The organism is Bradyrhizobium tropiciagri, from assembly GCF_001189845.1.
Taxonomy (GTDB): Bacteria; Pseudomonadota; Alphaproteobacteria; order Rhizobiales; family Xanthobacteraceae; genus Bradyrhizobium; species Bradyrhizobium tropiciagri.
In genome coordinates, this window is the sequence record NZ_LFLZ01000001.1 from 228,316 (window position 1) to 285,986 (window position 57,671).

49 protein-coding genes and 2 pseudogenes (2 of these 51 only partly in view) are annotated in these 57,671 nt (G+C 58.9%); 36 read left to right on the forward strand and 15 right to left on the reverse strand.

Annotated features, from left to right (window positions below; genetic code table 11):
• On the reverse strand, positions 1-54 hold the 5' portion of the coding sequence (locus tag AKN84_RS01090) for a GlxA family transcriptional regulator (protein ID WP_050419069.1). It extends 939 nt beyond the left edge of the window; 54 of the gene's 993 nt are visible here — the first part of the coding sequence; it begins with the start codon at positions 52-54; its stop codon lies off the left edge, out of view.
• A 254-nt stretch (positions 55-308) separates the two neighbouring features.
• On the opposite strand from AKN84_RS01090, the gene AKN84_RS01095 reads away from it, so the two are divergent.
• The 4 genes from AKN84_RS01095 (at position 309) to AKN84_RS01115 (ending at position 5,450) form a co-directional block, all read left to right on the forward strand.
• Positions 309-1,991 carry a thiamine pyrophosphate-dependent enzyme gene (locus AKN84_RS01095; RefSeq protein WP_244484869.1) on the forward strand — a complete coding sequence of 561 codons (1,683 nt, stop codon included), beginning with the start codon at positions 309-311 and terminating at the stop codon, positions 1,989-1,991.
• Between the two features lie 99 nt (positions 1,992-2,090).
• Positions 2,091-3,062: a helix-turn-helix domain-containing protein gene (locus tag AKN84_RS01105; protein WP_128970302.1), complete on the forward strand. Its 972-nt coding sequence runs from the start codon at positions 2,091-2,093 to the stop codon at positions 3,060-3,062.
• 49 nt (positions 3,063-3,111) lie between these two features.
• Positions 3,112-4,113 (forward strand): 3,4-dihydroxyphenylacetate 2,3-dioxygenase, encoded by a 1,002-nt coding sequence (hpaD, locus tag AKN84_RS01110; protein WP_050418934.1) that lies wholly within the window; start codon positions 3,112-3,114, stop codon positions 4,111-4,113.
• A gap of 161 nt (positions 4,114-4,274) precedes the next feature.
• Positions 4,275-5,450 (forward strand): amino acid aminotransferase, encoded by a 1,176-nt coding sequence (locus AKN84_RS01115; RefSeq protein ID WP_050418935.1) that lies wholly within the window; start codon positions 4,275-4,277, stop codon positions 5,448-5,450.
• A 44-nt stretch (positions 5,451-5,494) separates the two neighbouring features.
• On the opposite strand, the gene AKN84_RS01120 is transcribed toward AKN84_RS01115, so the two are convergent.
• A complete protein-coding gene (locus AKN84_RS01120; protein WP_050418936.1) occupies positions 5,495-5,884 on the reverse strand; it encodes a YybH family protein in 390 nt (129 codons plus the stop codon).
• Positions 5,885-6,043: 159 nt separating this feature from the next.
• Between AKN84_RS01120 and AKN84_RS01125 the strand changes: the two genes are divergently transcribed.
• The 14 genes and pseudogenes from AKN84_RS01125 to pdxR all read left to right on the forward strand — a co-directional run bounded on the left by AKN84_RS01125 (position 6,044) and on the right by pdxR (position 21,442).
• Positions 6,044-7,450 carry an aldehyde dehydrogenase family protein gene (locus AKN84_RS01125; RefSeq protein WP_050418937.1) on the forward strand — a complete coding sequence of 469 codons (1,407 nt, stop codon included), beginning with the start codon at positions 6,044-6,046 and terminating at the stop codon, positions 7,448-7,450.
• Between the two features lie 28 nt (positions 7,451-7,478).
• A complete protein-coding gene (locus AKN84_RS01130) occupies positions 7,479-8,651 on the forward strand; it encodes a M20 aminoacylase family protein (protein WP_050418938.1) in 1,173 nt (390 codons plus the stop codon).
• A 194-nt stretch (positions 8,652-8,845) separates the two neighbouring features.
• A complete protein-coding gene (locus AKN84_RS01135; RefSeq protein WP_050418939.1) occupies positions 8,846-9,250 on the forward strand; it encodes a DUF4345 domain-containing protein in 405 nt (134 codons plus the stop codon).
• A gap of 432 nt (positions 9,251-9,682) precedes the next feature.
• On the forward strand, positions 9,683-10,645 hold the full coding sequence (locus AKN84_RS01140) for an ABC transporter substrate-binding protein (protein ID WP_157863227.1): 963 nt from the start codon (positions 9,683-9,685) through the stop codon (positions 10,643-10,645).
• A 12-nt stretch (positions 10,646-10,657) separates the two neighbouring features.
• Positions 10,658-11,586, forward strand: a pseudogene (locus AKN84_RS01145) (ABC transporter permease).
• Complete coding sequence (locus tag AKN84_RS01150; protein WP_050418941.1) at positions 11,583-12,377, forward strand: ABC transporter ATP-binding protein; 795 nt, start codon at positions 11,583-11,585, stop codon at positions 12,375-12,377. The pseudogene AKN84_RS01145 and the gene AKN84_RS01150 overlap by 4 nt, the downstream one beginning before the upstream one ends.
• Positions 12,378-12,406: 29 nt before the next feature.
• Entirely contained in the window at positions 12,407-13,096 is a 690-nt protein-coding gene (locus AKN84_RS01155; RefSeq protein WP_244484870.1) for a DJ-1/PfpI family protein, read from the forward strand.
• 192 nt (positions 13,097-13,288) lie between these two features.
• The gene (locus tag AKN84_RS01160) at positions 13,289-14,107 is read left to right on the forward strand and encodes a DJ-1/PfpI family protein (RefSeq protein WP_202814652.1); all 819 of its coding nucleotides are present in this window, start codon (positions 13,289-13,291) and stop codon (positions 14,105-14,107) included.
• A 548-nt stretch (positions 14,108-14,655) separates the two neighbouring features.
• The gene (locus tag AKN84_RS01165; RefSeq protein ID WP_050418943.1) at positions 14,656-15,081 is read left to right on the forward strand and encodes a cupin domain-containing protein; all 426 of its coding nucleotides are present in this window, start codon (positions 14,656-14,658) and stop codon (positions 15,079-15,081) included.
• 9 nt (positions 15,082-15,090) lie between these two features.
• Complete coding sequence (locus AKN84_RS01170) at positions 15,091-15,552, forward strand: carboxymuconolactone decarboxylase family protein (protein WP_050418944.1); 462 nt, start codon at positions 15,091-15,093, stop codon at positions 15,550-15,552.
• A gap of 1,146 nt (positions 15,553-16,698) precedes the next feature.
• Positions 16,699-16,992, forward strand: a complete 294-nt coding sequence (locus AKN84_RS48455) for a hypothetical protein (RefSeq protein ID WP_202814653.1) — start codon at positions 16,699-16,701, stop codon at positions 16,990-16,992.
• Positions 16,993-17,459: 467 nt separating this feature from the next.
• Entirely contained in the window at positions 17,460-17,924 is a 465-nt protein-coding gene (locus AKN84_RS01180; protein ID WP_050418945.1) for a GNAT family N-acetyltransferase, read from the forward strand.
• Between the two features lie 189 nt (positions 17,925-18,113).
• The gene (locus tag AKN84_RS01185) at positions 18,114-19,394 is read left to right on the forward strand and encodes a phytoene desaturase family protein (protein WP_050418946.1); all 1,281 of its coding nucleotides are present in this window, start codon (positions 18,114-18,116) and stop codon (positions 19,392-19,394) included.
• A 497-nt stretch (positions 19,395-19,891) separates the two neighbouring features.
• Positions 19,892-21,442 (forward strand): MocR-like pyridoxine biosynthesis transcription factor PdxR, encoded by a 1,551-nt coding sequence (gene pdxR / locus AKN84_RS01190; RefSeq protein WP_244484871.1) that lies wholly within the window; start codon positions 19,892-19,894, stop codon positions 21,440-21,442.
• 120 nt (positions 21,443-21,562) lie between these two features.
• On the opposite strand, the gene AKN84_RS01195 is transcribed toward pdxR, so the two are convergent.
• Positions 21,563-22,222 (reverse strand): RrF2 family transcriptional regulator, encoded by a 660-nt coding sequence (locus tag AKN84_RS01195; protein ID WP_244484872.1) that lies wholly within the window; start codon positions 22,220-22,222, stop codon positions 21,563-21,565.
• A gap of 36 nt (positions 22,223-22,258) precedes the next feature.
• Positions 22,259-22,420 carry a hypothetical protein gene (locus AKN84_RS47130; protein WP_157863228.1) on the reverse strand — a complete coding sequence of 54 codons (162 nt, stop codon included), beginning with the start codon at positions 22,418-22,420 and terminating at the stop codon, positions 22,259-22,261.
• Between the two features lie 146 nt (positions 22,421-22,566).
• On the opposite strand from AKN84_RS47130, the gene AKN84_RS01200 reads away from it, so the two are divergent.
• The 9 genes from AKN84_RS01200 to AKN84_RS01240 all read left to right on the forward strand — a co-directional run bounded on the left by AKN84_RS01200 (position 22,567) and on the right by AKN84_RS01240 (position 32,638).
• Positions 22,567-23,826 (forward strand): NAD(P)/FAD-dependent oxidoreductase, encoded by a 1,260-nt coding sequence (locus AKN84_RS01200; protein ID WP_050418949.1) that lies wholly within the window; start codon positions 22,567-22,569, stop codon positions 23,824-23,826.
• A 380-nt stretch (positions 23,827-24,206) separates the two neighbouring features.
• Complete coding sequence (locus AKN84_RS01205) at positions 24,207-25,361, forward strand: ABC transporter substrate-binding protein (protein ID WP_050418950.1); 1,155 nt, start codon at positions 24,207-24,209, stop codon at positions 25,359-25,361.
• A 36-nt stretch (positions 25,362-25,397) separates the two neighbouring features.
• Positions 25,398-27,092, forward strand: coding sequence for an FAD-dependent oxidoreductase (locus AKN84_RS01210; protein WP_050418951.1), 1,695 nt, complete (start codon positions 25,398-25,400; stop codon positions 27,090-27,092).
• Positions 27,092-27,298 (forward strand): hypothetical protein, encoded by a 207-nt coding sequence (locus AKN84_RS01215; protein ID WP_050418952.1) that lies wholly within the window; start codon positions 27,092-27,094, stop codon positions 27,296-27,298. The genes AKN84_RS01210 and AKN84_RS01215 overlap by 1 nt, the downstream gene beginning before the upstream one ends.
• Entirely contained in the window at positions 27,295-28,338 is a 1,044-nt protein-coding gene (locus tag AKN84_RS01220) for a branched-chain amino acid ABC transporter permease (protein WP_050418953.1), read from the forward strand. The genes AKN84_RS01215 and AKN84_RS01220 overlap by 4 nt, the downstream gene beginning before the upstream one ends.
• On the forward strand, positions 28,335-30,131 hold the full coding sequence (locus AKN84_RS01225) for a branched-chain amino acid ABC transporter ATP-binding protein/permease (protein WP_430649873.1): 1,797 nt from the start codon (positions 28,335-28,337) through the stop codon (positions 30,129-30,131). Before AKN84_RS01220 ends, AKN84_RS01225 begins: the two co-directional genes overlap by 4 nt.
• The gene (locus tag AKN84_RS01230) at positions 30,128-30,859 is read left to right on the forward strand and encodes an ABC transporter ATP-binding protein (protein WP_050418955.1); all 732 of its coding nucleotides are present in this window, start codon (positions 30,128-30,130) and stop codon (positions 30,857-30,859) included. Before AKN84_RS01225 ends, AKN84_RS01230 begins: the two co-directional genes overlap by 4 nt.
• Positions 30,860-31,060: 201 nt before the next feature.
• Positions 31,061-31,558 carry an Ohr family peroxiredoxin gene (locus AKN84_RS01235; RefSeq protein WP_050419072.1) on the forward strand — a complete coding sequence of 166 codons (498 nt, stop codon included), beginning with the start codon at positions 31,061-31,063 and terminating at the stop codon, positions 31,556-31,558.
• Positions 31,559-31,726: 168 nt separating this feature from the next.
• On the forward strand, positions 31,727-32,638 hold the full coding sequence (locus AKN84_RS01240; protein ID WP_050418956.1) for a catalase: 912 nt from the start codon (positions 31,727-31,729) through the stop codon (positions 32,636-32,638).
• Here the strand turns inward: AKN84_RS01240 and AKN84_RS01245 are convergent.
• Complete coding sequence (locus AKN84_RS01245) at positions 32,621-34,789, reverse strand: cytochrome P450 (protein WP_050418957.1); 2,169 nt, start codon at positions 34,787-34,789, stop codon at positions 32,621-32,623. The two genes, AKN84_RS01240 and AKN84_RS01245, sit on opposite strands and share 18 nt — an antisense overlap.
• A 105-nt stretch (positions 34,790-34,894) precedes the next feature.
• Between AKN84_RS01245 and AKN84_RS01250 the strand changes: the two genes are divergently transcribed.
• The gene (locus tag AKN84_RS01250; RefSeq protein ID WP_050418958.1) at positions 34,895-35,713 is read left to right on the forward strand and encodes a helix-turn-helix transcriptional regulator; all 819 of its coding nucleotides are present in this window, start codon (positions 34,895-34,897) and stop codon (positions 35,711-35,713) included.
• 96 nt (positions 35,714-35,809) lie between these two features.
• Here the strand turns inward: AKN84_RS01250 and AKN84_RS01255 are convergent, their stop codons facing one another.
• The 4 genes from AKN84_RS01255 to AKN84_RS01275 all read right to left on the reverse strand — a co-directional run bounded on the left by AKN84_RS01255 (position 35,810) and on the right by AKN84_RS01275 (position 40,446).
• Entirely contained in the window at positions 35,810-37,021 is a 1,212-nt protein-coding gene (locus AKN84_RS01255) for an FAD-dependent monooxygenase (RefSeq protein ID WP_050418959.1), read from the reverse strand.
• Positions 37,018-38,421 carry an MFS transporter gene (locus AKN84_RS01260; RefSeq protein ID WP_050418960.1) on the reverse strand — a complete coding sequence of 468 codons (1,404 nt, stop codon included), beginning with the start codon at positions 38,419-38,421 and terminating at the stop codon, positions 37,018-37,020. Before AKN84_RS01260 ends, AKN84_RS01255 begins: the two co-directional genes overlap by 4 nt.
• 89 nt (positions 38,422-38,510) lie before the next feature.
• Positions 38,511-39,764, reverse strand: a complete 1,254-nt coding sequence (locus tag AKN84_RS01265; protein WP_050418961.1) for an amidohydrolase family protein — start codon at positions 39,762-39,764, stop codon at positions 38,511-38,513.
• 283 nt (positions 39,765-40,047) lie between these two features.
• On the reverse strand, positions 40,048-40,446 hold the full coding sequence (locus AKN84_RS01275; protein WP_050418963.1) for a Rieske (2Fe-2S) protein: 399 nt from the start codon (positions 40,444-40,446) through the stop codon (positions 40,048-40,050).
• Positions 40,447-40,577: 131 nt separating this feature from the next.
• On the opposite strand from AKN84_RS01275, the gene AKN84_RS01280 reads away from it, so the two are divergent.
• From AKN84_RS01280 to AKN84_RS44395, 3 genes and pseudogenes are all read left to right on the forward strand, one after another.
• Positions 40,578-41,498 (forward strand): LysR family transcriptional regulator, encoded by a 921-nt coding sequence (locus tag AKN84_RS01280; RefSeq protein ID WP_050418964.1) that lies wholly within the window; start codon positions 40,578-40,580, stop codon positions 41,496-41,498.
• Positions 41,499-41,786: 288 nt separating this feature from the next.
• Complete coding sequence (locus AKN84_RS01285; RefSeq protein WP_244484873.1) at positions 41,787-42,197, forward strand: cupin domain-containing protein; 411 nt, start codon at positions 41,787-41,789, stop codon at positions 42,195-42,197.
• 238 nt (positions 42,198-42,435) lie between these two features.
• A pseudogene (locus AKN84_RS44395) lies at positions 42,436-42,753 on the forward strand (cupin domain-containing protein); the annotation flags it as partial.
• 82 nt (positions 42,754-42,835) lie between these two features.
• On the opposite strand, the gene AKN84_RS01290 reads toward AKN84_RS44395, so the two are convergent.
• Positions 42,836-43,522 (reverse strand): GntR family transcriptional regulator, encoded by a 687-nt coding sequence (locus AKN84_RS01290; RefSeq protein WP_050418965.1) that lies wholly within the window; start codon positions 43,520-43,522, stop codon positions 42,836-42,838.
• A 199-nt stretch (positions 43,523-43,721) separates the two neighbouring features.
• Here AKN84_RS01290 and AKN84_RS01295 point away from each other — a divergent pair, with 199 nt between their 5' ends.
• From AKN84_RS01295 to AKN84_RS01305, 3 genes are all read left to right on the forward strand, one after another.
• Positions 43,722-44,621: a glyoxalase/bleomycin resistance/extradiol dioxygenase family protein gene (locus tag AKN84_RS01295; RefSeq protein WP_050418966.1), complete on the forward strand. Its 900-nt coding sequence runs from the start codon at positions 43,722-43,724 to the stop codon at positions 44,619-44,621.
• A 64-nt stretch (positions 44,622-44,685) separates the two neighbouring features.
• The gene (locus AKN84_RS01300; RefSeq protein WP_050418967.1) at positions 44,686-45,552 is read left to right on the forward strand and encodes a fumarylacetoacetate hydrolase family protein; all 867 of its coding nucleotides are present in this window, start codon (positions 44,686-44,688) and stop codon (positions 45,550-45,552) included.
• 156 nt (positions 45,553-45,708) lie between these two features.
• Complete coding sequence (locus AKN84_RS01305; protein ID WP_050418968.1) at positions 45,709-47,481, forward strand: FAD-dependent monooxygenase; 1,773 nt, start codon at positions 45,709-45,711, stop codon at positions 47,479-47,481.
• Between the two features lie 289 nt (positions 47,482-47,770).
• Here AKN84_RS01305 and AKN84_RS50560 read toward each other — a convergent pair whose 3' ends face one another.
• The 4 genes from AKN84_RS50560 to AKN84_RS01320 form a co-directional block, all read right to left on the reverse strand.
• A complete protein-coding gene (locus AKN84_RS50560; RefSeq protein ID WP_157863229.1) occupies positions 47,771-47,932 on the reverse strand; it encodes a helix-turn-helix transcriptional regulator in 162 nt (53 codons plus the stop codon).
• Between the two features lie 568 nt (positions 47,933-48,500).
• Positions 48,501-51,335 (reverse strand): Z1 domain-containing protein, encoded by a 2,835-nt coding sequence (locus AKN84_RS01310; protein ID WP_050418969.1) that lies wholly within the window; start codon positions 51,333-51,335, stop codon positions 48,501-48,503.
• A gap of 6 nt (positions 51,336-51,341) precedes the next feature.
• The gene (locus AKN84_RS01315; RefSeq protein WP_157863230.1) at positions 51,342-52,355 is read right to left on the reverse strand and encodes a PD-(D/E)XK motif protein; all 1,014 of its coding nucleotides are present in this window, start codon (positions 52,353-52,355) and stop codon (positions 51,342-51,344) included.
• Positions 52,340-53,914, reverse strand: a complete 1,575-nt coding sequence (locus AKN84_RS01320; protein ID WP_128970308.1) for an ATP-binding protein — start codon at positions 53,912-53,914, stop codon at positions 52,340-52,342. The genes AKN84_RS01315 and AKN84_RS01320 overlap by 16 nt, the downstream gene beginning before the upstream one ends.
• A 609-nt stretch (positions 53,915-54,523) precedes the next feature.
• Between AKN84_RS01320 and AKN84_RS01325 the strand changes: the two genes are divergently transcribed.
• Positions 54,524-55,246, forward strand: a complete 723-nt coding sequence (locus tag AKN84_RS01325) for a DNA-3-methyladenine glycosylase (protein ID WP_202814654.1) — start codon at positions 54,524-54,526, stop codon at positions 55,244-55,246.
• A gap of 58 nt (positions 55,247-55,304) precedes the next feature.
• Entirely contained in the window at positions 55,305-56,294 is a 990-nt protein-coding gene (locus AKN84_RS01330) for a hypothetical protein (protein WP_050418973.1), read from the forward strand.
• 33 nt (positions 56,295-56,327) lie between these two features.
• On the opposite strand, the gene AKN84_RS01335 is transcribed toward AKN84_RS01330, so the two are convergent.
• Positions 56,328-57,671, reverse strand: partial view of a 3'-5' exonuclease gene (locus tag AKN84_RS01335; RefSeq protein ID WP_050418974.1) — the 3' portion only. It continues 813 nt past the right edge of the window; the window shows 1,344 of its 2,157 coding nt (coding positions 814-2,157); the start codon falls outside the window, past its right edge — the gene reads right to left on this strand; it ends in the stop codon at positions 56,328-56,330.

The window sequence follows — 57,671 nt, forward strand, 5'->3', positions numbered from 1 at the left end:
CAGGAAGACGACGCGCTTCAACCCTGTTGGCGCAAAAGGTGGTTTCTTTGTCATTCTCGCCATGTCGCTGAATAGTAGACTTCGTATGCCTTCGCAAGATGGGTGCGATGTGGTGGCCGAGCTACGTAGCTGCTTTTGAAATGAGCGTCGGACCTGTCGTGCGGGGACCCCCGAAAGTAGCCGGCTATCCTGCCTGGTCGGACTTGCCGAGGCACCATGATGATCTGCGGGAGAGGATCTCGACCTAGGATCTTGAGCGAAATCGCTGGAATGCTCAGTTCGATCAGACGACGAAATACGGGGGACGAATGGAAATGCTCGATCAAACCGCGACGGCTGAAATCACAGGTGGAATGGCCATCGTCGAAGGTCTGCTCGCCAACGGCGTCGATACCCTGTTCGGGCTACCCGGCGCCCAAATGTATCCATTCTTCGACGCACTGCAGCAGCGAGCGAGCCGCATCCGTACGATCGGCGCTCGACACGAGCAGGCGTGTGGCTACATGGCGTTCGGCTATGCCCGGTCGACGGGACGGCCGGGGGTGTTCTCAGTTGTGCCTGGCCCGGGCGTTCTCAATACGACTGCCGCCCTTTGTACCGCGCTTGGCTGCAACGCACCGGTCCTTTGCATTACGGGCCAAATACCTTCGACTTTCCTGGGTAAGGGCCGCGGTCATCTTCATGAACTACCCGACCAGCTGGCGACCCTTCGTTCGCTGACCAAATGGTCAAGCCGCATCGAGAGGGTCGAAGATGCTCCGGCAGTAGTCAACGAAGCATTTGAGCGAATGCTGTCGGGGCGCCCGGGGCCTGTTGCCATTGAGATGGCATGGGACGTGATGGCGAGCCGGGCTCCCGTGCAACGTTCGGCCGGGGCAGTCCTCCCTGAGCCATCGGCCGTCGATCTTGCGCAAGTGGAGGCGGCGGCTGAACTGCTCGAGAATGCTCGGCGGCCGATGATCATGACGGGGAGTGGAGCGCAGCACGCAAGCGACGTGGTGCGCCGGCTGGCTGAACTGCTGGGAGCGCCGGTTGCGGCATTTCGCGGTGGGCGCGGGATTGTTGCCGAAGATCATCCTCTCGGTATCTCGTCCGCCACCGCTCATCGTCTTTGGCCTGAGATTGACGTGGTAGTCGGCATCGGATCGCGCCTGGAAATGCCCTACATGCGCTGGACCGGCATGATGAAACTGATCGATCAGCCCGAGCCGGCACCGCACTTGATCAGGATCGATATCGATCCCGAGGAGATGCAGCGGCTGCGGCCACACGTCGGTGTTTTAGGTGATGCCAAGGTCGCAACCCTCGCGTTGTTTGAAACATTGTCCAGGCGACAGGGCGGAAAGCCCAGCGCAAGCGAGTTGTCCAGTCGACAAGCCACGATAGCAATGGCAAAGGTCGAGACACGTACAGCCATCGAGGCCATCCAGCCCCAAATGGCGTACCTCGACGTTATTCGCGAGGTCCTCCCGAGAGATGGCATTTTTGTCGGCGAAGTATCGCAAATCGGCTTTACATCCTATTTCGGATATCCCGTTTATGCGCCGCGCACCTACATCTCGGAAGGATATCAGGGAACGCTGGGCTTCGGCTTTCCGACGGCCCTCGGCGTGAAGGTTGCCCATCCGAAGCGGCCGGTTGTTTCGATCACCGGCGATGGCGGCTTCATGTTCGCTGTCCAGGAGCTTGCGACGGCGGCTCAGGAGAGCATCGGCCTGGTGACGATCCTGTTCAATAATGCTGCCTACGGGAACGTCCTCCGCGATCAACGCACCGGATTCGGAAACCGGGTCATCGGCGCAACACTCGAGAATCCAGACTTCATGCAGCTCGCGAAGGCATTTGGCATCGAGGGGCACCGCGTGAACAGCCCGAAGGCGCTGCGTCCGGTCCTCGCCGGCGCGCTCGGCACGAAGAAGCCGGTGCTCATCGAAGTCAGCGTGCCGCAGGGTAGCGAAGCCTCGCCCTGGAGTTTCATTCACCCCAAGTAAATCGAATGACCGGTCGTCAAGTATGGGGTCAAGCGCCCGGACGAGTTGCCCACGTTGTCCTTTCAGGTCGGCTGAGGCGCGGCATCCGCAGGAGGAAAGATGGATTTGGCGACGTTATCCGCCCTTTTTCCTGGCGCCCGTCAGAAGCTGACGCTTCATGAATGGACCGAATGCGTGCGTGCGGTCTGCGGCCGCTTCCATCCGCAAGCCATGTCCGGGAAGACTCATGTAGTTGGAAAGGTTGAACTGCGGCGAGGTGCCGGCATCGAAGTAGCCCACATCGCCAATGACCTGGACTGGGTGGAGCGGGGCCATCAGGAGATCAGAACGGACTATGGCGAGTATCTATTTCTCTTGCTGCAGCTCGAGGGGGTGTGCAGGATCGAACAGTGCGACCAACGAACCACCATCGGCCCAGGGGATTGCGTACTTGTCGACTCGTTGATGCCCTCACGGTTCTGCTTCAACGGCCGATTTTCCAATCATCTCTCAGTGCATCTGCCTCGCCAAATGATGTACGCGACGGCATCGTCCGGGATCGCCATCACGCAACGGCTTGGTGCGGCCGATCCGATGGCGGTCGTGTTGCGGGCATTGCTTGTGAAGCTGATGACGAGTGATGAGCGACCTGTCGGCGCAGAGGGAATCCGCGAGTTGTTCTTCAGCTCGATACACCAGGCCTTTTCAATCGGAGCGGCTGAATCATCGTTCCGTCCCACGCAACGGCAGCTCGCGCGCATCGAAATCGCCCAAATGCTGATCGATCGCCACCTCACAGAGGAACGTCTAACTCCACGATGGCTCGCGGGAAAGGTCGGCGCCTCGCTGCGCACCCTTCAGCAAGACTTTGAACAGCTCGGTGTCTCTATCAATTCGATGATCCGCACCCGGCGTTTGCATTATGCGCGCGAGCGGCTCGCCGAACCGCGGCATAGATCCAGGGGCACGGTAGCCGAAGTCGCCTACGAGAGCGGCTTCAACGACATTTCATATTTCAACCGCTGCTTCAGGAAGGTCTTCGACTGTGCTCCGTCGGATGTAGCGAGCCACCGCGCCGCCGGGAGCCGTTGAGGTCATGCCAAGTGGACATGGGTAGCGTCACACGCGAAAGGCAGAACGAATGTTGCCAGCCTGGAACAAGACACCACCGTTCAACATCACGCGCGCCAGTCATGTCGTGCTTGGCTCGCGCGACCTCGGCGCCGCCCGCGACTTTTACACCCGGGTGATCGGACTGGTCCTCACCGAAGAGACGCCGGACTGCCTCTATTTGCGCGGCCTGGAGGAGGCAACGCACCATAGCCTCGTTATCCGTCTTGCCGGCACTGAAACGCCGGCATGCGAATGCATCGGGTTTCGCGTGAGTGACGACGAAGAGATCGAAAAGGCTCGACATTTTCTCGATCGACAAGACCTGGCGATCGAGCAATGTGAAGTTCCGTATCAGGGCCGGACCATAAGGTTCATCGATCCTGCTGGCGCCAGGATCGAACTCTGCGCTTCAATGGATGTCGTGCCGAGACGCGTGCAGGAGTTCCACCGTTTTAGAGGTGGAAGTCCGCAGCGCCTCGATCATTTTCAGGTCGCAACGCACGACGTGCGGTGCGCGAGCGAGTTCTACTGTGATCTCGGATTTCGGGTAGCCGAGTATACGGCAGCCGAAGCCTCGAATGATCTCTGGGGAACATGGCTGGAGCGAAAGGGCAATACGCATGATCTGGTATTCACCAATGGTCGGGGGCCTCGGCTTCATCACTTCGCCTACACGACCCCCGACGCCCAGACGCTGATCCATGCTTGTGATGTCAGCGGGAGCTTGCAGGCGGGAGACATAATCGACAGAGGGCCCGGCCGGCACGGCATCAGCAACGCGCTGTTCGTCTATTTTCGTGACCCGGATCAGCACCGGATCGAGCTGTTCACGACGCATTATCAATTTATCGATGTCGAGGCGCCGCCGATCCGCTGGGAGATTACCGATCCGCGGCGATCGCAGCTTTGGGGGCTACCGGCCTCACGGCGTTGGTTTTTCGAAGCGAGCCCGTTCGAGGGCTGCCCCGTTCGGGAGCCGCTTCTGGCCGCAGATCCGCCGACCCTTGAGGCGTACCTTGCCAGAGCCTAGCGCCGTATCCGGCAATCGCATTCATACGCTACAGGGGCTCTCGGGTGTTCTGAGCTCGCTGTCCGGGCGATGTCGCGAAAAGAGGGCGGTTTGGCACTTCATCTCGGACAGGGTGGAGTATGACTGCTGCTAACGCACGTCGCCATCAAAACGGAGAGCCAATGTTCGAGAACCTCAAGAATCCGCCTCCCGACAGCCTGCTTGCCCTGATCAAGGCGTTTCAGGAGGACAGGCGTGCTGGCAAGATTGACCTGGGTGTTGGAGTCTACCGCGACGATAGCGGCAGGACGCCAGTGATGCGCGCGGTCAAGGAGGCGGAACGTATTCTGCTCGAGACGCAGGACACCAAAGCCTATCTTGGACCGGAGGGCGACGTAGAGTTCGTGGAAGCGCTCCAGGCGATCATCGTCGGACACTATGCGCCCAACATCAGGGGCCTGCAGACGCCTGGCGGCAGCGGGGCGCTCAGGCTTGGCGCCGAACTGATCGCCGCGGCCCGGCCCAGTTCGCGTGTGTGGATCGGCGCGCCGACCTGGCCCAATCACGGGCCGGTCTTTCAGGCTGGCAGCGCGACAGTGGCCTGGTATCGCTATTTTGACGTCGCGACGCAGACCATCATGTTTAATGAAATGATGGAGGCCCTTTCCACAGCCGGTCGGGGAGATGTCGTGCTGCTGCACGGCAGTTGCCATAACCCGACAGGCGCGGATCTCGATCTTCGGCAATGGACGGAAATCGCCGGGCTAGTTGCCGAGCGCGGCCTTGTCCCCTTTATCGACCAGGCTTATCACGGACTGGGGCGAGGTCTTGACGACGATGTCGCCGGCTTGCGCGTGATACTCGATGCGGCTGACGAGGCGTTGATCGCTTACTCGTGCGACAAGAATTTCGGCCTTTATCGCGATCGGACCGGCGCGCTTTTCGTGAAGGCACCCAATGCGGAGCGTGCCGATATCATTGCCAACACAATGGCCAATCTCGCTCGCCCGAACTGGTCGATGCCCCCCGATCATGGCGCGGCACTGGTTCGCATCATCTTCCAATCCGACGATCTCCTTCATTCCTGGAGCAGCGAACTGGTCGACATGTGCGCGCGTATCCGCGACGTCCGGCAGGCTGTGGCGGGCATCGAGCCGCGGCTTGCGTTTTTGGTGGATCAACGCGGATTGTTTTCGAACCTGGCGTTAAGCGCGTCCCAGGTGGAAAGTTTGCGCAGCCGCCATGGGGTCTACATGGCGCCATCCGGCCGGATCAATCTCGCGGGTATGCGCATTTCGGACGCTGGTAGGCTTGTCGCCGCGTTGAACGATGTGGGCGCGCTCAACCCGACCCTGTGAGGGCAGGTGTTGGCCGATCTCAATGAGGTGCAGGACTGAGGCCGTCACGGTCCATCGAGTGGAATGTAGAGTTCAGCCACGATCTGCCAGCCATCGACATGGCGTCTCCATCGCGCGAGATAGGCTCCGCCGACGGTGCGTTCCTTCCAGCGGCCATGCCATTGCCCGGATTCCGCAGCCGTTGATCCGGCAACCGTCACCGATTGCGGCGTCCTGTGGTATGTCAGGAAGTCGGGATCGGCAAAGCTCTTCTCGAAGGCCCGCTGCATCGCGGACATACCGTCGATAAGCGCTCCGTCGCTTCCGACGATCTTCGCATCCTGCGAAAGGAACGCGGCGGCGCGGTCCGCCTTGCGCGCGGCGATCGCCGTGTTGGACGCATGTCGTAACGCCCGGATGGCGGCTTCATCGTTCGACAAATCCTGCCGGTCCATTTTCACCATCACTCCCTTTTGGTGATCGGCCGTCTTCGGGGCACTGAGCGCCCAGCGGCCAAACTGCGTGTTTGTCCAATCAGAGTTGCGTTTGCATCCAGGACAAGCCCGGTGCCGTGCTTTCCATTGCCATGAGCATTTGCCACGGGGAGCCTTATCATGAAACCGGCCGCGCTAGTCATCAATGGCGAGAACGTTCACACCACCGACTATCAGGCGGTTTTGAATCCCTCCACCGGCCATATCGTTGGCCAGATGCCGGTCGGGTCGACAGCGCAGCTTGATGATGCGGTGGCGGCCGCGGCGAAGGCCTTCAGGACGTGGAAATGCACGTCCAGCGCAGCTCGCGCTGATGCATGCCGGCGGATCGCTGCCATCATCGAAGCTAATGCGGAGGAACTTGCGCATCTGTTGACCCTCGAGCAGGGAAAGCCGCTCAATGGGATGGGTTCGCGCTTCGAGATCGTTGGCGCGATCGCCTGGACCCGCTACACTGCCGAGCTCGAATTGCCGGTCGAAGTGCTGGAAGACAACGCGGACGGAAAGATCGAGTTGCACCGCAGGCCGATCGGAGTGGTCGGATCGATCACTCCCTGGAACTGGCCTGTCATGATCGCTTGCTGGCACATTATCCCTGCCATACGCGCCGGCAACACAGTGATCGTGAAGCCGTCTCCTTATACGCCGTTGTCCACGATCCGGCTCGTTGAGTTGATGAATGAGGTGCTGCCACCGGGCGTCGTCAACGTGATGACGGGAGCCGACGCGCTCGGCGCTGCGATGTCGTGTCATTCAGGGATCGCAAAGGTGACCTTTACGGGATCGACCGCAACGGGCCGAAAGGTGATGGCGGCGGCGGCGCCCACCCTCAAGCGTTTGACATTGGAGCTTGGCGGGAACGATGCGGGTATTGTCTTGCCGGATGCCAATCCCGATGCGATCGCGGAGGGGCTGTTCTGGGGCGCTTTCATCAATTCCGGCCAGACCTGCGCGGCCCTCAAGCGTCTATACGTGCATGAAAGTTTGTTCAATGGTGTCTGCCAGTCGCTCAGCGCCTATGCACGCACGGTAATTGTCGGCGACGGCTTGTCCGAGCAATCGATGCTTGGCCCGGTGCAGAACAAGCCGCAATTAGAAATCGTTGCGTCTTATGTCGACGAGGCGCGTGCGCTCGGCGGCAGGATCTTGTTCGGCGGCCATCCTGCCGATGGTCCGGGATTCTTCTATCCGACGACGCTGGTCGCGGATGTCGGCCACGGCTGCAAGCTGGTCGACAACGAGCAGTTTGGTCCCGCGCTGCCGATCGTTCCGTACCGTCACGTAGCCGACGCTATCGCCAACGCCAACGATAGCAGCATGGGCCTCGGCGGCTCCGTCTGGGGCACGGATCGCAGCCTGGCTCTGGATGTGGCGACAAGCCTGGAATGTGGGTCCGTATGGATCAACAAGCACGGCGCGATCCAACCCAGCGCACCGTTTGGTGGGGTCAAACAGTCCGGTGTCGGCGTCGAATTCGGCATGGAGGGATTGAAGGAGTTCACGACGGTGCAGACCGTCTTCCGGTGAACGTGAGCGGGACGGATGAGGGAATGGCATGCCTATTTCGCGAGTGATTCTCGATATTGCGAACGAAGCGGTCGCCTGGAGGAGAGATTTCCACGCGCACCCCGAGCTGCTTTTTGAGGTGCACCGAACCGCAGCCATCGTGGCCGACAAGCTGCGCTGCTTTGGATGTGACCGGGTCGAGACTGGAGTAGGCCGGACAGGCGTCGTAGCGGAGATCCGGGGAAAGCGCGGAGAAGGACGGGCAATCGGGCTGCGTGCGGATATGGATGCTCTTCCGATCGAAGAGCTCGGTAACCCGCCATACCGATCGACGCGTCCGGGGCTGATGCATGCGTGCGGCCACGACGGGCACACGGCGATCTTGCTGGGTGCCGCCAAATATCTGGCGGCTACCCGGAACTTTGCGGGATCGGTTGTGCTGATCTTTCAGCCTGCCGAAGAGGGAGGAAGCGGAGGCAAGGTCATGTTGGACGATGGCCTGCTGGCGCGCTTTCCGTTCGACGAGGTTTTTGGGCTCCATAACATGCCCGGTATCGCTGTCGGTGCATTCGCCATCAGACGCGGTCCCATCATGGCTGCCGCCGACAATTTCACGATAGAGGTGGAGGGTAGAGGCGGGCACGCGGCAAGGCCCCAGGCATGCATTGATCCCGTGATTGTCGCGAGCCACATCGTTACCGCATTGCAGACGGTGGTATCGCGCAACGTCGATCCGCTTTACCCCGCCGTGTTGTCGGTGAGCTCAATCGTCGGAGGCGACGCGTATAATATCATCGCGGATCGCGCGCGCCTGCTTGGTATTGTGCGGACCCTGGATGCGGACGTCCGCAATGTGATGGAAAGCCGTCTCACCCTATTGGCCGAGCGCGTCGCCAGCGCTTTCGATGCAAAAGCATCTGTCTTCTATCAACGTCACTATCCCGCGACTGTTAATCATCTCGAGCAAACGGAGCTTGCTCGGCGGGCGGCTGAAAGGGCGACGATTGAAGGGCGTGCCGTGGATGGCGACGTCGCTCCCACCATGATTGCCGAGGACTTCGCCTTCATGCTGGAAGCGCGACCCGGAGCGTATATTTTTCTTGGAAACGGCGAGAGCGCGGGTCTCCATGCGGCGACATACGATTTCAACGATGACGCGCTGCCTGCCGGCATCGCTTATTGGGTCGCGCTGGTCGAGACGGCGCTTGCGAGCCGGGACTGACCCGACGCCGGGCCAGTCAGTGTTGCAGGAAAATCCAGGGGCAGTCGGAAGTTTTGGTACAGCGCATCTGATCGATCTTGGTTCTTTAATGTCATCCAGATCTTCGAGAGTCTCTTCAAAAGTGTAAGCTCGGCACAATGGAGCCTCTCCAGGTCCGACGCGCGCGTTCTTCGGGAAATCGAGATGCTGCTCCAATGAAGGCGTTCATTCTGACCCTGCGGATATTGGCGGCTGCATTTATCGCCGTGTCTGCCTTGCATTTTTTCATGGGGCCGGGAGCCGATGCCATTCTCGGTGCTCCCATTACGCAAGCAATGCTTGCTGACCCGTCCATCGATAACCAGAACCGCTTCTACGGGGTTACCTTCTCGCTGCTCGGGGTCGCATTACTGGTCTCCGCGACCGATCTTCGCCGCTACAGGCCGATCATCAACGCGACGCTCGGGGTCCTGCTTATGGCTGGTGTTGCCAGGATCGTATCATGGGGAATCCACGGTGCGCCATCGCCGGCGATCATCGGCATTCTATGTGCCGATATCATCCTGCCGCCGGTGCTCTACGTGTGGCTGAAGCAAACTCTCCGGGATACGAGCCAATAGCCCCTTTGCGGGCAAGCGTTGCCATCCGCCGCCGGCAACGCAGCAGGGCTCTCAGGCCGATTGTTCGGTCGAAGCTGCAGGCGCTGACGGTGGGAAAAAGATGCCCCGCCGTCTGTCACCGGCGGGGCCACGACAAGATCGCCGTCGAAGTAACGAGAGGGGCCCAATGAGAGGCCGGCGACGGGACGTCGCTCGTCACCGCTGTTACTAAAGACCGAAGGCGATGCGGCTGTCTTGGACTCTGGCGCAACCGAAGACGGACGAACGCGCAGGCCGGATGATTGCCGAGAGTCGGATGGAGCAGCGTGGCAGGCCGAATGACAGTGGTGGCGCAAAAAGGGGGTCTTTTGACGCCCGCGCCGTCGCGCTCTGATGTTACCGTGGTTAGGTTGCAGTCAAGCAAGAACGCAAAATAGGACCAGGAGAGACGCGGTGAAGACGATCTATCGGTGGATATGTGTTTTGTCGTTGCTGTTCGTGCCATCGGCTTCCATGGCACAGAATGCCGGCAAGACGATCGCCATCACCCAGATCGTCGAGCACCCGGATCTCGATAACGTCCGGCGCGGCGTCCTCGATGTGCTGAAGGACGCAGGCTATAGCGAACCCGCGGCCCGGATCGTCTACGAAAGCGCGCAAGGCGACGTTGCAACCGCGGTGCAGATCGCAAAGCGCTTTGTTTCGATGTCGCCCGACGTCATCATCGGTATCGCAACGCCGAGTGCACAGGCAATTGTACGTTCAACGACGAAAACGCCGATCGTGTTTGGCGCCATTGGAGATCCGATAGGCGCCGGCATTGTTCCAAAGTTTGATCATCCAGGAGGCAACGTAACAGGGGTAAGTTCTTTCACGCCTGTGGAGCCTCAACTTGACCTCATTCGGGCGATTATCCCGACCGCAAAAAGGATTGGCATCCTGAGCAATCCGGCCGAGGCCAATTCGCGGGCCGCCGTCGATGCGATGACAAAGGCGGGCGCGGCACGAGGCTACCAGATCGTCGACCAGAACGTTATCGCCACATCGGAAATCGGTACCGCCACTGCCGATCTGGTTGGCAAGGTGGATGTTATCTTCATACCGACGGATAACACCATGTCGGCTGGCGCCGAAACCGCGATGAAGATCGCGATTGCCAACAAGGTGCCCGTCTTCAGCGCCGAATCGGCGGCGGCCGGGCGGGGGGCGCTCGCCGCGACTGGCTTTGATTGGTACAAGGTGGGCCGTGCCACGGGAGACATTGCGGTCCGCGTCCTCAAGGGCGAGCGGCCAGGAGAGATCGACGTTCAGCAGGCCAAAACGGTTGCAATCCGGCTGAATGAACGAACGGCCAAGGCGATCGGGGTCACGTTCCCGCCCGACATTGTCGCGCGCGCTGCCGATGTCGTGAACTGAGGCGGCGGCACCATGAGTTCGTTGGCAATCCTCAACGCGCTAGAACTCGGATCCATCTTCGGCATAGTCGCGCTGGCCGTGTATATCAGCTTCCGTGTTCTCGATTTTCCTGCCTGACGGTGGATGGCAGTTTTGCAACCGGCGCCGCCGTTGCCGCCGCACTGATCAGTGGCGGTCATAATCCCTGGCTTGCCTCCCTCACGGCGCTCGCCGTTGGAGCGCTATGCGGTCTGGCGACAGCTGTATTGAACCGCCGCTTCGGCATGTTGCACCTCCTTGCGGGGATTTTGACTACAATTGCGTTGTTCTCGATCGACCTCCGTATCATGGGGAGGCCGAATGTTCCCCTGATCGCGGAGTCGACGGTGCTGACGCCGTTTGAGGCGCTGGGTTTCAGCGATGCGGTCACGCGCGCAGCTGTGGCGGGCATCGCGGCGATCGTCGTCGCCACGTTGCTGGCCATCTTCCTGCTTTCCGAACGCGGATTGGCCATGCGTGCGACGGGGGCAAATCCTCGCATGGCACGCGCGAATGGCGTGGATGTTGATCGCAATATTTATATTGGGCTCGCCATGTCGAACGGGCTTGTGGGCCTTGCCGGTGCCTTGTTTGCCCAGTTTGCCGGATTCGCGGACGTCGGTGTCGGAACAGGAACGATCATTTTCGGCCTGGCTGCGGTGATCCTTGGCGAGACGCTGTTTCCGACCCGGCGAATTCCGGTCGTATTGATCGCGTGTGTCTTTGGCTCGATCCTTTATCGCTTGGTCGTCGGGTTGGCGCTCAATCTGCAGATACTCGGGTTACGATCATCTGATCTTCGTCTGGTGACTGCACTGCTGGTCGCCGTCGCGTTCGTCGTGTCGCAAAAGCGCGGAGCGCTGCGTCGAAAAGCGGGCCCGGCTGTTCTTCGGGTATCCAGCAAGGAGGGGGCACCATCATGATTTCGGTTCGCGACGTCGCCGTCACGTTCATGCGCGGTACGCCCAATGAGATGCAGGCGCTACGCGGGGTGACACTTAGCTTGGCCCAGGAAGAGTTCGTGACGGTCATCGGCTCGAACGGCGCAGGAAAGTCGACCTTGCTTAACGCGATTGCCGGTGATGTCTCCGTCACCGCGGGGACGATATCCATCGATGACAAGGATACGACGCTGCAGGGGGCGCATGGCCGGGCGCCCCATGTCGCCCGCGTATTCCAGGATCCGATGGCAGGCACGTGCGGGTCTCTGTCAATCGAGGAAAATCTTGCCCTCGCGGCGCGCAGGGGGCAGCGACGAACCATGCGCAGTGCGCTTCGAACTTCGGAAAAAGCGACCTTTCGCGAGCGTCTCGCCAAACTGGGGTTGGGACTGGAACGCCGGCTGGAGGATCGCGTCGGATTGTTGTCGGGCGGGCAACGCCAGGCTGTCAGTCTCTTGATGGCGACGCTAGCCCCTTCGCGAATACTTCTGCTTGATGAGCATTCCGCAGCGCTCGATCCGCAGGCGAGCGCCACGGTGTTGTCCTTGACCGATCAATTCGTCCGCGAACTGAAGCTGACGACCTTGATGATAACGCACAGCATGCGTGATGCGCTGGCCTACGGCAATCGGATCGTCATGCTTCATCAAGGACGCATTATCTTTGAAGCATCAGGGGCCGAGAAAGCAAAACTGCAGGTTCCTGATTTGCTCGAGCGCTTTGCCAAGCTTGGGAGCACTGCTGCCGATAACGATCGGCTGCTTCTGAATTGATGATGGTAGGACGAAAGGGGTAATTTGCTGTGAGCAGTTTTGTCGTTGCGATGCTCGTCTTTGATGGCTTGACGCATCTCGATCTCGCCGGCCCCATGGATGCGTTGGCAAGGATGCCTGACGCGAAGGTCGAACTGGTCTCTCAGAATGGCGAGACCGTCAAAAGCGATCTTGGCTTCGCAGTTCCGGCGACCCACAGCTTTGCCAGTGCGACGGCGCCTGACCTGATATTTGTCGGCGGCGGTAGCGGGGTGAACGCCTTGATGGAGCACGCCGAGACATTGGCGTATCTCGCTGGCACTGCCGATCGGGCAGCCTGGGTGACATCCGTCTGTACGGGAGCGTTGGTTCTCGGCGCTGCTGGCCTGCTCCGCGGATATAGGGCGACGACGCACTGGACCGCGATGGAGGCGCTGGTGCCGTTTGGGGCCAGGCCGGTCGATCAACGTGTGGTCATCGACAGGAACCGGATTACCGGCGGCGGCGTAACGGCGGGCATCGAGTTCGGTCTTGAGATCGTGCGGTTGCTTCATGGGTCGGACGCCGCCCAGGCAGCGCAGCTAGGAATGGAGTACAATCCCGCGCCGCCCTTCAAATCGGGCTCGCCGAGGGATGCGCAGCCCGAAATCGTGTCGCGAATCCGCAAACGAACCGCGGCGATCACAGCCGAGCGCATCGAGATCGCGAAGCGGGTCGCCTCGTCACATGGGTGGAGCTAGGCGTCCGGGCAAGAACAGGGCGGCGCGAACCGTTACCGCAAGGTCTGTCGGTTCGTGGCAGATCCGGGAGACGCACCCACTCGCAGCGATCGGAGGCATCCTTTTTGGTGCAGTCAAAAAGGAGAGTTGTGGTTCTTTGGCAGCGGCACGTCATGTGATTGCTATGGACCAGGAAAAACGGGAGCTATCCTCATGAGACTATTCACCCTTGTTACAATTGTTGCATTGGCGACGGCGCCGGCGATGCTTGCAACCGCGTCCTACGCACAGGGCCAACTCCCGGAGGCACCGAGCAAAGCTGGTGTAGACGGCAAGGCGGCCCAGTCTCCTGTCGATGAGCCGGCCTCTTCAATGCGGATGCGAGCCGAACCGGCAAAGCCGAAAACCAAGAAGCTAGGCATCATCATCTTTCCGGGGTTTGAGACACTCGATGTCTTCGGTCCCGTTCAGATGTGGGGACGGCTTCCCGACTATGAAGTCGTGATGGTGTCGGAACATGGTGGTTCCGTAAGGTCAGCTCAAGGTATCGAGACGGTAGCTGCCTATTCGTTCGCTAATGCTCCGCAGTTTGAGATCATCATGATCCCAGGCGGGATCGGCACACGCAGGGAGGTCGATAACCCCGCGATGTTGCAGTTTCTGCAACAGCAGGATCGAGGCACCGAATGGACGACGTCGGTCTGCACCGGCTCCGCGGTGCTTGCCAAGGCCGGAATTCTCAACGGCCGCAACGCCACCTCCAACAAGATGGGGTGGAAATTTGCGACCAGTCAGTCCTCGGACGTCCATTGGCAAGGGCATGCTCGCTGGGTTGTCGACGGAAAATATGTCACCTCATCCGGAGTTTCGGCTGGTACGGACATGGCGCTGGGCTTGGTTGAGAAGCTTTATGGCCGATCTGCCGCGGAGCGCGCCGCCCGGGGAGCGGAGTATTCCTGGAACGACGATTCGACGAAGGACCCATTTGCGATCGAACTGCGTCACGTTGCACGGGAACCTGCCGAGCGATAGTGACTCTTAGTGGCAGCGGCGGGCGAAGCGTTAACCGGCGGCGGGCGTTTCCGTTCGCGGCCGGTTAGCGTTGGCCTTGCAAACTGACTGCATCGATCCACGGTCTTCTTAGAAGACGACTAGCCTCCCAAGGGCTCGCTGCGGATATAGCAGCTACGGCATGGGCTCCATCTGCGGAGCGCGCTGCCGTTCTGCGCGCCCTCCTGACCTCACCCACCGTCGAGACGCATTGTGGCGCTCACAATTCCGGCCGGTCGACAGATCGGCCACACAATTGTTGTCGGGATTGGTGTCATGTTCGGCCGCGCGGCATCGTTGCGTACGATCGTCGCGACTATCCTGGTTACGAGATCTATCACTCGAGGGCGCGCTCCGGCGTAGCGGAGCGTTCCCGGTCGGTGCGCTTTGGTCGACGACGGGTGATGGCCATTGCCGGGCCTTCGTCGTCCACATCGCGCACAACGATTTATGGTCCAGGGCAGATAATCGTTTCTGGTTCTGTTCAGGCGCCCCGTTCGCCTTCAGAGTTCGAGAAAGAGGAAAACATCATGAAACAGCTCATTCTGATCACCGCAGTATTGGTGGCGCTAGCCGGATGGGCTACGGCGCATGAACCGAGTGCCATGAATCAAGGCTCGAGCGAAATTGTGACGCCGCGCTTTTCGCATGCGATACCTAACATTCCCGGTAAATCGCTCATCGCCGTCGAAGTGTCCTATCCCCCGGGGGGGAAGTCGCCGGCGCATCGACACGCCAACTCCGCGTTCATCTACGGCTATGTTGTATCGGGCAGCATTCGCAGTCAGGTCGAAGGCGAGGCGCCGCATGTCTACAAAGCGGGGGAAAGCTTCTTTGAGGCGCCGGGCTCGCATCACCTGGTCGGCGGGAATGCCAGCGATACGGAGGCTGCGAAATTGCTGGCCGTCTTCGTTGTCGATACCAACGATAAAGATCTCACAACGCCGGACAAATAAGGAGAGTTCATGCACGCACGTATCGATTATCAAAAGGTCGCACCCGATGGCGTCAAGGTGTTGGGTGGAGTCCATAGCTACATCGTGCAATCAGGTCTCGACGGGGCATTGATTGAGCTGGTCTACCTTCGTGTCTCGCAGATCAACGGCTGCGCGTACTGTCTCGATCTTCACACGCGCGATCTAGTGAAGAAGGGTGTCAGGCTGGAGAAGCTCGCGCTGGTGCAGGTCTGGCGCGAAGCCGGAGGGGTCTTCGATGCACGAGAGTGTGCAGCGCTGGGTTGGGCAGAGACAGTCACCCGTGTTGCGGACACGGCAATTCCCGACGAGGAATTCAAGGCCGTCGCGAGGGTGTTGAATGAGAAAGAGATCGTGGACCTCACCATCGCCATCGGTCTCATGAACACCTTCAACCGTATTGCGATTGCATTCCGGCGGCCGCCGGTTGCGTCGCTTTCGGGCGCGTCATGACGTCTCGGTTCTGAGCCGTCTCCGTTTCGCTCAAGGTCAAGACGGTCGTGTTGAGGATAAACACGGGAAGCAGCGCGCGGAACGTAACCCAAATGCCGCGTGCGTATTCGTTCGACAATGTGAGGCGTTCGGCTTCGGGGATTGGCCCCGGAGTTGGGCATGAGGCGGATCTCCATGCTGGTCGTTTGGGAAGGGCAGCGGGAAAGGCCGGATCCCTAAGGCGCCCAGGGACCCTGCTGAAGCGCAAGCGCGCGAGCGTCACTGCCGCAGTCGGGATGTCATCTGTTACGACGGCATACCATCCTGGCATGACGTGGACTGGTACAGGACGATTGCGGCTTTTTGGTCCTGCATTCGTTTGGTCGGACCGCCTTTACTTGTGTCCGACCCGCAAGGAGGGTGAGGAAGCATGACGAATACCCTTGTTCACCCACACCGCCTGAGTGGTGTGGATACCCGGCGAATCGATCCAATCGCGTTCTGCCCCGTTCTCGCTGCACTCACGCATCCCTTCCTTCTGATGCTTTTTCATGTCTTCGTCGGACCGCCGGGCACGGAGCCGTCGACGCTCGCGTGCGCAGGAGCGTCAATCAGCCTTCTGCTGTGTCTTGCGTTACCGTTCCTTGGAATTGCCATCGCATGTCGGGTGGATCTTCCAGCAAGCTTACGCCGCCTCGCATACGCAAGCGTGGTTGCGCCAACGCTTTTCGTGTTCCTGGGCGTTGTCCAGGGGTTACTTCAGAGTCCAATTCCAGATCCCTGGATTTGGTGCGCTCTTTGGTTGGCGGCGGCCGCTATCGCTTTCCTCTCGGTCCGGGGACGGGATCACCATCGCAGCAGAACCGGCATAGGCAGGTGGCGCGTTGTTCACGGCGTCAGCGCAGCGGTGATTTGCCTTTTCGTTCTCTTTCACATCGTCAATCACCTGACGGGCCTACTTGGCCCGCAGACGCATGCTACCATAATGAACATCGGCCGCTCCGTATATCGGCTGCCGGTCGTCGAGCCAGTGCTCGTTGGGCTCTTTCTATTCCAGGTCGCCAGTGGCTCCGCCTTGCCTGGCGTTGGTCCGCCGCGCCGCAGCCCTTCTATCGTACCTTTCAGGTTGCATCCGGCATTTACCTGGCCGTTTTTTGCCTCGGCCACATGAATTCGGTCTTCATCTATGCCCGGACGGTCTTGCAAATCCCGACCGACTGGACTTTCGCGGTCGGCGGCCCTGCGGGTCTTATCCACGACCCGTGGAACATCCGTCTGGCTCCTCATTATGCACTTGGCGTCTTCTTTGTCCTCAGCCATCTCCTCTCGGGTCTTCGCGTTGTCCTCCTGGCGCACGGAGTTGAACAACGGAGCCTGGATCGCCTTTGGGGCGCTGGGATCGCGGCCAGTGCAGTGGTCGCGGCCGCTATCATTGCCGGAATGGGCGGCGTCCGGCTTTGAGCCTTCACGGACGCGTTCGCTATTATCCACACGGTTGATCCTGATCGGCTGTTGGGCGTGATTAGCCGTGTACGCGTGATGAACCGAACGTGGCGCGTTGAGATCGGTGGGGAGCGATTACGTTCGATAGCATCACTTGAGTGCCTGCGAGGCTACTACGCCAGCGCCCCACTGACGACCTCGATACGACGGTGGGGAAGCGTCGTGGTCATTCTCGCATCTGAACTGTCTTGAGCGGTCTCTCCGTGAGGCGGATCGTCCGCCGCGCCACAGATGCGAACTCGCTTCCGAGGCCCGCAATGCCTCAAGCATGCAGCTGGAAAGACGGCGCGCGTGAAAGTGATCGAAGTAAGGTGTCAGCGGGGACTGACGCCGTTTTGGTCCAGCAACATTGACAAATCCTGCCTCTCATATGGAACAGGGGCGGGCGCTAAGAATGAGCAACCGGAAACACCGCGAGGCAATTCATGGCGCCGTTGGCCCCGATCGACTCTGGAGTAATCCTGAAGGGAGCAATCAGCAGGGATGAATTGACCGCCTGCTTTCCCGTGATTTGCGAATTGCGCCCTTATCTCAAGGGATCTGCCGAGTGGGTGGACCGGGCGTCGAGTATGGCAGCCGCCGGCTACCGGGTCTTGGCCGCCTGGCGAGGGCAGCGAGTATTGGCCATCGCCGGCTATCGCGTGACGGAAAACCTGATCCATGGTCGCTTCCTCTATGTCGACGATCTGGTCACGACCAGCGCTGAGAGGAGCCACGGGCTGGGCGCGGCTCTGCTCGGGGAATTGACGAAGATTGGAAAGGCTGAAGGCTGTCGTCGCCTGGTTCTTGATACTGCGGCGACTAATATTCAGGCGCAGCGGTTTTATAAGCGCGAGGGCTTGATGGACACAATCGTCGGATTCGTGAAGGCATTGGGCGATTTTCCTTAGACGTTGTCCTCACAGGTACGAGACTGTTAGCGCGCGCGGCGGCGATGGGATCATGCGCCGCTGAACGGGCCGACTGTGAGAGCGTGTGCGAGTACCTCGCTGGCCCTGGAGGAGCGTCTGGTACGATTTGGCGGTGGCAACTGAACGAAGTGTGTCTCTAAGCAATCTGGCAACGTGCGTGGTGTTGGAATGAAGGATCAACGTGTCGATATCGTGGGCGGAGGGCTCGCTGGACTGATCGCGGCCGTAGAGCTGGCCAGGAAGGGCACCAGGGTCGCGGTGTTTGAGACGGCAAATGAGTTCGGCGGCCGGGCTCGAACACGAGACCTCGACGGGTTTCTGTTCAATCGAGGTCCTCATGCGCTCTACTGCAATGGCGCGCTGAAGAGGACGCTCGATCGGTTAGGCATTGCCTATACGGGCGGACGAAACCTGTCGCGGGCTCGCCAAGCGATCATCAAAGGGAGGCTCCATAGTCTTCCGACGACGCTCGGATCAATCGTCACGACGTCGCTGCTTGGATTGGGCGACAAAGTCAGCTTTACGCGCGCTTTCAAAGCGATCATGGACGGAGCGACTCGTGCCGGTTCCTTCGCCGACTGGTTGGACGGCGAGGAGTTGTCACCGATGGTGCGCTCCCTGGTCGAGGCATTGGCTCGCTTGTCGAGCTACGCCAATGGTTCGGGTCACATATCCGCTCGGGTTCTCCTGGACCAAATCCGCATCACGGCGGGCGGAACGATATATGTCGACGGCGGGTGGGCGAGTCTGGTTAAGGGCCTGGTCGAAGCGGCGCGAGCCGCAGGAGTGGAGCTGAACCTCAACGCGGCGGTCGACCGGGTGACGCGCACGACCGACGGGTTGCAGCTAGTTCTCGGAAATGGCGAGAGCCGCTCGTCGGAAGCTGTGATTCTGGCTGTCGCACCGCACGAAGCAGCTACGCTTGCTGGAGACATCACGTCGCTGATCGACGAGGTAAGGGAATCGCGCGCCGTCCGTGCGAATACCCTCGACCTGGCGCTGCGAGGCCTGCCCCCCGGCGCCCATGATTTCGCGCTGGGCATCGATGAGCCATTTTATCTGTCCGTCCACACCGGGTCTGCGAAGTTGGCGCCCGTTGATGGCGCGATAGTGCATATCGCGAAGTACCTGCCCATTGGGGAGGCGCCCGCAAAAAATGCGACCGAGGAGCTGGAGGCGATCGCGGACCTTGTGATGCCTGGTTGGCGCGAACGTGAAGTGACGCGACAGACGCTGCGCGGAATGGTCGTTTCACACAGTTTGCCGCGGTGGGATCGGCCTCGCGCCAGCGTATGCGTGCCGGGTGCTTTCGGCTTGTTTGTTGCCGGAGACTGGGTCGGTGAGGAGGGGATGATTGCCGACGCGGCAGCAGCCAGCGGGGTCCAGGCGGCGCAGTCCGCGTTTGAATGGCTGTCGCGCGGACGAACGCCGGGCAGGGCGCACTCATAAATCCGGGACGTTCGGGCAAAGCCGACACACGACGCCTGCCGCGGGGATGTCTCACTTTTGACGCGCAGCAGACACTGGCGCGCCCCACCTGCCAGGCACCGCGTACCCGGTGTCTCCGGCAAGACGATTGGCGAGCCCTTCGGGTTTCCGCTCGCGCCGCAGCCGTCTCATCAAGGCATTTCCCTTTCTCTGGCCGCGTCGACAGAAAGGTCGAACAAATCGTCAATTGGATCGTGAAGGTCGTTGGCCGCACGCTTGCGGCAAGTGTTGCTCGATTTCTCGTACTTCCCGGCAGCCAGTTGCACGCTGTCCAGGCTCCAACCGGTCGGGTTGCAGAATATAACAGGGACTTATATAGTCTGTGTTAGTTGTAGTCGAGTAAGCTCAAATCTGGGGTCTGCCCCCGGCTGCTTGTCAAACTGGAAAGGCGAAGCCAGGAGCTCTGCCTTGGTCCGGGCTGCTCAGTTGTTTCGCGTCCGATCACAGGATCGGATAGCGTGATCGAAAATCGAGATGTAACTGATGCAGCATGGTTCCTGGTCTGGCCCGGCTTGGTTCTAAACGGCACGAATACGATCATGGCGCGAGCCGTAGCTTGGAGAATGGCGGGACTGAGCCTCGATCGAGAAGATCCGTCGCCTCTCGTCGACCAAATTTCACGACACGTTGAAGCGGCGATTGCCAACGGATCGCTTGCACCGGGCGGAAGGCTCCCATCGTGGCGTGATTTGGCCGCGCAGCTTGGGGTCGCACGGGGCACGGTTCAGGCAGCGTACGAGCGACTGAGCGATCGAGGGCTACTCGTCACCGCCGGATCGGCGGGAACGCGGGTTGTCGACCCGTTGCCCGTCAAAGAAGCTTTGGCAACCACCACACCGTCCAGGCAGGACCCGCGTCGTGGCCCGGATCATGCCTCCGCCTTTCAGATGGGGGTGCCCGCCCACGATGCCTTTCCCGCTACACTATGGTCTCGCCTGCATCGGCAAGGGGTTCAGGCCACCTCGTTATGGACCGGCCATTCGGATGGGCGCGGGCTGAGTGAGCTAAGGTCGGCACTTGCGTCCCATGTGGCGATCGCGCGCGGGATCACGTGCTCGCCGGAGCAGATCATCGTTACTAGCGGGTTTCGCGCCGGCCTGGCACTGGCAATTCGGGCAATGGATGTGACCGGGCGGCAGGCGTGGCTGGAAGATCCCGGGTACCCCGTCGCGCGGCTTGCTGTTGAAGTGTCCGGCGTTGTTCCGATCCCGGTTCAGATTGACGAGGAGGGTCTAAGCGTTCGCAAAGGATACGAGTTGGCGCCGCGGGCCGCTCTGGCAATCGTGACGCCCGGACAACAGGCGCCCAGCGGGCTTACGATGACGCAGAATCGTCGCTCGGAACTCGTTCAATGGGCCTCCCGGTCGGATGCCTGGATAGTTGAGGACGACTACCTTGCAGAGCTTCACCTCTCCGGACGGTCGGCGAACGCGCTCGCTTCCGGGGGCGGAGCCGATCGGGTTGTTCACATAGGATCGTTCAGCAAGACAATCAGTCCGTTGCTCGGCGTCGGGTTCCTCGTAGCGCCAGAGCGGCTCGTTGATCGCATGATCGACGTCGCTTCGTGGCTGGGGGCACCTCCAAACGTCGCGGTCCAATTGGCCCTGGCGAGGTTTTTGCAGGAGGGCCACTATCTGCGGCACTTGAGGCGTATGCGACGCCTGTACGCGCAGCGGCAAAACTGTCTGCTGGATGCGCTAGCCCGGCGCGAGGTGCACACCGCGATTCCGAGTGGCCTGTCCGTCCTGCTGCCATTGCCCGCGAAGTTCGACGATCAACGCTTGAGTTCAGAAGCGCGAGATGCGGGTCTCGGTACGGCACCGCTATCGCCCTGGTTCGCGACGGCATCGCGCCGTTCGGGGCTCATGCTTGGCATCGCCAATGTCATCGAGCGAACAATCGATCGTGACTGCACCCGACTCCTTGGCTTGATTGCAGATCAAACGAAGAAGCCTGCGCGCTGGAGTCACGACGATTGCTTCTCGCGGCCGTCCACGTTTTTGCGATAGTCAAATTGACTGGCGGTGATCGACCCAAAGGTCGATCCCGAACTCATGCTCTGTCCATCAGGTGGGAGCTTCTACAGATCGACGCGCGAAATCGGCGCGGATGAAACCAGGGAAGCTAATCTACCGGCTCGCGGCTTTTCGCGCTTTCGAACTTCGCCTCAGTCCGGCGCGACGAGCCGTGTCCCGGGTCGAGGCTCGCTCTCTGAACCAGGCCTTCGCCTGATCTGCGAATGAGGCAGGGGCATTGCGATTTGCCCCCGACGCGAGGCTTGCCAGAGAGGTCCTGGATAACTCGTCTCGCATCGTTTTCTCGGCGCGAAGCATGGCGGCATGAATGCCACAAAGGCCTCGTCCCGACCAGGAGGGTTGCTTCCCTCCAAAAAGGGCGCAATGACCTCTGATCTCCCGGCAGTCAAACAGAGGCTTCTTTCCCTCAATCGCATCGACGACGTCAAGAATTGAGATCGCCTCGGGCGCTTGCGCGAGGCGATATCCGCCCTGGATTCCCTTGGAAGACTGCACGATACCGGCTTTTTCCAGACGCGGAAATATCTTTGAGACAAAGGCCGCCGGCACGCCCTGGATATCGGCCAAATCGCGGCTGCTGACCTCGAAATCCGGGTAGTTCGCAAGCCAGATCAAACAATGCAGACCGTATTCTACCGCTGCCCCAATATGTGCCATGGCCCTTACAATCAGTAATCGCACCGATATGCCGATATGTAATACATCCGTTTCTAAGAGCAAATAGCGATGTTTATCTCGAATCGCTTGCGTCATCTCTGACGTCCGTGCCGTGCACCGAAACTGTGCCGACTACGTCAGGTTGCCGTCTTGAGATTGCGTCGCCGTCACTTTCTGTGAGTTGCCAGAAACTTCAACGCTGCAATCAAACAGCGCGCCAACAGCCGCGATCCAGCTCAGCCGATTAACCTCTTCGAACACGAAGCGCTCACTGCATTCCAAACGTGTGAGCATGCTGGTTTCCAAACCTCGTAGCAACGTTCAGCACCAATCCAATACTCGCCGGGCAAAACATCGCATGCGACGCCGTGGAGGCTTGCGTCATTTAAAGCGGACTGATATAGTCTGTGTTAGATATTGGTGCAGTATTCGATCCGCGAATGGTGCAGAAGCAGCAGGAGTTCTTACTCGTGAAAAGAATCGTGATCATAGGAGCTGGCTTCGCTGGCGTCTGGAGCGCGCTCTCAGCAACGCGACTTCTCGACAAGCACACCATCGGACCCGACCAGATCGAAGTGACCGTCGTCGCACCGCGGGCTTCGCTGGATCTTCGTCCGCGCTTCTACGAGGCGAATGTTGCGGAAATGACCGCGCCAGTTGGTGCGCTGTTTGAGGCTGCGGGGGTACGGTTCGTGGCCGGGACCGTCGAGGTCATTGATGCGAAGGGGAAGGCGATTGAATATGTGGATCCGAGCGGGACGCATGTTCGCCTTGCGTATGATCGCCTGGTGCTGGCTTCGGGAAGTCGCGTGGTTCGCCCCGCAATACCTGGCCTGAGCGACTATGCATTCAGTATCGATCAACTCGACGAGGCTAGCCAGTTTGAGGCGCATCTGCGCAGCCTGGCTGGGCGGCAAGACAGCCTGGCCCGCAACACCGCGATTGTTGTCGGTGGAGGCTTCACCGGAATTGAGATCGCTACGGAGCTCCCCGCAAGGATGCAGTCCATTCTTGGGGAGGGGGCGCAAGTCAGAGTGATCGTAATCGAGCGAGCCGACGCGATCGGTCCGGAGCTCGGCGCTGGACCCCGTCCAGTGATCGTCGAAGCGCTTGCCTCGCAAGGCGTGGAGTGCAGGCTGTCGACGTCTGTCGAGGAAATTGATGCAGGTGGTGTTCGGACCACAACAGGCGAGCGAATTGATAGCCTTAGCGTTGTCTGGACCGGCGGTATGCGAGCAAGCGCTCTCACCGAGCAGATCAACTGCCAGCGCGACGCGATTGGTCGCCTGCTGGTTGATGCGGATCTTCGCGTGGCGAGTGCGCCGGAAATCTTCGCAACTGGGGATACTGCCCGCGCCAGGACGGACGCGTCCGGAAACTACACCCTTATGTCGTGTCAACACGCCTTGGGGTTGGGACGATTTTCCGGCAATAATGCCGCGGCTGATCTGCTCGGGATTCCCACCCTGCCATATACCCAGGAACGATACGCTACCTGCCTCGATCTTGGGCCGTGGGGATCGGTGGTAACGTCGGGCTGGGATCGTGTCGTGCAGCTATCCGGAGCAGAAGCCAAGCAGCGGAAGCGTTACATCAATTCGACCGTGATCATGCCGCCATCGCCGGTGCGGGAGGAGGCGCTTGCAGCGGCAGATCCGTCGCTGGCGAGAAATCCAACCTCGGTCCAGGCTCGCGCCTAGTCAGAACACCGTGAAGCGCCATGTATCTGTGGCGCCTCTTCGTCAGCTGTTGCGGCGGATCGCTAGTGTTCAAAGCCGGAAGCGACTTCGGGCAAGCGCAGCGGCGCTCGGTTGAATGACGGCTTACCGAACGCCAGGATCACGTTCGCCGTCGCTTCCCGTTGGTGGTTTGTCATCAAACATGATGACAGACCGGGTCTGATTACCGGCGTATTGCAGTCAGGTTTAGTGGCCGACGGTCACCCGGACTGTCGAGACATGTTTTCGGGGGGTGCTGGGCAAGCCTTCGCCGAACTGATCGCGGTCTGGTGCTCGAGGTCGCAATTTCGCGTCTTCGGTCTGATGTCGTAAAACGTGAAAAAACATTATAGGGGGAAACTATGTTCTATCGAGTGTTGCTGTTCGCGCTTGTTCTGTCGGGCGCTGGCGCCTCAGTTGCGGAAGCCGAGGTAAAGATCGGCGTTATCCTGTCTCTGACCGGGTCCTCTGCTTCGTTGGGAATTCCCGCGCGAAACACCGTTGACTTATGGCCGAAGGAAATCGGTGGCCAGGCGGTTCAGGTCACGATTCTTGACGACGCCTCCGATCCCGGGGCCGCGACGACGGCGGCGCGCAAACTCACAGCCGAGAACGCTGTTGATGTGATCGTTGGACCGTCCATTACGCCCACGTCGCTTGCAATCATGCAAGTTGCGGAAGAGACAGGAACACCTGCACTCACGCTTGCCGGCAGCAGCGCAATTGTCGACCCTCCGACAGGTCCGCGTCGATGGATGTTCAAGCTCCCGCCGAATGAGGCGATCGCGCTTCATCGAATCCTCGGCAATATGCAACAGAACCAGAAGACCAAACTGGGAGTGGTTGCCGTCAGTAACGCCTACGGTCAGACGTTCCTGGACGTGGCGTCAAAAATTGCTGCGATGTACAATGTCTCGATCATTGCGACCGAGCGCTTCAACCCCACCGATCCGAGCTTTGCCTCGCAAGCTCTGAAGATCGTCGCTGCACGACCCGACGCCGTCTTCATCGCGGCGACGGGTACGCCCGGCGCCACTCCGCAGATCGAGTTGAAGCGCCGCGGGTTTGCAGGCACCATTTATCAGACTCAAGCGATAGCGAATGCAGATTTCCTGCGCGTCGGCGGCAAGGACGTTGAGGGGACGCTGTTTCCGGTCGCGCCTCTGCTCGTCGCAGAACAATTGCCCGATACAAATCCGATCAAGAAAGTCGCGCTGGAGTACCTCAAGGCGTACGAGAGGAAGTACGGCGAGAAATCGCGGTCGCTCTTCGGTGGCGTGGCGTGGGATGCGCAGCTGATCATCCAGGCCGCGATCAAGCAGGCTCTTGGGAAAGCGGCCCCCGGGACCCGCGAATTCCGGCAGGCTCTAAGAGACAGCATCGAGCAATTGCGCGACCTGGTCGTGACGCACGGCGTGTACTCGTTTTCAACCATTGATCACAACGGGGCCGACGAGCGCAGTCAGGTTATGGTCGAGATCAGAGACGGGAATTGGCTCTACGTAGAGAAGGAGTAGGGCGCGCCGGCAATTCCTCAGGCCAAGGATCCAGAAGTGAGAACGTCTACCCCGAACTTTACACATGTGGTTCATCCGGTGTCCGTGCCGCCCCTTTCGGGCGGTCACGACGTTACGAACTGGAAGATTGCTATCGCGGGCGGCGGCCCGGTCGGCCTGGCCACGGCGCTGGCGTTAGCTCGGCGCGGTATACGGGTTCTTGTGATTGAGGCTGATGAGACAGTATGCGTGGGTAGCCGCGCCATCTGTCTGTCGCGGCGCTCTCTCGAGATCATCGATCGGTTGGGTGGACTGAAGCCTTTCGAGGACAAGGGCCTGGCCTGGACGAACGGAAGGAGCTTCTACGGGACCGACGAAGTGCTGAACTTCTCGATGCCGCACGATCGGGATCAGCGCCTTGCGCCGATGACGAACCTGCAACAATACTACATCGAGCAGTTCTTGCTCGATGCCGCCCAAAAGTACGCCGGGTTCATCGAAATTCGCTGGGGGACGCGGTTCGACGAACTGAAAATGAGCGAAGAGGGGGTCGAATTGACCCTGTCGGCGAAGGGGACTTCGTACGCTGTAAACGCGGACTACCTCGTCGCTTGTGATGGTGCGCGAAGCCGGGCACGACAGGCGCTCGGCCTGCGGATGAACGGCACGAGCTACGAGGGCCGGTACGTCATCGTCGATATCGAGATCGATCTCGATCTTCCGACAGAGCGGCTCGCCTGGTTCGATCCACCCAGCAATCCCGGTCGAACGATGCTTATGCACAGGCAGCCGGATAACGTGTGGCGTCTCGACTATCAGCTCCGCGCCGATGAAGACCAGGACGAGATGCTACGCGATGAGAACGTCGTTCCGATCGTCAAGGCTCATCTCGCGATGTTGGGCATCGACCGTCCCTGGAAATTGATCTGGAGCAGCGTCTACCGGGCAGCTGCCGTTTCTCTGGATCAATACCGGACCGGGCGCGTCGTCTTCGCCGGGGATGCTGCGCATCTGGTCCCGATATTCGGCGTGAGGGGCCTTAACAGCGGTTTTGAGGATGCATTTAACCTGGGCTGGAAGCTGGCAGCCGTGGTCCGAGGCATAGCGCCCACCAGTATCCTGGACACTTACACGCAGGAACGCCGCATGGCCTGGGAGACGAACGTCGCAAACGCCATGAAGAGCACGGAGTTCATGGCGCCGCCGTCGCATGGATATGAATTGATGCGGGATGCCGCTTTGTCCCTTGCCAGGCGGCATGAGGGTATCGCGACGCTGATCAACCCCCGCCAGGCCAGTGCAAGCACCTATCAGGGATCGGCGCTGAACTGCGTGACCCGGGACGAGGGCGAGTTCATCGGTGGACCACAGTTGGGGGCGGCCACGCTGGAGTGTCCGGTGCAGGTGGACGGTGAACACAGGCACCTGACCCAACTGTTGGGGGATGACTTCACCCTGATCTGGACGGGGCGGGGTGCGCTGGCTGCCACGGTTGGTGAGGAAGTGGATGCAGCCGGCAAAATCGGATTGGCCGTTCGGGTGGTCGAGATTGAGGGGGCCGCGGATCATTCATCGGCAAGCGGATCCACGGCGACAAGTGACCGGTTCATTGCGCTCTACGATGCGGCGCCGCGGGCAGCATACCTGTTTCGCCCGGACGGACATATTTGCGCGCGATGGCGCGCGATGAAGCCGGGAGATCTGACAAGTGCGATTGGTGTCGCCTTGGCGCGAGCAAGGGCGGCGCAGTGATGGCGAAATGGGGACGAGATGAGCGAGAGTGGGCCTACACCGGCCTGTGCGAGGCGTTGACATCTGCCGGCCAGGCGAACGAGGCGGCGCTGCTGGCGCGGCTTTGCCTGCTGCTGATGGAAAAGTGCGCGGACGTCGACGGGGTCATGGAATGCCTCTCGCAAGCACAAGAGGCCGGCTTTCGACCAGAGGCTGACGCGAAATGAACCTCGAGATTGCAGCCTTCCTTGTTCAGGACGGTATGACGGTCGGTGCGGTATACGCGCTGCTGGCTGTAGCGCTGGTGCTTGTCTTCACGGTCACCCGCATCATCTTCATTCCGCAGGGTGAGTTTGTCTCGTATGGCGCCCTGACCGTCGTTGCCCTCAACACAGGCCGCACGCCAAATACGATCGGGCTGCTTGTGGTGCTCGCGCTGCTGGTCTGGATGCGGGAGGTGTGGAAGCTCGCCCGAACCGGGTTTTCATGGCGAGTCGTGAACGGCATTTTGCGTGATCTTGCGATCACGGCTGGCGTGTGTGCCATGGGCTACATTGGCGCGTCGGCACAGGTGCCTTTCGCGATGAAGGCACTGATATCGATCAGTATCGTGGTCTTGATCGGAACCAAAGTTTACCGGCTGGTCTATGAGCCGCTTCAGAGCGCGAGCATCCTGGTGCTCCTGATTGCCTCGGTCGGTGTGCATCTTGCCCTTACCGGCATCGGACTGGCGATGTTTGGAGCGGAGGGATCCAGGACGCCCCCGCTCGTCGATCTTCAGGCCAATATTGGAGCCCTGACGGTCACGGGGCAGAGCGTCGCGATCGGTGTAGCCGCGCTTCTGGCAATGCTGGCCCTCTCGTTCTTCTTCGGAAGAACCTTGGAAGGAAAGGCGCTCAAGGCGACAGCCGAGAACCGTCTGGGCGCGAGGCTCGTTGGAATTCGTACCGTGCGCGCGGGAAGATTGGCATTGGGCGTCGCCGCCGCCATCGGATCGGCATCCGGAATTCTGTTGGCGCCACTTTCGACCATCTACTACGACACGGGGTTCCTGATCGGCCTCAAGGGCTTCATCGCGGCAGTGATCGGCGGAATGGTCAGCTATCCCGTGGCAGCCATTGGCGCGCTGATGATTGGGATTCTCGAGAGCTTCATCACATTCGAGACGAGCTCATTGAAGGACGTCATCGTCTTCACGCTCATTTTGCCGGTGCTTCTGTATCGCTCGTTGAGCTTTCGGGACGCAAGCCAGGAGCAAAGCAATTGATCGACCTTGTGAGGCGCCTTGCTATGGGCAGGGGCAAAGCGCTCGCCCTGGCGTGTGTTCTATTGGCAGTACCGTTTCTCCCCGTATCGGAGTTCTGGATCACGGTCGGCAATTATGTCGGCATCTCGGCGCTTACCGCGCTGGGTCTTGTGCTGCTGACGGGAGCGGCGGGCATCACCTCGTTTGGTCAGGCCGCATTCGTAGGACTCGGGGCCTATACGACGGCGTATTTGACGACCGCCTACGGTGTGTCGCCCTGGCTGGGGCTGATGGCGGGCCTGGCTATCACCGCCGTTGCCGCCGTGGTTCTAGGGCTCTTGACCATGCGACTGTCCGGCCACTTTCTGCCGTTGGGCACGTTGGCCTGGGGGCTCGCTCTCTATTTTCTGTTCGGCAACCTCGAAGCGCTGGGAAAATATGACGGGCTGATCGGCATTCCGCCGATCTATTTGGGGACCGTGCCGTTGGATACGGGACGAAAGGTCTTCTGGCTGATCTGGGCAATCGTGCTGGTCTCCACGATGCTCCTGGAGAATCTCCTGATATCTCGTCCGGGCCGCGCGCTACGCGCCCTCAAGCAAAGCGAAGCGCTGGCCGGCTCGATGGGGGTGGATGCTGGCCGCGAGAAGCTGAAGGCGTTCATCGTGGCTGCCTTGCTTGCCAGCGTGGCTGGTTGGCTGTTCGCGCACATGCAACGGACCGTCAATCCGACGCCATTCTCTGCCACGGCGAGCATCGAATACCTCCTGATGTCGGTGATCGGTGGTCTGGGTTCGGTCTGGGGAGCGCTCCTCGGGGCCGGCGCCGTCCTGTTGCTGAAGGACCTGCTGCAGCGGTTGCTGCCGTTCCTGTCCGGCGAAGTCGGAACGTATGAGGTTGTTGCTTTCGGTGTAACACTGATCTTGCTGCTGCAGTATTCGTCACAGGGATTGTGGGGCGTCATCGCACGAGCGATTCCGAGCGGGCCCGGTTACGCCGTCACGACAAAGGGCGCCGCCAGCGAACGGCTGGCAGAGCGTTCCAAGATAGCGCGCGACACGACGGTGCTTAGCGTCGACGCGGTAAGTAAGACGTTCGGCGGGTTGGTTGCCGTCAATGATGTCAGCTTTGACGTCAAGGCCGGTGAGATCGTCGGCCTGATCGGTCCGAATGGAGCCGGCAAGAGTACACTGTTCAATCTGGTATCTGGCGCGCTGTCACCGGTCGGTGGTTCCGTCGAGTTGCTCGGCAACCGCACGAGGTCGGGCGCAGCCCGGAGTGTCGCCCAGCTCGGCGTGGCGCGATCGTTCCAGCATGTGAAGATGGATCCGGATATGACGGTCCTCGCCAATGTGTCGCTTGGAGCGCATTGCCGATCGCATTGCGGCTATATCCGCGCAATGCTGGGCCTCAACAGGCGGGAAGAGAATGCTGTTGTCGATGATGCCTGGCGGCAACTAAAGCTGCTGGGGCTGAGCGACTGCGGCCTGCAGCTCGGCGGATCGCTCGCTCTGGGACAGCAGCGGCTCATGGAGATATCTCGAGCGTTGGCGCTGGATCCCGTCCTGCTTCTGCTCGATGAGCCGGCCGCAGGCCTGCGCCACGCGGAAAAAATGGAGCTGAGACAAGTCCTGGGTCAGCTTCGAAGCCGCGGGCTCGCCATTCTGCTCGTGGAGCACGATATGGAGCTCGTCATGGGCTTGGCCGACCGGCTTGTTGTCCTCGATTTTGGAACGAAGATTGCCGAAGGGCGGCCCAACGAAGTGAGGCAGAACGTCCGTGTTCTTGAGGCCTACCTCGGGAGCGCAGGATGAGCGGTCCGATACTGGATGTGAGAAGCCTGTCGGTATCCTACGGCAAGATCGAAGCCATCCACGCTCTATCGCTGGAGGTTCGGCCGGGCACGATTGTTACGGTGATCGGCCCTAACGGAGCCGGAAAGTCCACGACCCTGAACGCAGTCTCGGGCCTGTTGCCCAGTCGCGGCACGATTCAATTTCTTGGCCGGGACGTCTCCAACTCCGAGGTCGAGGATCGAGTTGAGGCGGGATTGATACTTGTCCCCGAACGCCGCGAGCTCTTCACCGGGATGACCGTGAGCGACAACCTGCGCCTTGGCGCATATCGCTTTCGGCGGGAGAGCCATACGGAAATGGCGTCGAGACTGGAGGCCGTTTATTCCACATTTCCGCGCCTCGAGGAACGCTCCTCTCAACTTGCTGGAACGCTCTCAGGAGGAGAGCGGCAGATGCTCGCTATTGGACGGGCTCTCATGTCGCGGCCGTCACTCCTGATGCTTGATGAACCGAGCCTTGGGTTAGCCCCACTGGTGACCAGGGAGATATTCCGGATCATTGCGGCCCTACGTCGCACCGGTGTTGCCGTGCTCTTGATCGAGCAGAACGCGCGGGCGGCGCTCGAGATCGCTGACTATGGATACGTCATCGAGCGCGGGGCAGTCGTCATGGCGGACAAGGCCGCTTCCCTGTCAGAGAACCCAAAATTGATCGAGACCTATCTTGGTCTGCCTGCGGTCCATTAGAGCATGTGGTCCAGGACTTAGGAGAGAAAGAGCCGACTTGATCGAGCGGCGTTTCGGGGAATCGTGAGGATATTCGGTGCATTTGGAGCTGGAATAATAAATCGGACTATAATAATCCGAGTTATTGACTCGAACGTTGTCTGTCGCATACTCTGAAGCCGAACTGGTTCGGTAAACCTCTTCGACCGAATGAGGATCTCCATGTCTGAACTTCGAGCGCCGGCAACATCTTTGCTTGATAGATACGAGGGAACGCAGATTCTGCCGCTGTACACGGCAGAAGTGAAAGTCTCTGGCGGTAGTGCCGGTCATGCCCGAGCGTCGGGAACTGCGAAATCATCTGACGGGGCGTTGGATGTAGGACTTAGACTTCCCAAGGAACTGGGCGGCCCGGGAGGCGGGACAAACCCGGAGCAGTTGTTCGCGGCGGGATATGCGGCGTGCTTCCACGGGGCGCTAAGCTTGATTGCTTCCAAGCGCAAGGTAAGGCTCACAGAAGTATCTATCGTCGCTAAGGTCACCTTTGGGCGCGATCCGTCCGACGGCCTCTTTATGATCACCGCTGACCTGGAAGTCGAGTTGCCTGGCGTTGACAAGGATCTCGCGACGAGCCTAATCGAAGAAACGGAGGCAGTGTGCCCGTATGCGAAAATGTCAAAAAGGGGCTTCGCGGGCTCTATCTCACTGAAGGCGGCCTAGGTCGTCCGCATCCGTGCAAGCGTGAACCTGAGCAGCGGGTGCGTGATCCTTCCAGTATCGGGCGCCGATAGAGTCTTCGCCCAGGCCAAAATCTTTACCGATAGCGTCGTGAATCAAATGAGAGCGCTGTTGGACGGGATTGCGAATTGACAACGCAGTCCGCAGTGCATGGTTCGCAAATCGAACATTGACGCAATTCTTGACGCGCTACAGGCTGCATCTGCAGGCATCCGCGAGAAGCACAAGATTGTTTCCGTCGCGCGATGTGTGCGCGGAGTCTATCTTCCGTCGGATCATGCGGCTGAAGTAACCGGTTCATTGAGCTTCACCAGGCCATCCCGCGTATTCGCGCGGTTTGCCGTGGGTGGTTTGATCCTGGATCAGGAAGCTGGAGCGCTTGCGCTGCGAAGCGTAGCTCTCAGACTGGGCGAAGACGAACGTCGATCGGATATCCTGGTCGAGAATGCGCCGATGTATTTCGCGACAACCATGGATCAAATGCTGGCGTTCGTTCAGGCGCGCGTCCCCGGACCGGATGGCCGCCCCGACATGGAGCGGATCAAGACATTCTCTGAAAGAAATCCGGAGACTTGCTATCGTTCAAACTATCTGACGGCACACGCTCATTGCTCCAGCAGTCTCGCTAAAACGACTTACTGGGGAGTCCACGCGTTTCCCGCAGCGAGTTCCTCGGGAGAAATTCGGTTCATCAAACTAAAGATTGTTCCGGTTGGAGCTGAATCGTCTCTCCGTAAGACGGTCGAAGAACCAGCTGCCTTGATCGAGGAGCTTGAGCGCCACATCAAAGGGCGCGATGTTCGATTTAGTGTGGTGGCCTTGTTGGGTGGTCCAGGAGATGACACGACTGATGTAACAGCTCGCTGGGAGAATGAAGACCTGCGTAACGAGATGAGGTTAGGGACAATAGTGGTGACGGGCGCTGAGCCCAAAGAGGTATGCGAAAAGTCCATGTCGGGGCTGGCGCGTCTTGCCGAGGGAATCGGGTACCCACTGGACGGAATGTTTCAAGCGCGCTGGGCGGCGTATAGGTTTTGGCACGGGCTAGACATCGAGACTTAAGATACGAGACTGCGACCTTGAGCAGCACACCGCGATCAATTCGTTCGAGGCCTTCTCGGCGTCCGTCAGAATCATGTCCCGATGGTCCGGGCGGCCGTCGAGCACCTTTGTGAGACAGGTGCCGCACACGCCGGTTTGGCAAGCGGTTTCAACACTTACCCCGGCCCTCTGAAGCGCCGTGAGGATCGTATCATTCGGGCCGACTTCAACGGCCAGACCTGAGCGTTTTGCAATGACCGTGAACGGCGTTCCGGATGCATCGATCTCAGCTCCAAAATGCTCTTGATGAAACCGTTCAGCGGGTACGCCACTCCGGTGAGCAGCCTCCTCGACGAAGGCCATGTAGCCCCGCGGTCCGCAAACGTAGACGTGACAGTCGGGGCTTGCGTTGCGCAAGATCGCCTCAGGATCCAGCGATCCTCGGCCCTGTTGGTCGCCAAGGTGAAGCACGATCTCGTCGCGGAACGGAAGTGCGTCAAGTGTCTCCGAAAACGGAAGCCGCGCTCGTGATCGCGCAGAAATATGCCAAGCAAAAGCACGTCCCAGTTCGTGCAGGCGCCAGGCCATTGCCAGCAGCGGGGTCATACCGATCCCCCCGGAGAACAGGAAGCTCTCCCTGGCGGACTCTACCAGCCGAAAGCGGTTTCGTGGCGCACCTATTCGAATTTTTGAGCCGGGCTGGAACTTACGGTGCAATTCCGTCGAGCCGCCACGCGAGTTCATCTCCTTCTGGACGGCGATGCGGTACGTCGAACCGAAGGGACCGGTCAGCGAGTATTGGCGGACGAGGCCAGGGCGGATGTGAACGTCTATGTGAGCGCCGGGCGTCCATTGAGGAAGACTTTCGGATTCGTCGGATCCGATCGTCAGGCAGATGATGTCCTGGGCAACTTCCTGACGTTCGAGGACAGTCGCTTCGAGGATAGCTGCGCTCTCGTCAGAACCTGCTTGCCGCGCTTTTTCGAGCGGAGCCGGTCTGGTACACCGCTCGAACCTCGCGGGAAGAGCCGCAAACGCGTAGATGGTGTTGTTCAGGGCGACTCTTGGTTCGCCGACCTCAATCCGCTCAATTCGTGGAAGCATCGCCTTTAGCAGCGCAGTCATTTCCAGTTGCGCCAGGTGCATGCCAACACACATGTGAATGCCCCTGCCAAACCCCAGATGCCCCCTGGTATGGCGCCTGACAGAAAACGCATCCGGGTTCTCGAACATCCGCTCGTCGCGGTTCGCCGACGCGTAAAGCACCATAACGCGACTACCTTGCTCGATCGCATGACCGCCATATTGGACGTGGCGAGTAGCATGCCGCGTGAACGAACGAATTGGCGATCCAAGCCGCACCGCTTCGTTTACCGCGTTGCCGATCAATGTCGGGTCGTTCCGCAGCATCTCCCACTCGCCAGGGTTCCTGGCGAGTTGCCAGATGAGCTGTCCGGTAGCGGAAATCGTCGTGTCCAGACTGGGATTGATATAGTCGCGGATACAAAAGGGTGCGAGCTCGGCCGCTAATGCGCCCTCGTCGACAAGCGTGTGTATCCTGTGCGTCCAGCTTCCTTGCTTGAGATCTTCACGTTTGGCGTATTTGCTGATGAAATCGCGCTGCTCGAGGAAAGTACGCAACGCAGCCTGACCGCGTTGGTTCTGGATCCCGAGAAGGTCGAAGGCTGCCGCGCCCCAGCGGAGCATGTTCTCCTTGCCGAAGTCGGGCAAGCCGACCAGGTCGCGTACGACGGTGAGGGGCAGATGGGATGCGAGGTCAGCCATGACATCGAAGCTTCCCCGCTCGATAAGCCTTTCGATGAGATCTTCGGCTAGCGCCTCTACAAGAGGCTCAACGTCCTTCAGCGCACCTGGTAGAAGCGGAGCGGCCATTGCCGCGCGAATAGCTTTGTGGCGCTCACCGTCGGAAGCGATCGAATTGCCCCGCATCAGGTCGCACGCCGTCTTGTCCGCGGCCACTCCTTGTCCGCTGGAGAATGTCTTGGGATCCCTGAGGCAAGCCGCGACCTCGTGATAGCGTGGAAGGGCGTAGTTTCCATGCCGCGGCAGCCAGATCAGCGGCCCCAGCGCCCGCATCGCAGCATAGTGATGCCACGGGTCCAGAATGAATTCGTCGGAGTAGAAGTCCACATCATAACTGAGCGCGGGCATTGGTGTTGTTTCTCCGGACAGGCCGACCGTCAACGCAGGCCGAAGGCAGAGGCTCGGCCGCTAACCTGACTGGAATACGTCGCCGATCGGACCTAGTCTGTCCTCATGATTGATGACAGACCATCAAGCGAGCCGGAACAGGAAGCGCTGGCCAACGTGATCCTCGCGCTTGGCAAGCCATCGTTCTACCGGGCGCTGCTGCGCTATGCCAAAGTCGTTTGCGGCTTCGAGCATCTGAGCGTCTTTGGGTTCACACCTACGTTGATGCCGCGCATCGAAGTCCTGGAAGGCCTTGAGGATGCCAGCATCACGAGCCTGTCGGCCCAATCGTACATGGGCTTTGGATATCATAATGCTGATCCGGCGCTGGCGCGGATACGCCAGCTGAGCCTCAATCCCGGTGCTCCAGCGGTGCTGGCGTTGTGGGCTCGCGATATATCGGACGCCGCATATCGCCGCGATATCTACGAGAGGTTTGAGCTTGATGGTCGTATTTCCGTCCTGGGGAGGGCAGGCCAGCACTGGCGGTCCGTAAATTTCTATAAACACAGTCGGAAAGGCGGCCTCACTCACTCCGATGTAGCCGCAATTTCGAAGCGGGCCTTCACCTTGTTCGCCGCGGAAGTGCGGCACCTTGAGTTAGCGGGAGAGACGAGTGGTTTAGCGGAGGGCAAGCCACCTGTTACCTTCTTTCAGGGATTACTGGTTGAGATTGCCCCGACGCTTAGTCATCGGGAAGCAGAAGTATGCGCACATGCTCTCCAGGGAAAGACGGGGGAGGGCACCGCGCTCGAACTCGAGATTACAGATGCGACGGTGGCGACCCTCAAGCGACGAGCCTACGCAAAGCTTAATATCACGAACCTCAACGAACTTTTCGCGATCTGCCTGGCTGCCGCGGCGCGGCGATCTCGTCGGCTGTAGGGTACCGGAAGATCTCTGCGCCGAACCTGCGGATCGGCAACCAACCTGCTTTGGCCGGCACAGAGTTGTTCAAGCGAATGGCCGTTCGTGTCTGCATCAAATCGAGAGCTGGTAGGGTTGACCAATCGGAGCGGACGTTGCGTCATACTCAAAAAGCCAATCATACCGCCGGCGTACCTTTTCCGGTGCCCATTCTCTCTCGACATAGCGAACTGATTCTATGGGGTCCGAAAGAATGGGGTTATGAAATCGCTTGGCATTGGCCGCAGATCCATCCACGATTGCCCGCGCTCGATCCACCCTCATTCGTTCATAGTTGAGCAATGCAGTGGGAAGTGACGCCTCAGAGCTAATGCATCGAGCAAGGCAAAGCCCGTCCTCGAGCGCCATGATTGCTCCGTGCGCCAGGAATGGCAATGTTGGATGGCAAGCGTCGCCCAGGAGCGTTACGCGGTGATCTGTCCAACGCATAAGCGCCTCACGGCCAATGAGAGCCCACTTGTACGGAGTTTCGACGTTGCGGATGATCTCGTGAATGAGATTGTTCCAGCCATGGAAGTCCGCGGAAAATTCCTCTTTTGTGCCGGCCGTAGACCAGGACTCGACTAGCCAGTCCGACCGCTCGCAAAAGGCAGCTATATTGAGCAGTTCGCCGCGCCGCACCGGATATGTGACGATATGTCCGCCTGGACCAACCCAATTCGTTCCGACCGGCCGCCGAAGATCAACCGGTAGCCGGTCAACTTCAACCAATCCTCGCCACGCCACTATCCCAACGTACTTAGGTTCGGAAGCGCCAAACAACTGATTGCGGAAGCGCGAATGCACGCCGTCGGCGCCGACCAATGCATCTCCCGCAATTGCCCGCCCGTCGGAAAGCGACAACGTTACCTCATGCTCGCCCTGAGAGAAGCCTTCGCAAACCACGCCCGCTTCTATTGTTCCTCCAGCTTCGAGGACAGCCTCGCGCAGGACGCGATGCAGGTCTCCGCGATGAACAAACCAGTAGGGAGCACCAAAACGGTCCATCGAGTCTTGGCCAAGGTCGAAGAGCTTCCAACTTTGCCCGGTATCCCAGAGGCGTACTTCCTTCCACGCTGCCGGGCAGACGACAGCCTCCATCGCGTTCTCAAGACCAAGTTCGATCAGGATACGTGTTCCGTCGGCCGCCAGCTGCAATCCAGCACCGATGTCACCAAGGACCGCAGCTTGCTCGAATAACCTGACGGAGACGCCCTTGCGCAGAAGAGCCAGGCCGGCAGTCAGTCCTCCGATGCCTGCCCCCGCGATCAGTACCTCAAGGCTCATCTTATCGATCCTCTCGCTGACTCGCGTTCGACGAGTCTGGCGGGTTCATTGCCTGACCAATTGGTGGACCTGAGGGGCCGCCCCGCTGGAATGCAATAGAGTATGGTCAGGGCCAGTCCCGCTCCGAGTTCACCCAGGGCAATCACCAGGAACGTCTGTGAGATCGGAAGCTGCATGTTCAGCAGCAAGCCCGCGCCCAAAGATCCCGACAGAACTCCGCCAAGCCGGACAAATCCAAGCGACCAGCCTAACCCGGTGGCGCGCAGGGCATTTGGGTAGATGCTCGCGCCGGCGAGCGTGTTAACCACATGCTGGTTACCGATAACGAGCACTCCAATGGTGAAGGCCGCGCCCGCAATTACCGCGATTGAGTGAGTAGCCATTCCGGCCAATGCCACGACCACAAATGCTGCAAATGTCGTCGCTACGAGCATTCGTGGCCCGACCCGATCGATCAGATAGCCGAGGGAAAGCCCGCCAACCAATCCGCCAAACTGGTAGATCGCCGTGATCGCGCTTCCTTCTGCAACGGTGTACCCGGATTGCGTCACGAGGGTAGGAAGCCAGTTGATGAGGAAATACAGGCTTGAGCCGTAGAGAAAGAACGTCGTCCAGAGAAGGAGAGTGAGTGGAGCTCTACCGTCCGAAAACAGCTCGCTTACCGGAAACGCACTGCCGCCTGGAATGAATTTCAGTGAAGAAATATCCAAGGCGCTTCGCGATGACAGCTTTGCAGCGATCCGGGACAATGCCGACGTGTCTGAGCCAGCCATGAGATGGCGCGGCGATTCGGGAAGCGCAAGTAGCAGGACGACAAAGGCGCCCAGAGGCATGATGCCGCCGATCCAGAACATCGACCTCCACCCCAGCGTCTGGATTGCGAGGCTGGAGATTGCGCCACATATTGTAGTACCAAGCGAGAAGCTGCAGCTGAGTAAGACGACAAGGCGTGTCCGGAGCCGCCTCGGGATGAATTCAGATGTCAATGCGATCATCGCCGGCATCGCGGCTCCCATGCTTGTTCCTGCTACGAAGCGTGAGAGCAACAATTCCGGCGCGGAATGCAACAGGAGAATGGCGAGCGTGCTTAGGCCAAACACGAGTACGCAACATTGAATGAAAGTCTTCCGACTAAACGCATCGGCGAATGGTGCACACAATGCGGCTCCAATCATGAGGCCTGCCAGATTAGCGGCAAACACGGGACCAAAATCGGCAGATGTCAGTTGCCATTCGGAGGTAATTGCCGGAGCGACAAAGCTCATCATTTGCGCGTCAAATCCGTCGCAAAAGAGAACCATCGCGCCCAAAGCAAGTAGTCCAATCTGGTACCGGCCGACAGTATCGACGTTGAGTTGATCAACGAAGCTGTCCGGGTCCGAAATCATGCTGCCGCCCATATATCCGCCCCCCAAAGTTTATGGTGTTTTCCGAGACGTTTGCTCCCGGTGTATGTCGCGTGGCCGTGGCCAATTGTTCTAAACTGGGTCTAAGAGCCGTTCTCCGAACGCGCCGGCTTTAGCTTGAATAGCTGCGCGGCGTTCTCGCCAAGGATGTTTCGTCTCGCGCGCTCAGAGAGGAAAGGCAGTGACGCGATCCGAGCCGGCGGATCGAAATCCCAATGCGGCCAGTCGGAGGAATACAAGAGTTGCGTGTCGGCGTTGATCGCGCGGAAGGTCGCTTCCAACAGTTCCATGTTGGTCGCTTCCAGCGGCTGCGACGTGTAGAACATTTCTTTGATGTAGTCGCTCGGAAGACGCTTCAAGAGTGGCGCGTCGGACTGCCGTAACAGCCATTCGTGATCCAGGCGCTGCATCATAAAGGGTAACCAGGCGAGGCCGCTTTCAATCCAGATGACCTTGAGTTTTGGAAATCGCTCCGGAAGGCCGTTCATCACCCAATTTGTAAGATGGATCATATTGCAGGTGACGAACGACAAGGCGTGTACGGAGACAAATCGATTGACCGCGCGCTCCATCATGTAGTCCGGGCCGGCATGAAACCCCAGTGGCAATCCGCGCTCCTCCAGCTCGGCGTAAAGTCTCATGTAACCGCGGCTGGAGACTTGAGTCTGACGCTGGCTCGTCACCAGGAACCCGACGACGCCGGGAGCGTCCGCAAACTCGAGAACTGTGCGGAGGCTCGCTTCGGGGTCCCGGAACGGCAGCGCCAGCATCGACTTGATGCGCGAGTCCCTTGATAAGACGCGCGACACAAACCAACGATTATAGGCGGTGACGAGTTGGGTCTCGGCTTGCGCTGATGGATGCATGCCGATACCGAGCATCGGCTGGGGGAAAACGACCTGAACGTCTATCTTCATAGCTTGCATGGCGCGCCGCACCAGCGTCAGATCCCGATGCTCTCCCTCAAGGATCGGGACGTGCTCCGCGAGTTGGGCCTGGTGTGGTATTCGCCCGCCGGCATCCTGCATGGTGAGGCCGGGAGCATGAGAGCTCATGGCCAGGTTCGCGGCATACGGCCAATTCTTCGCTATCGCTTGTGCATTGTATCTTATGACGGGATCTTCGATGTGCGTTAGAATCTCCGCCCAAGAGTCGAGCTCGACGTGATGGGCATCCACATCGACGATGAAGTACTTATCCAATCCGAGACGCGCGATGTCCTTACTGGCATTGGCGAGTATCTCGCGGGTGTCAGTATGGATTGTTATTTCTTGCACGTCGTGGCGGCGTGCAAAACGCGTGGTCGGCGTTTCGATATGAGTATCTGCGTCAGACATCTACGATCGGCTCCTCGCTTCTAATGTCTGCTCGGCGCATCCGAACCAAAGAGTAAGGTCAAACGGATTGAGGTTCTGGCCGCGGAGCAGCGCACAAACCAGGATGACGACGTCCGTGGCGCTGACGGAACAATCAGATAGCGGGATCTCGACTTCCGCGCGCGATGCGGCAACGGAGTACATAAGCGTAGTGGCAGCGACCAATTGGCCGAGCTCATCCCGCGGCACGTCGGCGGTGCCGGCGGCGATCGAACGCAGCTCGGTGCTGATTTCGCGCAGTCTACTAGCGGTTCGATGTACGCAAGGTGAGGTAGATTCGGCCATCATATTCCTCTACCGGAACTGTGCGGAGCTTCATGCTGGAGTGTCCGGCGTGTCGACCAGTGCGGATTGAGAATTCTGCACCGTGCCATGGGCAAACAATGTGCGGCTCGCGATCATCGAAGCAACTTCCGATGATCGCCTTGCTCGCATCGATAATTTCCACGACACGTGAAACGATCAGTCCCTGGCAAACCGGGCCTCGCATGTGAGCGCAGCGGTTTTCGTATGCATGCAACTCGCCATCGATCCGAAAGATGCCAACGATCAAACCGTCCGCGTCGACGACCAATCGGCCTCGCTCCGGAACGTCAGAACTTGCACCCGCGTCCCAGCGGCTCGCGTGAATCTCGCTTTTCATCTGTTTCCGTCTAACGGTGAAGACGCTTGCGTTGAGATCACCTGCTCATTCTGAACTATGCGGCCAGCCGTGATATTCGTAAAATGAAAAGATCATATGCAGAGAATTAGTAAGACGAATATGAGGGGGCTATGGAAAGTCTTCGGTTTGATCTCCGCTTGCTTCTCGAACTAGAGGCCATTCATCGCTTTGGTAGCTTGACGGCGGCGGGCGACGCTCTCGGATTGAGTCAGCCTGCGCTTAGCCATGCCCTGGCCCGGATGAGGACCGCTTTTGGGGATGACCTTTTTGTGCGAACGTCGCGCGGACTTTTACCAACTCCGCGTGCGGACGAACTGGCCACTCAGGCTCGCAAGATAATCGCGTTTGTTCGCAGCGAACTGGTGTCTGCGCCATTCGAGCCAGCGTCTCTTGAGCGTACGTTCAAGCTGGGCATGTCGGACGTGGCTCAGATGGTGTTTCTTCCAAAGCTGGTGAGTTGCGTCCGAAAGATCGCGCCTGGCTCGCGCTTCCAGGTGATGTCGCTCGAATCCCGGGAAATGGCCGAAGCCCTTGAAGCCGGGCTGGTGGATCTCGCCATCGGCCGGTTCCCGAAGCTGAAGGGAGCGTCCTTGAAGAGGGAGGAATTGTTTAGACGAGGGTATCTGTGTTTGGTGTCGGCGCGCCACCCAAGGATCCGTGGCCAAAAGGTGACGATGGATCAGTATCAACAGCTGCCGCACATGATCGTTTCGTCACCGGGACGGGCCGACGAGATCTTTGATCGGCTTCTTAGATCTCGGGGAGTGAAGCGAAATGTTGTCCTGGAAGTCCCTCACGCGCTCTGTATCCCCGGGATAATATCCGGGTCAGACCTCATCGTCACCGTGCCGCATTCGGTGGCACTTAGTCTCGCCTCGCATGCGGGGATCCGGTTGGTCAAACCACCAATCGATACGACGCCATTTGGCGTTTCTCAGCATTGGAGTTCCCGATACGAAAACGATCCAGCGAACAACTGGCTACGCACGATCGTTAGCGGTCTGTTTCGCGAAGGAATCCCGACAGCCTAGGAAGCGTGTGGCCCAGTGTTCTGGCGCCCAGCTACGTCTTGGCAAGTCCAGAAGCCGTGATGGCGGGTACTGCCACCATGGCGACAAATGCTTGAGCGTGAGGACTAAGGGTATCTCCTTGGTCCAGTCAAATTGGTGAGTTTTTGGTGCTGATGTATTCGGCCTTCGATCTGTAGAATTTCGGTTCAAGCTGGAGGTGCGGGCGCACGGAGCGGACATCGCCGAAGGGCGCTATCGTCGCATCAATCCGAGCCGGCGCAAATCTAGAACGCGAAAGGATTGGGTCAAATGAGCAGGTCGAACATGCTGCGCCTTTTTGGGGGGCTGATGCTGGCTGCCGGAGTTGCGGTCGCTCGACCGGCCGTTGCCGCGGAGACGAAGGTGACGCCCCTGATGTCCAAGGAATTGGTGGGGCTGCCAGGCAAGGAAGGTGTGATGTTGATGGTCGAGTATCCACCAGGCGCCGCTGATCCGGTTCACCGTCACAACGCCTCTGCCTTCATCTATGTTCTTGAAGGTGCTGTCGTAATGCAAGTCCGAGGCGACAAAGAGGTCACCTTGACCAAGGGACAGACTTTCTTTGAAGGTCCGGAGGATGTCCATACGATCGGACGAAATGCAAGCAAGACAGAACCGGCAAAATTCCTTGTGGTCTTCGTTAAGGATAAGGGAGCGCCAGTAGTCGTACCGGCACAGTGAGGGTGTTGGGGCGCAACGCGTCGGCGGAAGTCGATAGGGGAAGACTGTGGTAACACTTGAGTTCGATAGGTTCCAAACCTCTGCTGGCCGGATGCCGCAACTCCTTATGGCTGCGGCGCTTGGTCTTGCATGCTCCGGGCTGATTGCAAACGTCGTGCCGTCACGAATGGATTCCTTCACCGCCTCCGCTTTGTCGCTGTGCAGTGTGTCCGGGGAAAGCGGAGTTGCGGCCCCCCGTGTCGAAATCATAGCCTCTCACGCGCTTTCGAATGCGCCCGGGCAACGCGTTACGGTGGTACGAGTATCATATGCTCCAGGGCAGTTCTCCGCGCCACATCGGCACGCCGGATCCGTAACAGCCTATATTACCAAGGGTGAAGTTCGATCGCAGCTGGGTGGTGGACCGCTGGAAACATTCAAGGCCGGAGAGTCGTTTTTTGAACCACCCGGGTCGACGCACCTGGTCTCGGCAAATGCAAGCGCAACCGAACCGGCCGAATTGATTGCGGTGTTCGTTGCCGAGGAGGGAGCGCAGCTTACGACCTATCTGGACTGAACGATGTGCCGTTCTCGATACCGCGGAAGCAAAGCGTTGAAGTAGCGTCCTTCGGCTAGCCGAAACGCATTCCTCATTGGACTCACGCGTCAAGCTCCTCACGAGCGGCGTCCTCGGCCAGGAATCCACCAGACAGGATGATGTTGAGGGTCGTCTCAAGGTGACGCGCATATAGCTCGCACGCGAGTGCCGAGTTTCTGTTGAGAGCCGCCTCCATAATCGCCTTGTGTTCCGCGTCCACGTTGCGGCGTTCAAGGGTATAAGCGGCCGTCATCCGGCGATAGCGTTCCGCCTGCACGTGCATCATGTTTTTCAGTTTCAGCAGCCAATTGTTGTCACATGCCGAGATCAGGCTGTCATGAAATTCTTCATGAACGACCGTCCAGTGGAGATTGAAGGGCAGGTGGGGGGCGTCCGTCTCGATCGGGGTCTTCGAGAGCCGGTGGTAGGCTGATAGAACCCGGCCCTCCCAGTCGAGGTCGCCGCGATTAATCGCAAGTTCGAGGCAACGGCATTCAACGTAAATGCGTGCATTGGTCAGATCTCGCAGATCTTGCGCGGACACCGGTGCGACGATGAAGCCCTTCTGAGGTACGTTCTCAACTAGCCCGTCCGAAGTGAGGCGAGACAAAGCCTCTCGGACCGCGCCGACGCTGACATCGAGCGACTTGCTGATCGCATCGATGCGCAGTTGCGCCCCTGGCTTAAACACGCAGTTCAGCAAGTTCGTCTTGAGCAATTTGTAAGTCTCCGACGTCTTGCTCGTCATGGGTTCTTGTCCTCGCTTCAATCACCTTGGTGCCATGCAGGATACATCAAATCGCGCCCCAAAGATATTTTTGGTTGAAAAATCTATTTTGCAATGATAAATATATTTTTGGAAACGGCAACTGAACTGTTTTCGATCCTGCTCGTGCAGGACCGGACATGCGGCGGCTTCGGCGGCCGAGCCCAAAAAGAGGGAAGCCATGTTCAAGAAATTCGATCCGAAAGTGTTCGCGCTTGGATACGTTGCGCTCGAGACGGCGGACATCGGGAGGACAAAAAATCACTATCTCGAAACGATAGGGATGACTGAGACTGCCAAGGGAGACGACGGATCGGTCTTCCTGTCGATCGGTTACCAGCACCACGAAATCGTATTGCGCCCCGCCAGGCAAAAAGCGCTGCTGCACATCGGCTTCCACTTGAAGCCTGATATCGAAATTGCCGACTTCGCCGAGCAGGTGCGTAAATTTGGTCTCCCCGCGACGATCAAGACCGATAGCCAGCCTGGAGTAGCCAAACTGGTCGAAGTCGAGGGCCCGGCCGGGAACGTTTTTCAGTTCTACAACGCGATCGAAGCGCCCGCGTCGGGATTCAAAAGGACAGGGGCGGCGCCGCTGCGTCTCGGTCACGTCGCCGTCATTTCGAGAGAGTGCGACAAGCTGATGAGGTTCTACCAGGATTTCCTCGGTTTCTGGTACACCGACGACATCGAGGGCATTGCAACCTTCCTGACCTGCAATCGGGATCACCACGTAGTCAATCTGGTGAACGCGCCGGAATCTCGGGTTCATCACATCGCGTTCGAGCTCAGGGAGAGTGCTCAACACCCTGTCGCCGCCGACGCGTTACGCGCTGCCGGAGTCCAGGTGCTATGGGGGCCGTCGCGGCACACAGCCGGTCACAACCTGGCCGGTTATCATTACGATCCCGACAAACTCATGATCGAGCTTTACACCGACATGGACACGTTCGTCCCGGAATTGGGGATGCACGAGGCCCGGCCGTGGCACGAGCATTTTCCGATGAAGCCCCGGACCTGGAAGGTCAATGAACTGAGCTCCTGGGGGGCGGAATTTTCCTTCAACCTCGCTGCGGGCTGAGCGGCGACACGCGGCGCGGTGTTGTGCAGCGCCTCTTGCACTTAATCCTTTGAAAGGAAAGCAAGTGAGACTCGTGCGCTATTCCTCCGGAACGAGACCGGCTGCGAGCGGTATCGTCGTTGACGGTCGTGTCTATTCCCTGGCCGATCTGGTTCCCGGCGTTGCACAGGACACCCGCGACACAATCGCGGACTGGGATCGTGTGAAGGCAGTCATCGCACGGCTTGGTGACCTCGGCGGTGGCCAGCCCGTGACCGAAGTGAGGCTGCGTGCACCGATCGCGCGACCCGGCAAGATCCTGGCCCTCGGGCTCAATTATGCCGATCACATCGAGGAAGCGAAGGATGCTGGCGTTAAGGTTCCGACTGAGCAGGTCTGGTTCTGCAAGCAGCCGACCTCGGTAAACGACCCGAATGGCGACGTCGAGCGTCCGAAGATCTCTGACGCGCTCGATTACGAAGTCGAACTGGTGGCCGTAATCGGCAAGAAAGGCCGCCACATCAGCCGTGCAGATGCCTCGGCCCATGTCTTCGGTTACGCGGTAGGTAACGATTTCACCGTGAGGGACTGGCAGTGGAAGACACCGCAGTGGATGCTTGGCAAATCGTTCGATACGCATTGCCCTTTCGGACCGGCCATCGTGACGGCCGACGAAGTCCGGGATCCGCATGGGCTGAACCTGCGCAGCTTCGTCAATGGCGAGTTGCGTCAAAGCTCCAATACCCGACACTTTGTATTCAACGTCTGGGATCAGATCGCTGAACTGTCACAGGCGATGACGCTTGAGCCGGGCGATCTGATCTTTACCGGCACGCCAGGAGGTGTCGGCTTCGGCTTCAAGCCGCCGAGGCCACTCGTCCTCGACGATGTCGTGAGGTGCGAAATCGACGGGATCGGCATGATCGAAAATCGAATCGTCGCCGAGGCGTGAAGTTCTTGAGCCGCCGGGCGACGGCGGTGACCATCCCCGATACCAGGAGAGGCGACAAGTTGGCCTTCTGGAAAAGCCTTCGATCGTCGAGAACGACGCCCTCGATCGATACCCTCAATAAATCGCGCATCTTGCTTTATCCAGGGAGAGAACCCAATGACGCTTGAGACCTCCGTTCTCATTGTTGGTGGTGGCGGCGCCGGCCTGACGGCTTCGATGTTGTTGTCGACCTTGAATATTGACCACATTCTGGTGTCGGCCTTGCCGCATACGTCACGGCTGCCGAAGGCGCATGTGCTCAATCAGCGCTCGCTCGAAATTTTCGAGGAGATCGGCGTGGCCGAGCGCGTCCTTCAGCGCAGCACTCCGGCGGAGAACATGAAGGCGACGGCCTGGTATGCGGGAATTTCCGGCTCGCACGATGGCTACGGGCGGCGCCTTGGTCGGATCGAGGTTTGGGGGGGCGGCTATACCGATCCGGATTTCATTGCGGCGAGCCCTTTTCGTACGGCGAATCTGCCTCAGGTGCGTCTGGAGCCTTTGCTGAAGCAGCGGGCGGAGGAACTGAACCGCGACATCCGCTTTGGACACGAAGTGAAGAGTTACGAGCAAGATGCGGACGGCGTCACCGCGACGGTCCTGGTGCGGGAGACGGGAGAGACCTATTCGGTGCGAGCGAAGTATCTCCTGGGTTGCGACGGTGGACGGACCATCGGTAACGCCGCGGGACTCAAGCTGGAGGGACAAACCAATTTGATGCGAATGGTCTCCACCCATCTGACGTATGATTTTTCGAAATATCTTCAGGACGAAGACGTTCTTCTCCGCTGGCTCGTAAACCCCGATTTCGGAGGGTCTCTCGCCAGCGGTGTTCTCGTCCCTATGGGACCGGATCACTGGGGCACCAGGTCCGAGGAATGGGTATTCCACTTGCAGTTCGCATTCGACGACGAGGGCGCCTTCGATGACGCGAAGGTTCTCGATCGCATGCGCAAGGCATCCGGTATTCCCGACTTCGCGCCGAAAATCCACTATATCAGCCGATGGACGATGGAGGGCGTCCTCGCCGACAAGTTTCACTCGGGCCGCGTTTTCCTGGTGGGCGACGCCGCCCATCGCCATCCGCCGACGGGAGGACTGGGGTTGAACAGTGCGGTTCACGACGCCTACAATCTCTGCTGGAAGCTGGCGGCGGTGCTGCGAGGCAAGGCGGGCACCGGTCTGCTTGATACTTATGGCGCCGAGCGCCGTCCGGTGGACGGCGCCAACATTGAAGCCGCAGTCAACAGCGCGTTCAACCATTTCAGGATTGACCAGGCGCTCTCGATGTCTCCTGAGAAGACCCCCGAGCAGAATTGGGAAGAGGTTCGCCCGCTGTGGGAGGATCGCCCTGGCTCCGCCGCGAAGCGGCACGCTCTGAACTCGGCGATTGTGTCCCAGACGATGGAGTTTCGTCACCACAACGTGGAATTCGGCTATACTTACGCCTCCGATGCGGTAGTAGACGATGGAAGTCCCGCCTACGTGCCGTTGGACAACGTGAGGATCTACCAGCCGAGTACCAAGCCCGGACATCCTCTTCCGCATGCCTGGGTCGAACGGCAAGGGGAAAGGATCGCTCTCAACACGCTTGTTCACGGGGGGAAGTTCGTTTTGATCGCTGGCGAAGGCGGTCAGCCGTGGGTCGACGCGGCGCGGAAGCTCAAAGAGCAGCTAGGTGTAGATCTGGTGGCCGTTCGCGTCGGCATCCTCGACGGCGATTATGTCGACGCCCGCTGTGCTTGGACGAAGCAGCGTGAGTTCGGGCCGGAAGGGGCTGTGTTGGTGCGACCGGATCGCTATATCGGGTTTAGATCAGCCGGCAGTGTAAAAAATCACGAAGACGTTCTGGAGAGCGCTCTACGCCAAATTCTGCATACGGCCTCTTGATACGTGAATCTGCGCTGAACCAAGCCGCTTGAACCAACGACACTAAGTCGAGGGCTTCGCGATGTAGCGCCTCGCTACCATCAGGCCCACTGTTGTGGTGGGCCTGCGGAAACACCTCCCCGCCGATTAGGCCGGCGAGCGTACCTTTTACCTCGACCTTGAACCCTTCCTATCTTCCTATGGTCCCCGGTCCCGATGCTTTTGCTGCCTGCTCAAAAGGCAAAAGCCTGGAAGATCGACTGCCACAAGGTCGTCGGCACCATCGTCGACGCCATGCTTTCGACAGGCTTTATGATGTGAGCATGCCGCGGTAACGACCTGGACTGCAGGCCATCCAATTCTGGAATGCCCAATAGAATGCGCTCGGCTCGCGGTATCCGAGCTCGATCGAGATCTCGCCGATCGATATGCGTGTTGTCGAAGGCAGCTCAACCGCATTGTCGCGCCGCACTTCATCCTTCAGGGAGGCGTGCGATTGTCATGGGTTCCGGTCATCCATACTGGCCCGACTGGATGCTCAAGAAGGACGGACATCGGCGGACAGTGCGCCCCGAATTGCAAGCTTGTTGCTGACAATTCGGAAGCGATGCTGATGGCTGTGATTGAGGGGCAGGGATAGTCCTGATACCAGACTGGCTGGTTGGTCCCTCCTTACACGAGCAAAAGCTCGTACAGGTCCTGCCGGGCTGGGCCGGAAAGGGCGACGGCGGTGTCCACGCGATCCTGCCGCTTGGACGACTGGTGCCGTCGAAGACGCGCGTATTCGTGGATGCGGTCTCTGAATCGATCAAAAAGGGATGACCACACCTGCTCGTAAAGTTCATCGCGGACCTCATAAGGTCCAAGAAACCTTGTGAGGAAGTAGCACGATCTTCGCAAGCAGATCGAGCGCCGTTGTACCAGTTTGGGCACAAACTGCGTCCGCGAGTGTGAGACACACTTCAGTAGCCCCGATGGGCTGGCACTTCACGCTAGCCAGTCTACGGAGGCAGTGCCTCGTCTCCGAGGACCAGCCCTAGCTACATCTTTACCTTGAATGCCTTTCTGCCAACATTGCTCGCCGTAGCGGGTAGGGCGAGGCCAAACCCCATTACGGGAAGAACCGAACTGGCCTTTTTCCCCGTGAACTCGATCTCCTTGGTCGGATAGAGCAGCATTACACCCGTGCGGCTCTTGGGGTTCAATTGAGGCGAGTCGAAGTCAATATCATTCCCTCCGACGAGCCACTTCGCGAACTTAACATGCGTTGGTGTGGAGAATACGTTGAAGCGGGTCGCAAATCTTGTACGGAAGATGCAATTGAACTCATCTTTGCCGGCGTGCCAGACTCCGGCTTGAGGGTCGTCACCGACTTGCGGCATTACAAGAACCCATGAATCAACCGGACACTCATTGCCGCTGAGGTATTGGATTTCAGCCTTGATTCCACTGCCGGCAGCATCCCAGGAAACTTTCTTCAGAACACTCAATACATCCTTGTGAGACGCAGTACTCCACTTGATGCTTATTCTGTCAGCGTTCTTGCCTTGACCCTTCACGTCCGATTGCTTGACGCGGGTGCTCTGCAGAAGCTCTTTGAACAGCTTTTCGTTGGATTTTCGGCCGGCGCCTGCCGCCGACTGGCTCGTGGGCTCACGATAGGAAAAGGCCGCCCACGTGATCTCCGCCTTGAACATCTTGTTGCGAGCGGTCGGACGAAGTTGCGGGTGCGAATTGAAAACAAGAGCCGGTACCTCCAAAGGGGTGATTCCGGATTTGCCGGCGTAGGTGGCCAGTTGTTCGCGAAAGTCCTCCTCGTCCCTGCACATGCTTTCAAACGCTTTGTACAGGTCCAGTACTTTCGGTCCGACGGGTACGCTTCTGCCGATGAACAGGCGCACGAGGTCCTGATATCCCTCGCGAAACCCAAACCAGCGTCCCATTTGCATGAGAGTGTCCTGCAGTCTCGCAGCTCGATAGAAATAGGAAACCGTTAGTCCCTGAATCGTGTAGCCGCGGGAAAGCTTCGCGCCTCCAACGAAGATCTTCCAGACACCTTCCTTTGCCTCGAACTGCGGGACGTCTGCATCGTCGTCGCTGTTGATCATGAGGACCGGATCGCCTCTGCGCATCTCGGAGAGCGCGGCGCCGAGTGCGGGCTTTAGCTCTTCGAACGTCTTGGGAAAGCGCAGATTTGAACTTTTCCCCCGGTCCTGCCAGACAGTCCTGAAATCCTCGAGCATCCCTTTCAGGCGCGTCATGCCAGACCCCGGCGAGTCATAGGCAGCTTTTCGCCACAAGGATCTGATCGCCTGTCTGGCCGAGATCTGGTCCGCTTTGAACGACGAGGTGTGAAAAAGCATCGTATGATGTTTGAAGCTTACGTTGCCTGCTTTTTCACGGTATTTCTTGAGTGCTCCCGTAAGAACGAACGCATCGATCGCTTCGGCTAGTCGATCGTCTGCGCTTCCGGTCGTCTTCGGGATTGCACACACATAGGCTTTTTCATTCGTCAATCGACCTGCCGGAACGGTGTCAAAGTCGTGAAACTCTCGCGCGCCCATATAGCCGATAGGTCGATCCAGCGAGAGAATAAAGTCTCTTGGATATAGATCGGCCGGGTCAGTTGGATCGACAAACACATTTGCAAAGGGCGTCGCCGTATACCCGACGTACTGTGCTCTCGGCAAGCGCTGAAGGATCTGCACAATGTGCCCATTTATCGACGACCGCTTTTTGCTGGGATTTTTCGCCGGATTGATCGTGTTCAGGGACGCTTGATCCGACTCGTCATCAATGATCAGCGCAGGAATTTCTGCGCACTTTGATGTACCGACCGATCGTAGATCCCGGACGAGCTGTTTCAGGCGATCAGGATTCTTCTTTACGACAATGATGCGTGCGCCGGCATGATCGAGGTTCTCACGATCGTACAGTGGCTTGAGCTTGTTCTTCTTCTCGAACTCAAATTCCAGGGGATTAAGCCCGGCGCTATGACCCTCAAAGTCTTGCGCTCCAGTCAGCCTGGTTATGTCAATATGGCCAAGGAGGCTTGGCATCTTGCCGTAGGATATAAATTTCGAAGGCCAGTCCGGATCGTCCTTGTAGTCGTGCTCATGCTCGGACTCGTCAGCTCCCCGCAATATGTTTTCGCGCCCGACAAGATCCATATCAAGTCGACGTTGGGTTTGATCGCGCAGGAGATTTGTGGTGCCGGACAGCACAATGATCAGGCGGTAGCCGGCGTCGATCGCCTTGGCAACCACGCCGGTGAAATTTGTAGTTTTTCCGCTTTGAACATAGCCAACGACAAGACCGCGTCCGCCCCTCGGCGCGACGCTCGCGGGATCCGCCAGTCTTTCGACAATCTCGGTCGTCGCAGCATCCAGGGATGCGAGTGATCCGTCGGGAATACCGCGTACCGTCTCCAAAAACGTTCTAATGCGCTTCCAGTAAAAGTTGTGGCTCCTCCGGAATTCAAAAGTGTACCAGTCTTTCGGAGTGTCGGGATTGTCGACCAGTATGTTGCCGATGCCTGGCCACGCAGGAATGTATTCGTCGAGAATACCCTGAAGCTTCTTTCCTATCTGGAGAAGCTCGTAGACTCGTCGCCGACGTTCGGGCGTATGTGGTGGCGTTCCGGCTGTCCAGGGTGCATCCGGCTCAAAATCCCACTCATTGAGCTGCCGGTTCAAAAGCTTGCGCGCCTCGTCATTCGGACTGAGCGGCAACCGCCGGGCTATTTCACGCTCAATATCGGCGACCTTGACCTTGTCCTGCTGTGCATAGAACGCTACCGCAGCGGATAAGGGGCGTGGGCCGCCAGACATGCCGCCGAGCGCGTTGTGCAGGCTATTTTCGAAGGTGGCTTTCATGATCTTTCACTTCCGGAACAGAATGCGGTCAAATTGGCTGCTGCCATCCAGAGCGCCCAAGCCGTCCAGGTTCAGCGCATATTCGACCTTCTCAATCCGTGCAAAGCGCGCTAACCCGAGCCCGGAAAGGGTATCGGGAACGATTACCGGGCAATTCTTGTCAACTGGAATGGCAGTCATGGGTGACCGGAGATGGTATCTCGCGCCGTATTGCGATGCGTCTTCATCCGCCCAACCGTGCTTTGTGAGATGGTGACGAATTGTCTCAACCGTCTGGGGGGCCATCGCTGAAGCGGTTGATAAGACTGACGCTATGAGTTGCGGAAGGGATTGGCTTCCCCGACCGGTTCCGAGCGTTAGTTGCACCGAAGCAATGGCCAGTCGTCGACCTGCTTTCGGCATCAATTGAGTAAGAGAGCCAATCTGATGAATTCGATTTTCGCCCCGAGTGGATTTCACTTCCACGTCGGTGGCGGGAAGTGTGAAATCATGTTCTTCCGATGCTGGACCTTGCCATGCATCAACGGCCGATCGCCATCCAATCACGCCCGCGACTCTCTTGAGAAACATGAGCTCGCCGAACAGGCCGGTCTGCACGCTTTCAGACAGGAGACGTTTCTGCCGGATCAGTGCTGACCAGGACGCTAGCGTTTTGGAGATGGCGCTCTCTACTGGCTCCTGATCGATCTGCACCCTGTCCGCAACGGTGCAGCAAAAGGCGTAAAAGTCCTGAAACAGACCCGGATTTCCAGTCGACACTTCCACCGCTGTTTGAGGCCCGGCGCCGACGTTGCGGATGGCAATTTCGGCAAGCGGGCTGGACAGGTCGCTTTTCTTTGCGGTGAAGAAGTGGGCTCCGATACGGCTCCCGCCAGGTGTGATAAAGAGCACCACACGAGGCGAACCCTTAATCGGTTCGAGCGATGGCAGGCCATCGCGGATTCGCTTCTCGAAGCTCTCCCAACGAAGGTGCCTGGAAGCATCGATTGGCCGCGAAGCCGATGTTACTTGCTTGCCCACTGCTTCTCCAGTTTCAGTGCAGCGTTCATCGCTGCCTGGAATGCCTGCAGTCGCAGGCGCTCGACCGGCCCGATTCGCATTCCCGCAAGAAGGGACTCCAGTGTGAAATAAAGAAGAGTGCGGAGGAGCGGAAGGTCAGTTTTGCCACCACGGGCACCACGAAGCAGCATCGAGCGGTACTTCGTATTCAACGTTATTTGCCGACCGTCCTGATCGATATCAATCAAGTCAGGTCCTGAGAGCTTTCCCCAGACCACCGAACAGCCTTCGCCGGGAAGAAATCGTATTGAACGTCGATCGAGAGCGTGTCGTACTTCTGCGGGGATGCCCACACCTGGCTGAAGCATAGGGCGTGCCTGTTGCTTTCCTCTTTGGCGATAAAGTTCTTCAGCCTTGCGGATATAACCGCGAAAATCCATCCCGTCTTTCGCCCGGGCGGAAAACACGGCATCCCCAAACGAAGCGGGAACATCAACGCCCGCCTTGTTGCTTCGCACTTTCAGGTACGTCTGCAAGCGATCAGGAATGTCGATTTCGACGCGGGCCAGGCTCAAGTGCGGTTCTGTCGTGCCAATGACGTCGCACCAGCCTCCATCCTGAATCAGCCGATCGTGGCGATAGAAATAGAAGCCCTGATGTTCGGATACTTTTCCAAGCTTATAACCTGGATCTGACGACTTCTTGCGCCAGATGTGACATCGCATCACCAAAGAGCCCGTCCCGGGTAATGTGGCCACGAAGTTCTTTGGGAAGTTCTTTGCGCCGTTGAGAGCCTTGGGTGGAAACGGATTTATGGCCAGGACTTCCGTCGCTGGCCCAACGTCCTGCTCGTCGATATCCTCAACATCGATATGTATGGTGATTTGTCGTCGCTGGAGAAATCGATTCAGCTTGAGACCAAGGTGATGCCGCATACGAAGGATTGCTCTTTCAAGATATCCATCCATATCGATGCGAAGTCGATCGAAGTCGTAGATGTCATCCCAGCGAACAACTGTTCCAACTGTTATCGGACCGACCAGACCCCACTCGTGATTCAGCAGTGCGGTCGCCGATTGGCTCTTCAGAATGTTGACTGTCCAGTCATTTGTCTTGATCCCTTCTTTCGTCCACTGCCGACCTACCGCAGCTTGCCCAGCCGCGCGCGATACGACGGTTAAAGTGTTTGCCTGGCTCAGCGACGCAGTCTTGAGTCCAACTCCGAACATCCCAAGATCCTTTGGACCGTAATTTCTGCGGGCAGCAAATTGCATGGCCCGCTTGAGCACGCCGGCATTCATGCCGACTCCGTCGTCTATGACGTATAGGCTTGATAAACGACGCTCCTTCTTGACAAACCGAACGAGAATATTCTTCGCTTTGGCGTCAATGGAATTGTCAACTAGATCAGCAATACTTGCTTCGAGCGGATAATCTTTCTCGAGTGCATCCAGAATGTCTGGAGTGGGGCGCAGTGTTTCTCGCCCTCCGATTTCCAGATCATTGGGTAATCGAGCGTCTGTGCGTACATTGACTTGAATTGATTGATGACGATTGCGCTTGGCCGGTAATGTCCCCATGACGTTCAGATTATCCGGAATTTGCGCGGCTTTCTATTGGACTAGCGGCGGAGCATTCATTCTAAGGTTGTCTTGACCTTTCGCTGTTCCCAGGCGCTCATGTCAAGTCGCATAGCGGCTGCAGATACTTGTTGCGGGCGTTGCTGCGATGCAGCATCTGTGCGAATCAGCTGCCGCTCCAACGTCACTTTGTACCTGATTGCCCGCAATCCCACCTGCGGTGCCCTCGCAAATTGATCTGGCCTGAAGGTAACGCTGCGAGCTTGCGAATGGCCTCATCAAAGCCCTTGTGCTTCCCACCCAGATGCCAGGTAGAAAATATCGAACATCAGGGTAGTGGAGGGCCGGTTGCGTGCTGGCGCAACGCTCGATCCTGAAGCACACAACGAGCGCCAGTTAACATGGGTAGGGAGCGCGCGAACCGAGCTGAGCCGAAAAAGCACTTAAGCGCGAGCGCGACATTGTTGCGAGCACGGCGGGTTCGAATCGCGCTTGCGAAAGCGCTCTCTGAACAGGACACTGTTCTATTGGAATCGACTCAGTCACGGCAGGCGACAATAGGGGTGTGGTGCAACGCCTTTTCCATGCCAACACTCGAAAGAGAGACAAGTGCGGGCTGATCAACCGTCCATTTCTGATCTGACGCCGCTTGCCCGCTCGTTTTTCATGGATGATGCGGATGCGGTGGCAATGAAGCTGATCGGTACGTTTCTCGTTCTCGATCACGGAATTGGCTATCCGGCGGGAGGGCGTATCGTCGAAACGGAAGCTTATGATGAGAATGATCCTGCGTCACATTGTTTCTCGGGCAAAGGTTATGAAGCCTCCGAAAGAGGCGGATCGATGCGACGTGCCGGTGGTTGCGCATATGTTTACGCCGAGGCCTGCCTGAACTTCGTCTGCGGACCGGAAGGTTTCGGCAGCGCTGTCCTCGTGCGCGCGCTGGAGCCGATCTGGGGCATTGACGCGATGAAGATCCGGAACGTGCCCTACGATCCGCGTGCCGCGACCGAGCACGAGCGGCTTTGTTCCGGGCCCAAGCGACTCGGTTGGTCGCTGGGAGTCTACAAAAATCAATTGAACGGACAGTCGCTCTTTGACCCGCCGTTTTCACTTTACAACCGTATTGCCCGGCCCGCGCTCATGTGCGGCCCGCGTGTGGGCGTTCGAGGATTCATGGACAAATGGCGGAAGGGATTGCCTCGGGAAGAAATCCAAGAAGGTGCTCAGCGGCGTTGGCGCTATGCCGATGGAGGCTCTCTTGCGTTCGTGAGTCTGCAGACAAATGACCGTGAGAGGATTGCATACCCTCTCTCACCGCTCCTGGACTAGCACGTGCTGCTTCAGCAGCTTCCGCAAATTTATTATTAGCAACGATAGCGATTGGATAATGTCTGATCTGACGTCTTTCAAACGGGGACTTTCGCGCCAGCAAATCGCTGGGTTGAAGCAGCTTTCTGATAGCTCAACCGACAATTGGTGGAAGGAGTTGCTGGAGACGAACGATCTTCTGCTAGCGGTCAGAGGCGGATACCTCAACGCATATATCAAAGGTCAAAGCGTCCTCAGGATCGGGTTCGAGAAGAAGGCCGTGGAAGTCGTCCAGCCCCGTCTTGCGATACACTATAAATACCTGGTGAAACCAGAGCTCGAAAACAAGGATCCATACATCTCGTTCGACGGAAGAGCGTTCGATCTCGACCCGACTGCCATTGTAAATACTCAATTCAAATCCAGGCTTACCCTGCCGCAGCTTATCAAGACCGCCGCCCGGTTTGCCGGCGCCGAAAAGAGCGGTGTGCACAAAATTGCGAGGAAGGAGCCAAAGGTTGTCGACCTCGAAATTGCCTTCACAAGAGCAACAGACAACGGCGACCTGTCCGCCCCGCGGATGGATCTCGCGGTACTGATACCAGGCGCGGGCGGAACAGAGCTGGCTTTCTGTGAAGCAAAGTGCGCTGACAACGGCGAGCTATGGAATCTGGAGAAGCGAGGGAAGGGGGAATCTAATGCAGCGTCCTTCCCGCGCAGCACTGCCGTCGTGGCTCAAATAAAGAAGTATGAGCAATTCATACAGAACAAGGACAATGAGAAGGGCCTGATTGATGCCTACGTCAAGGTTTGCAGAACGTTGGTGGAGATCGGTAGTCAAAGCGCCACCAGAACCGTAGACGATCTTGTCAAGCAAGTCGCGGACGGACGATCGCGGCTATCGATCCATCCTCATGTGTATCTACTGATTTACGGCTTCGACCGGGACCAGCGGGACGGGCGGCTTGCGAAAAGGCAGAAGGAGCTGCGCGATCAAGGGCTGAAGATAATTGCCAAGGGTAATCCCGGAGAGTTTCAACTGGCAAATGACATATTGCGTGCAAACTAGAGCGGACTTCATCGGACCAATGTGTGCGGACTCTCAAGCCGCTTCTGCGCTCTGAGCCAATTCCTCGTGTCGCTTTCGGTTGATCAGGTTCAGCAGGTGAACGGAAGCGCGCGCGTCGCAGAGGGCCCGATGATGATTATCGAGTTCGATGCCGTAGATTTCGCAGAGCTTCCCGAGCCCGTAGGACTTGTGTCCCGGATAGCGCCGGCGCATTCCCGCGCATGTGCAGAGCTTGGGAAACCGGAAACGACGCTCCAGCCGCTCATACTCGTACGCGATGAAGCCGTAGTCGAAATTGACATTGTGGGCGACAAAGATGCCGTCACCCATGAATCCCATGAAGCTCTCCGCCACGTCCGCGAACACGGGCGCGTCCCGCACCATCTCGTTGGTTATGCCGGTCAGCTGAACGATTTTGGCCGGGATCGGACGCTGCGGATTGAGCAACGTATGCCATTCGTCGACGACCTCGTGATTGCGAACCTTCACGGCGCCGATCTCCGTGATGCGGTCGCCGTTCGACCAGGCACCGGTGGTCTCGATGTCGACCACGACATAGTCCTGTTCGGGATCGAAGCGGTAGTCGACCCGACCGATCTCGGCGACGATGCCGGCGGCGCCGAGCTGGCGCAGGCGGGTCAGCTGGTTGCGCCGGATGACGTCTCCTTCCGCCTTGATCTCCATGAATGATGCTTTGCCGTCGCGCACGACCATCAGATCGGGGAAGCCATCCCTCATGCTGCGGAAGTCATCGCACATCGAGCGGACGACACGGGCAATGCCGGTGGGGTTGGTGCCTTCGAGCAGCGCGCGGAGCGCTTCCACTTGCACATGATCCCAGGCAAAAATCCCGTTGGGCCGTCCCCACCTCGCGGCGATGGTCCGGAGAATGATCGCAAGCGCCTTGCCGGATTCAATTGCCTCCAGCTTTGCATCGATCGACGGTGCGAACAGCCGGTGGAAGCTGCGGTCCTTCAGGCAATGCGGCACCCAGTCGAAACCGCTGGCCAGTTGGGTGGTCTCGAACAGCTCGTCCCAGAACAGAAGGCCGAAAAGGGTGTGCCACAGCACGTTCTCTGCATAGAATACACGGGAGCCCTCGCGCCGCAGGACGCCGGCCACGCCCGCTTCCGGGTTTCCGCGGTACGTGTCGTCGACCGTAATGGCGCGGCCCGATCGCAGGAGTTCGGTGTAGAGCCCCGTGCGCCGTCCTCCGAACTTGCGCGCGTAGAAGTCCGTGGCAAAGAGGTGCTCGGCATCGCTCGCAGGATCGTCGATCATACGCTGCAACAGTTCTTCGGCTTCGAGGCGTTCTCCCTCGCTGTAGAGCAGGCGCACCAGGCGTTCACTACAGTCGGGAGAGGAGCCCGCGCGATA

Bases quoted from the DNA above. Each gene is read 5' to 3' on its own strand.
- AKN84_RS01120 (WP_050418936.1), bottom strand. From the start codon at position 5,884: ATGGACCGGCAGGATTTGTCGAACGATGAAGCCGCCATCCGGGCGTTA.
- hpaD (WP_050418934.1), top strand. From the start codon at position 3,112: ATGTTGCCAGCCTGGAACAAGACACCACCGTTCAACATCACGCGCGCC.
- AKN84_RS01330 (WP_050418973.1), top strand. From the start codon at position 55,305: ATGTCTGATCTGACGTCTTTCAAACGGGGACTTTCGCGCCAGCAAATC.
- AKN84_RS01185 (WP_050418946.1), top strand. From the start codon at position 18,114: ATGAAGGATCAACGTGTCGATATCGTGGGCGGAGGGCTCGCTGGACTG.
- AKN84_RS01275 (WP_050418963.1), bottom strand. From the start codon at position 40,446: ATGAAAAGCGAGATTCACGCGAGCCGCTGGGACGCGGGTGCAAGTTCT.
- AKN84_RS48455 (WP_202814653.1), top strand. From the start codon at position 16,699: ATGAATTCGGTCTTCATCTATGCCCGGACGGTCTTGCAAATCCCGACC.
- AKN84_RS01320 (WP_128970308.1), bottom strand. From the start codon at position 53,914: ATGGGGACATTACCGGCCAAGCGCAATCGTCATCAATCAATTCAAGTC.
- AKN84_RS01310 (WP_050418969.1), bottom strand. From the start codon at position 51,335: ATGAAAGCCACCTTCGAAAATAGCCTGCACAACGCGCTCGGCGGCATG.
- AKN84_RS01165 (WP_050418943.1), top strand. From the start codon at position 14,656: ATGAAACAGCTCATTCTGATCACCGCAGTATTGGTGGCGCTAGCCGGA.
- AKN84_RS01160 (WP_202814652.1), top strand. From the start codon at position 13,289: ATGAGACTATTCACCCTTGTTACAATTGTTGCATTGGCGACGGCGCCG.
- AKN84_RS01250 (WP_050418958.1), top strand. From the start codon at position 34,895: ATGATTGATGACAGACCATCAAGCGAGCCGGAACAGGAAGCGCTGGCC.
- AKN84_RS01235 (WP_050419072.1), top strand. From the start codon at position 31,061: ATGTCTGAACTTCGAGCGCCGGCAACATCTTTGCTTGATAGATACGAG.
- AKN84_RS01130 (WP_050418938.1), top strand. From the start codon at position 7,479: ATGCCTATTTCGCGAGTGATTCTCGATATTGCGAACGAAGCGGTCGCC.
- AKN84_RS01215 (WP_050418952.1), top strand. From the start codon at position 27,092: ATGGCGAAATGGGGACGAGATGAGCGAGAGTGGGCCTACACCGGCCTG.
- AKN84_RS01125 (WP_050418937.1), top strand. From the start codon at position 6,044: ATGAAACCGGCCGCGCTAGTCATCAATGGCGAGAACGTTCACACCACC.
- AKN84_RS47130 (WP_157863228.1), bottom strand. From the start codon at position 22,420: ATGCTCACACGTTTGGAATGCAGTGAGCGCTTCGTGTTCGAAGAGGTT.
- AKN84_RS01095 (WP_244484869.1), top strand. From the start codon at position 309: ATGGAAATGCTCGATCAAACCGCGACGGCTGAAATCACAGGTGGAATG.
- AKN84_RS01105 (WP_128970302.1), top strand. From the start codon at position 2,091: ATGGATTTGGCGACGTTATCCGCCCTTTTTCCTGGCGCCCGTCAGAAG.
- AKN84_RS01205 (WP_050418950.1), top strand. From the start codon at position 24,207: ATGTTCTATCGAGTGTTGCTGTTCGCGCTTGTTCTGTCGGGCGCTGGC.
- AKN84_RS01180 (WP_050418945.1), top strand. From the start codon at position 17,460: ATGGCGCCGTTGGCCCCGATCGACTCTGGAGTAATCCTGAAGGGAGCA.
- AKN84_RS01305 (WP_050418968.1), top strand. From the start codon at position 45,709: ATGACGCTTGAGACCTCCGTTCTCATTGTTGGTGGTGGCGGCGCCGGC.
- AKN84_RS01200 (WP_050418949.1), top strand. From the start codon at position 22,567: ATGGTGCAGAAGCAGCAGGAGTTCTTACTCGTGAAAAGAATCGTGATC.
- AKN84_RS01170 (WP_050418944.1), top strand. From the start codon at position 15,091: ATGCACGCACGTATCGATTATCAAAAGGTCGCACCCGATGGCGTCAAG.
- AKN84_RS01230 (WP_050418955.1), top strand. From the start codon at position 30,128: ATGAGCGGTCCGATACTGGATGTGAGAAGCCTGTCGGTATCCTACGGC.
- AKN84_RS01295 (WP_050418966.1), top strand. From the start codon at position 43,722: ATGTTCAAGAAATTCGATCCGAAAGTGTTCGCGCTTGGATACGTTGCG.
- AKN84_RS01290 (WP_050418965.1), bottom strand. From the start codon at position 43,522: ATGACGAGCAAGACGTCGGAGACTTACAAATTGCTCAAGACGAACTTG.
- AKN84_RS01195 (WP_244484872.1), bottom strand. From the start codon at position 22,222: ATGACGCAAGCGATTCGAGATAAACATCGCTATTTGCTCTTAGAAACG.
- AKN84_RS01255 (WP_050418959.1), bottom strand. From the start codon at position 37,021: ATGAGCCTTGAGGTACTGATCGCGGGGGCAGGCATCGGAGGACTGACT.
- AKN84_RS01285 (WP_244484873.1), top strand. From the start codon at position 41,787: ATGAGCAGGTCGAACATGCTGCGCCTTTTTGGGGGGCTGATGCTGGCT.
- AKN84_RS01150 (WP_050418941.1), top strand. From the start codon at position 11,583: ATGATTTCGGTTCGCGACGTCGCCGTCACGTTCATGCGCGGTACGCCC.
- AKN84_RS01135 (WP_050418939.1), top strand. From the start codon at position 8,846: ATGAAGGCGTTCATTCTGACCCTGCGGATATTGGCGGCTGCATTTATC.
- AKN84_RS01245 (WP_050418957.1), bottom strand. From the start codon at position 34,789: ATGCCCGCGCTCAGTTATGATGTGGACTTCTACTCCGACGAATTCATT.
- AKN84_RS01260 (WP_050418960.1), bottom strand. From the start codon at position 38,421: ATGGGCGGCAGCATGATTTCGGACCCGGACAGCTTCGTTGATCAACTC.
- AKN84_RS01240 (WP_050418956.1), top strand. From the start codon at position 31,727: ATGGTTCGCAAATCGAACATTGACGCAATTCTTGACGCGCTACAGGCT.
- AKN84_RS01280 (WP_050418964.1), top strand. From the start codon at position 40,578: ATGGAAAGTCTTCGGTTTGATCTCCGCTTGCTTCTCGAACTAGAGGCC.
- AKN84_RS01265 (WP_050418961.1), bottom strand. From the start codon at position 39,764: ATGTCTGACGCAGATACTCATATCGAAACGCCGACCACGCGTTTTGCA.
- AKN84_RS01115 (WP_050418935.1), top strand. From the start codon at position 4,275: ATGTTCGAGAACCTCAAGAATCCGCCTCCCGACAGCCTGCTTGCCCTG.
- AKN84_RS01220 (WP_050418953.1), top strand. From the start codon at position 27,295: ATGAACCTCGAGATTGCAGCCTTCCTTGTTCAGGACGGTATGACGGTC.